Origin of the sequence: Campylobacter concisus (assembly GCF_002913745.1) — a bacterium.
In the GTDB taxonomy this organism is placed as follows: Bacteria; Campylobacterota; Campylobacteria; order Campylobacterales; family Campylobacteraceae; genus Campylobacter_A; species Campylobacter_A concisus_R.
Window position 1 is genome coordinate 1 of record NZ_PPCG01000002.1, and the last position, 57,671, is coordinate 57,671.

Genomic DNA, 57,671 nt, shown 5'->3' on the forward strand with positions numbered 1-57,671 from the left:
ATCAAAGATAACGCCAAAAGCAGCTTTTTAAAATTTGTCCTCTCGCGCTTTGACAAAAGCGAGCTGGAGGAAATTTTATATATAAAAAATAGAGTAAATTTGCCAGTTTGGTGCATGGCGATGGGCGCAAATGAGGACGAGCTAAACAAAAATGCTCTAAAAACAGCGCAGTTTGCCATAAAGCATGGATTTAACTACTCAGAGCGTATCCACATCAGGCTTTGGGGCGACAAAGAGGGTGTTTGATGATTATTAGAAAACTTTTTAGATTTGAAAATGCGCATATTGTGAGATTTTGTAGCTCAAAGCGCTGCAGGACGAGTATCCACGGTCATAGCTACGTGGCAGAAATTTTACTTAGCTCAAATTTTCTTGATAACGCTGGCATGGTCTATGACTTTGGGCTGATGAAGCAAAACATAAAAACGATCATCGACAGCTTCGACCACGCTACGACCATATATTCAGGTGATAGTGACGAATACAAAAACGACCTTAAAAAGCACTCTGCAAGGTGGATCGAGATCCCGCTAAATCCCAGCGCAGAGCAGTTTTGCCGTATATTTTTTGTCTTGATCGAGCGACTGCTTGAGCTTAGCATGATGAACAACGGCGAGCGCGAGGTGAAGCTTCATAGTGTCATCGTGCACGAGACCGACACTGGCTATGCGCAGTGCTTTAAGGAGGACGCGATAAATGCGCAAATGGGCGAGATAAGGCTTAGTGATATCAAATTTTCAGAGGCCGTTATAGACGAGTGGGAAGATAAAAATTTGCTTGAAAAGATGATAAATAAGATAAAAATAGAAAATCCAAAGGACGTTTAATGAAAAAATTTATAACCTCTTTTTTGCTTATAGCTGGCGTATTTTTGGGATGTGGAGATAAAGAAGAGGCCAAAAGTGACGTTAGTGAGCCAGTCCCTAGTGATGTTACGATAGCTCAGCCTGATGCAAATGTAACTATCGACGAGCAGCTGCCACCTGAGCCAGTCGTCGAAGAAAACGAGCCTCCTAAAGAGAAAAAATGAACGAACACTTAAGCTCGCTCTACGTTTATACTTTGCCATTTCACGTGACATTTTTTTATGCGCTACTTGCTTTAGCGGCGCTTTATCTAGCGCTTACTCAGTTTGGAGTGGGGAGTAAAAACTACGTGCTTCGTATAAGGTATTTTTTGCCTATTTATCATATGCTGCTTAGCTTTTTGGTGCTAACTGGGCTTATTTTGTGGGCATATTATAGTTACGAACCAAAATTTAACGCCATAAAAATGCTTCTTATCTTGATAGCCCTGATCGCACTTAGCGCCGTTGGGTATAAAAGGCTAAAGAGATACGCCATTGCTGGCGAGCTAGAGAAATTTAAAAAATTTGCCCTTATTAAAGGCATTTGTGACATTATTTTGATCATCATAGCAGGGATTTAGATGAAATTTTTATATGATAAAAATGCTGGCGAAGAGCGCCTAAAAATAGTAAATGATGCATTTTTACACCTAAAAGCCAGAAGAGTTGAAGCAGGAGAACGCATAAGTGTTAGAAATTTACATGACGGCAAAGAGTACATCTATGAGATCGATGAGATAGAGCGCAGAAGTGCAAATTTAAGCCTTGTCTTTGCTAGCCTAAACTGCGAGCATAAATTTGACTTTACCATCGCTTGGGCGGTCGTTGATCCAAAGACGATCGAAAAGGCACTGCCATTTTTAAATGAGCTTGGCGTTGGCAAGATCGCCTTTGTCTATACTAAATTTTCTCAGGCAAATTTCAAGATCGATCTTGAAAAGCTAAACTACATAAACGCACTTTCATGCGAGCAGTGCGGGAGAACGTCGCTCATGGAGTTTGAAATTTATAAAAATTTAGACGAGCTAATGAGCGTTTACAAAAATGTCTCGGCTATAAATTTTGGCGGTAAAAATTTAAATGAAAAAAGAGATGATGAAATTTTAATAATTGGTCCAGAGGGCGGATTTAGCGAGGATGAGACGGCTAAATTTAAAAATATCTACGGCCTAAATACAAAAAATATCTTAAGATCACAGACCGCAGTCATATCAGTGGCGGCAAAATTTCTTGCTTGATTTATTTGATTTTTAGATTAGTTTTTATATAATCAGCAACTTTTAAGGTAACAAATAGCCCAAAATAATAAAGGAAAGATGATGAAAAAAGAGATCCATCCAGAGTATGTAGATTGCACCGTAACTTGCGCGTGTGGCAACACTTTTAAGACAAAGTCAAACAAAAGCGAAATCAGAATTGACATTTGCGATAAGTGCCACCCATTTTTCACAGGCAGCGAAAAGATAGTTGATAGCGCTGGCCGTGTTGAGAAATTTAAGAAAAAATACGCTCAAAAATAAGCCTTGCTCTACTTTGTTCCTACTCCAATAGGAAATTTAGAAGATATCTCGCTTCGTGCGATCAAAATTTTGCGTGAATGCGAGATAGCTATCTGCGAAGATACAAGAGTTTGCAAAAGCCTTGTAAATCTACTAAACGAACGCTTTGACGCAAATATAAATATCTCAAATTTTATCCCGCTTCACACCCACAACGAAGATGAATTTTTCGCAAATTTAAATGATGAAATTTTAAGCAAAAACATAGCTTACATGAGCGATGCTGGCATGCCAGGTATAAGCGATCCAGGCGTTAGCCTAGTAAGATACGCTCAAAAAAATGATATCAAATACGAAATTTTAAGCGGAGCAAACGCCGCACTTTTAAGCGTAGTCGCCAGCGGGCTTTGTGATAAAGAGTTTGTTTTCTTAGGCTTTTTACCAAATACCGGCAGAGATAGAGCCTTAGCTATACAAAATGCTTTAAATTTAGCCTATCCAGCCGTGATCTATGAAAGCCCAAAACGCATATTAAGCTTAGTGCAAAGCATCGCACATTTAGAGCCAGAGAGAGAAATTTTTGCCATAAAAGAGGCCACCAAAAAATTTGAGACTAAATTTAAGGATAGAGCCAAAAATTTAGTTCAAATTTTAGAAAAAGCAAATTTAAACGGCGAGTGGGCTGTTGTCATCTCAAAAAGCGCAAATGCATCCACTCAAAATATTACAAAAGATGAGATCATCTCGCTTGACATCGCCCCAAAAGCAAAGGCAAAACTACTTAGCAAAATAACTGGCAAGGACGTCAAAAAGATATACGACGAGCTCATAAAAGCATAAATTTAAAAGCTCAAATTTCTCCAAAAAGTTTCAAAAATTCACTCAAATTTAGAAGCAAAATAAGTTAAATTTTACTTGACTTTAGCTACCATAAGCAACCATGATAATATACGGAAAACAGCTATTTTTACATATTTTGAACAAGCGCCCACAGATCCTAGAAGAGGTCTATCTCTCAAAAGAGTGTGATAAAAAACTCTTCTCTAAAATTTGTGGCACTGGCAAGAAGATCATCCGCGTGGATAATCAAAAAGCTCAGTCGATGGCGCATGGTGGCAACCATCAAGGCTTTTTAGCAAGCGTTAGTGAGTTTGAGTTTTCAGACATTAGTGAGCTAAAAAAGCTAAATTTCATCGCCGTGCTTTATGGCATAAGTGACGTCGGAAATATCGGCGCCATCGCTAGAAGCGCCTATGCTCTAGGCTGCGAAGGGCTTGTCGTAGTTGCAAAAAGTGTAAATATGCAAGGTGTTTTAAGGTCAAGTAGCGGTGCTGCTTACGAGATACCAATAGCGATCTTTGAAGACGGACTTAGCCTGCTAAACGAGCTAAAACAGTGTGGTTTTAGGCTCTACGCGACGGCAAGCAACGGCAAAAATATAAAAGAGATGAAATTTGCTGGCAAAAGGGCTTTGGTGATGGGCTCAGAGGGCGAAGGCATACCGCAAAAAGCTCTAGCAAAGTGCGATGAGTGCGTAGGTATCAAGCTAAAAGACGGCTGGGACTCCCTAAATGTAAGTGCAGCCTTTGCGATAATTTGTGATAGGATGATAGATGAATGAATTAGAAAATTTAAAAGAGATAGGCATAAAGGAAATTTCGCGTAAAACGCACATTGAACCGACATTTTTACAATACATTTTTGACAAAAATTTTGAAAAATTATCACGCTTAAACATGAGAGGCTACGCCAAAATTTTACAGCGTGAGTACGGCGTCGATCTTAGCGAACTTCTCGCTGAATACGACGCATTTATGCAAGAAAATATGCCTGATGAGAGCAAAAAAACAAAAGTTAGCCCAAAAATTTCTTCTTACACACCTGAGGATGTCTCGATCCAAAGGCAAAGTAGCGGTGGTGGGGCTGGATTTTTCTTCTGGATCATCATTTTAGCTATCATCGCTGGCGGCGCTTACTACTTTGACGCTTACAAATACGTCCAAAATTTCATAGCAAGCTTAAATGAAGACAACACAAGCGTGAGCTACTCACAATCAAGCATCGTCAATGAAGTGAAGAAAAATATAATCGACACAAACGTAACGATCTCTCAAAACACTCCAAAGATCGATGCAAACGCTTCAAGCGTGAAAATTTCAGCTCCAGCTGAGCAAAACGTGACTGTAAGTCCTGCTAGCGTTGATCAAAGTGCCCTAAAACCTAGCATGGCGGCCCAGCCAGCACCAAAAGTAGAGCAAAACGTGACAAAACCGCTAAATGAAGCGATCATCACACCAAAACAACGTGTTTGGATAGGCATTATCAACCTTGAAAATGGCCAAAAAACATCAAGCGATACAAGCAAAAGCGTCAATATAAATTTAGACCAAAGACAGCTAGTCGTTTGCGGAAATGGCAACATCGAGCTTAAGATCGGCGATAAGGTGACAAAGTATAACCCAAGCCGTCCAGCTAGATTTTTAGTAGAAAATGGCGATATGAAATTTTTAACTTATGACGAGTTTGTCGAGATGAATAAGGGCAAATCTTGGTAAAAAAACTAGCCATATTTCTTCTTTTTAGCGTTTTTTCATACGCTTTTGATCTAAATAGCAGTGCAAATGCACTAAGTAGCGGAAAAGAACTGCAAATTTCTTTAGAAAATTTAGACACTAACGGCTCGCTAAACGTTGGTGAGCTGGTCTCAAGGCTAAAGCAAAGCTCGAACTACGATGCTCTCTCATTTAGCTCAAATAGCTTAAATTTAAAATTTATAAGCACGCAAAAAGTCCCCTCAGCACTATTTGTAAAATCGATAAATTTAGCTCTTGAAGATGCAAATATAAGCGTGGCAAGGGTAAATTCTCTAAAAAATGGCGATGAAATTTCTTATGGGATTTTAGCTCTAAAAAGTGGCGGCATAGATCCAAATTTACTAAATTTCACGCTTAGTAAAAGCGGCTTTAAGATCATGGGATTTGATAGGCTTGATGGAAATTTAGCACTTTATTTGGATGCTAAAAATATGAGCCTTGATGCCTCAAAAGTAAATTTTAACGAAGAGACCCCACTTGTCAAAAGTGGTGGCGTCTATATCGTCGACGTGGCAGGCGCAAGTAGCCTAAATATCATCTCAAACGAGCCAAACAAATGGGTGCCACTTGTTAGAATTTATGATAAAAATTTAAACCAAATCGATCTAAAAAGAGAAAACGAGATAAAAACTAACTACACCATAAATTTAGCTAACGACGCAAAATATGCGTTAATTAGCGACAATAGCGACATAACTAACATTAAAAACGAGATAATTATCAAGCTTATAAAATAGGAGCAAACAGTGTTTGATGAGATAAGATTTAATACAATTGAGCGTTTGCCAAACTACGTTTTTGCCGAAGTAAATGCTATAAAAATGGCAGCACGCAGAGCTGGCGAGGACATCATCGACTTTTCTATGGGTAACCCAGAAGGCAGAACACCACAGCACATCGTTGATAAACTATGCGAAAGCGCGCAAAAAGACAAGACTCACGGCTACTCAGCCAGTGCTGGAATTTATAAGCTCCGCCTTGCCATTTGCAACTGGTATAAGCGTAAATACGGCGTAAATTTAGACCCAGAAACCGAAGCAGTCGCCACAATGGGCAGCAAAGAGGGCTTTGTGCATCTTGTTCAAGCCGTGATAAACCCAGGCGACGTGGCTATCGTGCCTGATCCTGCATATCCGATACACACGCAGGCGTTTTTGTTTGCTGGCGGAAGCGTCGCAAAGATGCCACTTCACTACAACGATAAATTTGAGCTAGACGAGAATAAATTTTTTGAAAACTTAGTCCAGACGATACATGCAAGCTCACCAAAACCAAAATATGTAGTCGTAAATTTCCCTCACAATCCAACGACTGTGACCGTGCAAAAAAGCTTTTACGAGCGCCTTGTAAGCGTTGCAAAGCAAGAGAGATTTTACATCATCTCAGATATCGCCTACGCTGATCTTACCTTTGATGGCTATAAAACGCCAAGCATCTTTGAAGTAGAAGGCGCAAAAGACGTCGCAGTCGAGTGCTACACCCTTTCAAAAAGCTACAACATGGCAGGCTGGAGAGTTGGCTTTATGTGCGGAAACAAGAGACTTTGCGCCGCACTTAAAAAGATAAAATCATGGGTTGATTACGGCATGTTTACGCCGATACAAGTCTCTGCCACGGTCGCACTTGACGGCGATCAAAGCTGCGTTGAAGAGATACGCCAAATTTATGAAAAAAGAAGAGATGTGATGATAGAGGCCTTTGCTCAGGCTGGTTGGGAGCTTAAAAAGCCAAATGCTAGCATGTTTATCTGGGCGAAACTTCCACCAAAGGTGAGCCACTTAGGCAGTCTTGAGTTTTCAAAGCAGCTTCTTACAAAGGCATCAGTTGCTGTTAGTCCGGGCATTGGTTTTGGCGAGGGCGGAAACGACTATGTGCGCTTAGCTCTTATCGAAAACGAAAACAGGATAAGACAAGCGGCCAGAAATATAAAAAAATATTTGAAAGAATTTGAATGAATGTAGCGATATTAGGCGTTGGAACCGTTGGCGAGTCGGTTGCAAAAATTTTACTAAAAAACAAAAAGCTAATCGCAGCAAGATGTGGCGAAGAGATAGTGCCAGTCATCGGTGTGGTTAGAAATTTAAATAAAAAAAGAGACGCTGGCATCCCTTTAACTGACGATATAAATAGCGTCATAAACCGTGATGATATCGACGTTTTTGTCGAGCTTATGGGTGGCGTTGAAGAGCCTTTTAGAGTGGTGAGCGAAATTTTAAAGCGCAAAAAAGCAGTCGTCACTGCAAACAAGGCGCTTCTTGCCTATCACAGATATGCTTTGCAAAATTTAGCCAAAAACACACCATTTGGCTTTGAAGCAAGCGTGGCTGGTGGCATACCGATCATCAGAGCCTTAAGAGAGGGGCTTAGCGCCAACCACATCTTAAGCATAAATGGCATACTAAATGGCACTAGCAACTACATTCTAACCTCGATGATGAATGAGGGCTCAAATTTCAAAGACGCACTTAAAAAGGCACAAGAGCTTGGATATGCTGAGGCTGATCCTACTTTTGACGTGGGTGGCTTTGATACGGCTCACAAGCTTCTCATCCTTGCAAGCATCGCATACGGCGTGCACGGCGATCCAGAGGACATCTTGATCGAGGGGATACAAGGCATCACGCCAGAGGATATATTTTTTGCAAAAGATTTTGAATACTCAATAAAACTTCTAGCCATCGCCAAAAAAAGTGAAGGCAAAGTCGAGCTACGCGTACATCCAGCGCTAGTGCCGCAAAATAAAATGATAGCAAAGGCAAGCGGCGTGACAAATGCAATAAGCGTCGTTGGCGAGGTCGTTGGCGAGACTATGTACTATGGCCCAGGAGCTGGCGGCGACGCGACAGCAAGCGCGGTAATTAGCGATCTCATCGACATCGCAAGAGATAGCAAGTCGCCGATGCTTGGATACAAAGCGCCATTTGAGCTAAATACCTTAGAGCTTCTTGATCGCGACAGGATAAAGACGAAGTATTACTTTAGGCTAAAAGTCGAAGACAAAATGGGCGTGCTAGCAAAGATAACAAATTTAATGAGCGAAAATAACCTCTCTATCGACAGCTTGCTACAAAAGCCAAAAGATGAGAGCGAGTATGCCGTGCTATTTTTCACGACGCACACGAGCTTGGAGGCTGATGCGAAGCGAACGATAGAGCTTTTAAAAGAGCAAGAGTATATAAAAGAAGAGCCATTTATGATGAGGATCGAGGAGTAGCTTGGGGCTAAAAGAGTATCTCTTTGGCAAGAGCTCCGAAGATAGGGCTTGCGAGTTTTTGCGTAAGCTTGGTTTTGTCATTTTAGAGAGAAATTTTCACTCTAAATTTGGCGAGATCGACATCATCGCGCTAAGTAGCGATAAAATTTTGCATTTTATTGAAGTAAAAGCAACCAGCGGAGGATACGAAGTGGAGTATAGGCTAAACAAGGCAAAATATATGAAAATTTTAAAAACAATAAATTTTTATATGATGAAAAATGAGCCAAACAGGGACTATCAGCTTGATCTGCTTGTTGTTAAAAATGAAAATTTTGAGCTGATAGAAAATATTAGTTTATAATAAAATTTATTATTTACCTAAAATTTAAATTTGATTTTGTATAATTGCCACATCTTGAAAATAAGGAGAACAAATGGGAAAATACATCGAACTCACAAAAGAAAATTTTGATGTAACAAAAGAAGGCGTTGCTCTAGTAGATTTCTGGGCTCCATGGTGCGGACCTTGCCGTATGCTAGCTCCAGTGATAGAAGAGCTTGCTGAAGACTTTGAGGGCAAAGCGAAAATTTGCAAGGTAAATACTGACGAAGTACAAGATCTTGCGGTTGAGTTTGGCATCAGATCGATCCCAACATTGCTATTTTTCAAAAATGGCGAGCTAGTCGAGCAAATGGTCGGTGCGCAGTCAAAACAAGCCCTAACTGACAAACTAAATTCGCTTCTTTAATGAGCGAAAAAAGAAGAGGAAGTCTGCTTCCTCTTACCTATATATTTGGTTCATTTTTTGGTGCAGCTATGATAGCGGCTGCATTTGCGTATAGCAACTATCGTTTTTCACAATATAAATTTGTTGATTTTGCGAAGCTAGTTTTTTACGAAAAAAGCGAAATTTTCACTCCAAAAGAGCCAAAATACACGCTTTTAATCTTCAGTTCAAATCAATCAAAATTAGACGAAATTTTACCAACCAAAAATGAAACAGTTGTGGCAATCGATATCTTTCAAAAAAGATATGAGTCAAACTCAACACTAAAATACATAAGCTCAGATATAAATACGGTCCTAGAGCTTATGCGAAATTTAAGCATTACAAAGCTTCCAAGTAGTGTTGAGATAGTTCATCAAAGGGGCGAAATTTATAAACAAAATTCGTCCATAAATGTTTTAGAATAAAGGAAATTTATGCTTGATTTAGCGATCATCGGAGGCGGTCCAGCAGGACTAAGCGCCGGACTTTACGCCACTAGAGGCGGATTAAAAAATGTTGTAATGTTTGAAAAAGGCGAGCCTGGTGGTCAGATCACCTCTAGCTCAGAGATAGAAAACTACCCTGGTCAAAAAGCCCCTGGCGAGAGCGGCTTTGACTTTATGAGCACTTGGTGGAAGCAGTGTAGTGCATTTGGACTAGTTCACAAGTGGGCAAACGTCGTTGGCGTTAGAAAAAATAGTGACGGCAGCTTTGAAATTTTACTTGAGGGCGGCAAGAGCGAGCAGGCAAAGGCTGTCATCGTAGCGACTGGCTCAACCCCAAGACGTGCTGGCTTTAAAGGCGAGGACGAGTTCTTTGGCAAAGGCGTTAGCACATGCGCAACATGCGATGGCTTCTTTTACAAAAACAAAGAGGTAGCCGTACTTGGCGGTGGCGACACAGCTGTTGAAGAGGCGCTTTATCTTGCAAATATCTGCTCAAAAGTTTACCTTGTGCATAGACGTGACGAGTTTAGAGCAGCGCCAACAACCGTTGAAAAAGCTAGAAAAAATGAGAAGATCGAGTTTATAACAAGCGCTACGATAAAAGAGGCGCTTGGCGATAAGATGGGTCTAACAAAGATCGTGCTTGATACCAAAAATGGCGAGCGCGTGCTTGATGTGCCGGGCATTTTTACATTTGTCGGACTAAATGTAAATAACGAAATTTTAAAAGATGAAAATGGCAAATTTATCTGCGAAATGGCTGATGGCGGACAAGTTAAGACAAACCTTAAGATGCAAACTAGCCTAAAAGGGCTCTTTGTAGCAGGCGATATCAGAGAGGATGCTCCAAAGCAAGTCATCGTGGCAGCAGGTGATGGCGCAGTGGCTGCACTTAGCGCTATGAGCTACATAGAAAGCTTACATTAATACTCAAATTTAGCCAAATTTTTGGCTAAATTTCTTTTTCAAAATAAATCATTTTTAGCAAAAATTTGCATTTTAAAATTGCTTGGTTTTAGGCTTATCAGAACACTTTTTTAAATTGCATTAATAAAAAACTCTAAAGCATAGTAGCTTTTTTGGCACAAAACAAGCAAAAGTGGGTGCGTCCAATAATTACCAAAATGCTAATTTTTAATTAAATTCTTGCCTAAAGTAGCTCTTTTTCAAAAGCCATTTCGTAATCTCTCTATAATAAATTTTATGTTAAATTTCAACCAAAAATCAAAGGATAAATTTTGGTAAAAATAGGACTTTACGGCGCTAGCGGCAAGATGGCTCAGAGTATCATCTCTTGTTTAAAAGATGAAAAAGACGCCACTTTAAGCGTCGCTTTTAGCCAAAAAAATGAGGTTGAAAATTTAAGTAGCGAACTTTTGACAAACGACTTTGCTAAATTTTTTGAAGCGTGCGACGTTATCATCGACTTTAGCCAAAAAGAGGCGACCGCAGCACTGCTAAACTACGCTAGAACCAACCCAAAACCACTAGTTATCGGCACGACTGGACTAAATGACGACGAAAAAAACCTGCTTCACCTAGCATCAGGCACTATGCCGATACTCTACGCAACAAACATGAGTCTAGGAGTAGCAGTGTTAAATAGAATTGCAAGGATAGCTTCGAAAGTTTTAAGAGAATTTGATATAGAGATCGTCGAGCAGCACCACAGACACAAAAAGGACGCTCCAAGTGGTACTGCGATGACCTTAGCAGGCTGCGTGGCAGAGGCAAGGGATCTAAATTTAAAAGATGTTTTAGTAACTGGCAGAGCCGGCATGGTGGGCGCAAGAAGCAAAGACGAGATCGCAGTTATGGCGCTTCGTGGCGGGGACGTGGTTGGTCGTCACACGGTTGGCTTTTACAATGACGGCGAATTTATCGAGCTAAACCACACGGCAACTAGCAGAGCGACCTTCTCAAAAGGTGCCATTAAGGCTGCCATCTGGCTAAAAGATCAGAGTAGTGGCCTATACTCGATAGATGATAGTTTGGGGCTTGATGATTAAATTTAAGCTTGATGATATAAAGAGATACGAGTTAGAATTTGACGATAAATTCTACCTGCCAGAGCGCGAAAAGCGACAAAATTTAAAAGCTGGCGAGTTTGATTTGAGATGATGAAATTTAGTTTTAGCGCATGTGGATTGTTATAAATGGTGCAAATAACGGCAAATGTGCCAGCGCTTTGGATAACAATCCACTTACAAAAAGTGCTTAGCGTTGGCTATGAAATTTAACTGCAAAGATGAAATTTAAAAAAATGAAAAGAGGATAAAAGATGTGTGCGATAGTTGGTATCATAAATTCTAAGGATGCGGCGAAAACGGCGTATTATGCGCTATTTTCTATGCAACACCGCGGTCAAGAGGCAAGTGGCATCAGCGTCTGTAACGACGGCGAAATTTCCACTCACAAGGGCAACGGCCTAGTCACTGATGTCTTTAACGAAGAGATCTTAAGCTCACTAAAAGGCGACATGGCGATCGGCCACAACCGCTATGCAACAGCTGGCAAAAACTCAGGCCGTGACGCCCAGCCAATAGCCGCCAACTACGCCCTAGGTCAAATCTCGATCGTTCACAACGGAAATTTGGTCAATAAAGACGAGGTTAGAGACGAGCTTATCAAAGATGGCGCGATATTTCAGACAAATATGGACACAGAAAACATCATCCACCTCATCGCAAGAAACCACGACGAACACCTACAAGATCGCATCATCGCAGCACTTGATAAGATAAAAGGCGCTTACTGCTTGCTCGTGCAGTCACGCCACAAGACCTTTGCCATAAGAGACCGCTGGGGCGTTAGGCCACTAAGCCTTGGTAGGCTAAAAGATGGCGGATACATCGTAGCTAGCGAGACTTGCGCGTTTGACCTTGTGGGAGCAACATTTATAAGAGATGTTAGACCTGGAGAGATGATAGTTTTTGAGCACGGCAAGAGCGAGTTTCAAAGCTTGCAAATCTTCGAGCCAGATCCTAGAATTTGCGCCTTTGAATACATCTACTTTGCGCGCCCAGATAGCGTCATAGAGGGCAAAAGCGTCTATGAAGTGAGAAAAAAGATGGGCGAGGTGCTAGCTAGAAAGAGCAAGGTAAAGGCTGACTTTGTCGTGCCTGTGCCAGATAGTGGCGTGCCAGCAGCGCTTGGATACGCAAATGAGAGCAAGATCCCATTTGAGCTAGCCATCACCAGAAACCACTATGTGGGCAGGACATTTATCGAGCCAAGCCAAGAGATGAGAAATTTAAAGGTCAAGCTAAAGCTAAACCCAATGTCAAGCGTGCTAGCTGGTAAAAGTATCGTCGTGATCGATGATAGCATCGTTCGAGGCACCACTTCTAAAAAGGTGGTCGATCTCTTAAGACACGCAGGGGCGAAAGAAATTCACTTCAGAGTTGCGTGCCCTGAGCTCAAGTATCCTGAGCGATACGGCATAGATACACCAAGCTTTGAGGAGCTAATAAGCGCCAAAAAAAGCGTCGAAGAGGTCAGAGAGTACATCGGAGCCGATAGCCTAGAGTTTTTGAGCATTGATGAGCTTAAAGAGAGTATCGGCAACGAGAGAAAGTACTCACTTGTAAGCTTTGATGGTGATTACTTCATAAAATGAGAAATTTAGTAGTTTTGCTGCTTGGGGCGCTCTTTTTTGCTGGCTGCTCGCAAAAGACACCTAGCAAAAAGGATGAAATTTCTATCATGGTGAGCTACTTTGAGCTAAATGGCAAAAAGCAACAACTACTCATAAAAAGCATGCCAAATTTGGCTGATAAAAATGCTAGTGTGCCATTTTTTGGCATGGTAAATTTTCTTGATCAAAACAAAACGACAAGTGCTTATTCTCTAGTAAGTGGCGTTATAAACGCCATAGAAGCAGACAACGCCTCTATAAATTTAAACAAAACTAGTGACGTTTTAGCCCTTAAAAAATCTAGTGAGATAAGGTTTTATGAGATAAGGCCTGATGTGGTTGAGAGTGTTAAATTTAGATCACCAAATGGTGTTTGCGCTGAGTTTTTGGCTCAAAAGCCAGTTTTTGTAAATGCAGCCACCAACTACTACTTAAGAGATGATAGCTTTTTTGCAAGTTTAATTGATGCAAAATTTGTCTATAAAAAGGGCGCAAAGATCCTAAAAAAGGAGTTTGCTTACAACATATCTGAGCCCAAGATCCTAGAAGAGGCTAAAGAATTTACACAAAAATCAAACCAGCTTTTCTTAAACGATATGCAAAAGCTTGGCAGACTGCTTGACATACTCTGCACATTTTAGCAAGCACTTAGACACTAAATTTATACTTTTTCATGGGCCTGCACCCTTTTAAAATTTATTTTAAGTACGGGGGGGGGTGTGTAGAATGCCTTTTTAAATCAAAAAGGAGATATCAAGATGAAAAAGCAAATTTTAGCTTCTGTTCTAGTTGGTGCGCTTGCTGTAAGTAGTGTTCCTGCATGGAGTTTATTTGGCGGCGACAGAGAAAAGCCAAATTATGATTATAGTGGGGAGAAAGAGCTAATGTCATTAAGTTCTTTTTCAGACAAAGATCTGCGAATTGATGATGCAAAATATTGGTGCCTTGATCAAGGCAATGATCTAGGTTGTATTTGGCTAGACAAACTAGAAGCTTTAGCTAGTAAAGACATTAAGAAAGTAGCAAATTTTTATGAAAAAACAGTGATATTGTTATGACAAAAAATTCGCTCCAGCTTGCAATATACCAGCTCGTGATTTGATAGATTGGAAAATAGTTTATTTTGCAAAGAAAGATGGAGATACTAAATCTATTTATTCTGATTATGCAAAAGCCCTTTCTGAGTCAAAAGCAGACGTAAAAATGCTTGAATATGGCTGCAATGAACTAAAAAGTGCCTATATATGTAGAGATCTACGCGATATGTATAAATATTTAGGCGACAGAGAAAAGACAAAAGAGTATAACGACAAAATGAAAAATGGTGATGAGAAGTGGAATTCGGTTCTTTATGATTATAAGCACATGCGATATATCCACGGTGGTTATTCAAGCTGGTTGCTTTTAGAAAAAATAAAATAGTTAAATAAAGTATTTTCATTCACTTTAGCTGACTTGTAAATTTAGTAAATTTTGCCATTTTCAAGTCAGCCACTTTAAATTTAAAGCTAAATTTAGCCCCTGCTCTTTTAAATTTAGCGCTCACCTCAAAAAGCCAGACGCCAAATTTATTCTAAAGCATCTCTATAAACGCCTCCAGCCTTGTCTTGATCTGCCCAGCATCGCTTGTAGAAAAGTCCGTCTCAAGCGCCATATAAGGCGTATCTACGTCGTTGCACGCCCTTTTTATATTGGCAGTTTCTACGTTGTAGGTGTGACAGGCTTGCAGCACAACGTCGATCACGCCGTCCGCCTTATACTCTTTTATCATCTCTTGTAGCACATTTTCTCTCTCTTTGTTTGGTGACATGATCGAGCAAGGTATCGCCATGTAGCGCTTTGCTATGGCGCTAATTGGATCGTCATTTTCATCGATTAGGTTGCTAAAATTTTTAGTGCCAGTGCAGTTTTCGTAAGCTACCACGACACCGCCTGCCTCTTCTATGGCTGGCACGATCTTATCATAGACCCCACCGCTTGGACAGCCTGTGATGATGATGCGTTTGGCGTCCTTATGCACGGGTGAAATTTTATCTTTCACGCACTCTTTTAGCTTCTCAACGATGATCTCAAGGTCGCTTATCTGCTCCTCTTTATCAAATATAAAACCATTTCCATATAGCAGTGCGTGCAGCTCTTTGCCGTTCATCGGTGGCGGTGTTAGCTTCATGAAATTTTGAATTTCTCCCATTAGCTCGCGCTCTTTATTAAATAGCCTGATAGAGTTTCTAAGCTCATCATCGCTAACTTTTACGCCAAATTTAGACTCCAGACGCTTTTTTAGCTCCCTGACCTCATCTTGCCAAAGCTCCAGGCTCTTTTGGCTCTTGAAATGCGGCAAATGCATGACGTGCACATCTTTAAATTCGCCCATTAGCTCATACATTTTTTTCTTGCCGTCGCAAGTCGTCTCGCCGATAACGATATCAGAGTTTCGCACAAATGGGCATTTGTTCGCTTTTGCAAAGCCGTAGCTTGCCTTTATGAGCGGACAGAGGTTTTTAGGCAGGTACTTTTCGCCCTCGACCACCGCGTTATCGCCAGTCGCGCAGACACTCACACTATAAGCGTTTGCCGCGTGGATGACCTCCCTTGGCGTGTAGGTGCAAAAGATAGCAGCGATCTTTTGGCCGCTATTTTTGACCGCTTCGACGTTTTGGGCTAAATTTTTCTTAGCGCCATCATAAGTAGCGAAAATTTCGCTCAAACTCATACTCTCATTTATCGCCATTTTCTCTCCTTAAATTTCTTATCCCTGCAAGGCTAGCGCCTATCGCACCGCAGTAGATCGCATCTTCGTGCGTACTGACTTTAGCTTGCAAGCACACTTCTAAATTTTCTCTCACATACTCGCTCTTACTAAAGCCGCCGCTTAAGAAATAGCTCGTATTTGCCTGTTTTTTGACCAAATTTGAAATTTTATTTATAGCTGAGACGATCACCGCTTTTGCGATATTTTCTCGTGAGACGTTTTGAGCGATGAGACTTATGATCTCAGACTCCGCAAAGACCGTGCACATCGAGCTTATGGATATATCTTTGTCGCTATTTTTAGCAAGGCGTGTAAGCTCGTCAAACCTGACCCCAAGGCGGTTTGACATCACTTCAAGAAATTTACCAGTGCCAGCTGAACATTTATCATTCATCGTAAAGTCAGTCACTGAGCCATTTTCAAGCTTGATAGCCTTCGTATCTTGACCGCCCACGTCGATAACCGTGCAGTCACTTTTGCAAAAGTGGTGCGCCCCAAGCGCGTGGCAAGTGATCTCTGTGAGGGTTTTGTCAGCGTATGGCACCGAGACTCTGCCGTAACCTGTCGCAGTAAAATATAGCTCGCCAAGGTTTAAGCCTAAAACTCGCTCTTTTATAAGCATAGCTGTATCTGCGCTGCTCCAGCCAGTTGGGAGTAAAAAGAGCTCCTTTATCTCGCCGCTACTTGCCTCTATGACGGCAACCTTTGCAGAAGTTGAGCCTATATCAATACCGATTGAGTGCATTTTGTATCCAAAAAAGGTCTTTCTAAAACTTAGAACTGGCGTGATTTTACTCACTTTAAGACAAATTTGTCAATAAATAAGACTTAGAATTTATAGCGCTTTCACCTTTTAAAATTTATAATTTACCCACACTTTACAAAGGGGTGAAATTTGAAAAATTTGACAAACGAGCAGAGATTTTTCTCAAATGCCGACCTTGCAAGGCTCTTTTTCCCTATCGCCGTAGAGCAGTTTTTAGAGTATAGCCTAGGCCTTGCAAACTCGCTAATGGCAGCAAGCGTTAGCGAAAGCGCGGTGAGTACGGTAAGCCTTGTGGAGTTTGTCATGGCGCTATTTATAAGTATATTTACCGCCATAGCCACTGGTGGCTCGGTGGTTGCTAGCCAGTATCTAGGCAGCAAACAAAGTGGCAACGCCAGAAATACCGCCGATCAGCTAGTTTGGTTTAGCCTAATTTTTGCCATCTTTATAGCCCTTGTCATCATCGTTTTAAAAGATCTCATCCTAGACAAAGTCTTTGGCGATATCGGCGAACAAGTGAGGCGCGATGCTAGCCACTATCTCGTTTTCTCCGCCATTTCAGCGCCCTTTTTAGCCGTCTATGCAGCAGCTGCGGCGATCTTTCGCACGATGTCAAACGCAAAGCTACCTATGTATATCATGGCGGCTGCAAATTTACTAAATGTGCTGCTTACTGCCATTAGCATCTACACATTTCACACAGGAGTGCTTGGCATCGCCATTAGCACGCTCATAGCAAGAGCGATCGCTTGCTTTGTCATCGTCTATCTGCTACTTGATATAAAGCTAAAACTTCACATAAGAAAGAGCTTTATCTATAAATTTGACTACGAGATTATCAAGAAAATTTTAAATATCGGTGTACCTTATGGCTTTGAAAATTCGATGTTTTATGTGGGTCGCATCATCGTTTTGAGCCTTGTTTCACTTTTTGGCACGGCAAGTATCGCTGCAAATGCCGTGGGAGGGACGATCGTGATGTTTCAAGTGCTCCCTGGCATGGCGATAGGCACAGGACTTAGCGTAGTTATCTCAAGGTGCGTTGGCGCAAACGACTTTGCTCAGGCTAAATTTTTTACGTAAAAAAATCGATGATAAGCATCTATATTGTCCAGCTTTTTAGCACAGCAGTAATTTTGCTTTTACTTGAGCCATTGCTTCTTGTTTATAATCCCTCAAGCGAAGCTATAAATTTAACAAGACAGATCGTCTGGTATCACGGTATCGCTATGTGTCTTATCTGGCCACTTGCCTACACATATCCAACCGTTTTTCGAGCAGCAGGGGATGCTAAATATCCGATGATTGTAAATTTAGTTTGTATGTTTGCTTGTAGAGTCATCTTGGCCTATGTCTTTGCACTTACGTTTGATCTTGGTATGATAGGTACTTGGTTTGCAATGTTTGCTGACTGGGCTGTAAAGGCGGTGCTTTTTACGATTAGATACCTAAAAGGCACATGGATGAATTTTAAAGCTATTTAAAAAGAAATTTAGTAATATACAAGCGATTTTGTCGCAAAGGATAAAGATGAAAAATGTTTTAAAATTTAGTGTAGCTCTAGTGATAGCAGCGCTTTTTGCAGGGTGCGCAAGCGAGAGCTCAAGAGTGGTCGAAACCCCAAAAGTAGCAAGCTACGGCTCAGTTTATAACGGCAAAAAGGTCTCAGTTTCTATTGGCCGCTTTAATAACCAATCAACCTATCAAAATGGCGCCTTTAGCGACGGCGAGGATAGACTTGGTAACCAAGCTCAAAGCATCCTAATCACAAATTTACAGCAAAGTGGTAGATTTTCGGTGCTTGAGCGATCAAATATGTCAGTCCTCAAACAAGAGAGCGAGCTAAGCAAAGAGGCTCAAAATTTAAAAGGCTCAAGATACGTCATAACTGGCGATGTGACTGAGTTTGGCCGCAAGACAACAGGCGATCACCAGCTATTTGGCATACTTGGCAAAGGCAAAAAGCAAACTGCCTACTCAAAGGTAAATTTAAACGTTGTCGATACCAAAACGGCTGAGGTCGTCTACTCAGTTAGCGGCGCTGGCGAATACACCCTTTCAAACAGAGAGATTATCGGCTTTGGCGGCACCGCAGGATACGACTCTACGCTAAATGGCAAGGTGCTAAGCCTAGCGATAGTTGAAGCGGTAAATAACCTAGTAAACGGCATAGAGAGCGGAGCATGGCAAGTAAAATAGGGCTTGCCTGCCTTGGCGCTCTTGCACTCTTAGTTGCAGGGTGCAGCAATGCAAGTGGCCCAAGGTCGCTTTACTACTGGGACGGCACATATAGTAGCTCGCTATATAGCTATCTAAACGAAGATGGCGACGCAACTGAGCAAATTTCACGCTTAGAAAATTTAGTGCAAAACTCAACCCAAAGGGGCTACAAGGTTGCGCCTGGACTTTACGCACACCTTGGACTTTTATACTTAAATAATGGGAATTTAGGCGCTGCAAATGCAAATTTTGACAAAGAGGTGCAAAATTTCCCAGAGTCAAAAGAATTTATAAATTTCATCAAAGGCTCTAAAAATTTAACCCCAAAAAAGCAGAGCAAAAAAGAGGGAGCGAAAGATGAAAAGTAGCCTGAAATTTATAGCTGTGACGCTTCTTGCGATATTTTTTGCGGGTTGTTCTTTCAAAGAGCCTGAGCCATACGACTACTCGGCTTTTTTACAAAAAAAGCCACGCTCCATCCTAGTGCTCATGCCAACAAACGATAGCACCGAAGTAAGCGGCTCAGCAGCGGTTCTGGCTAACTCAGTAGCCCCACTTAGCGAGGCTGGATACTATGTATTTCCAGTGGCTCTTGTAAATGATACATTTAAGCAAAATGGCATAACCGAGCCAAGCGAGATCGCAGCCGTGCCACTAAATAAACTTGATAAAATTTTCCATGCTGATAGCGTGCTTTACATAAACATCAAAGACTACGGCACAAGCTACGTCGTGGTCTCAAGCTCGACAAAGGTAGTGCTTGAAGCAAAGCTAGTCGATATAAAAAGTGGCGCGACGCTCTGGCAGGGCGAGGCAGAAGCCGCAGAGGATAGCGGTAATGGACAAAACAGCCTGCTTGGCATGCTAGTCTCAGCTGTCATCACACAGGTGGCAAACACCATCTCAGATAGATCATACGACCTAGCAGTAAGAGCCGATGCCTACCTCTTTTCTAGAAACTGCCATGACTGCATACTTTATGGGCCATATTCGCCGCACTACGGCAAAGACGCCCAGCTACATAAAGATAGATAAATTTAATGTCTAGCCATCAACTTGGAGTGCTTCTTACGCTAGTTGGTGGCGTGCTTTGGGGATTTAGCGGAGTTTGCGGGCAGTATCTCTTCTCGCAAGGCATTAGCGCTGATTTTTTAGTGCCTTATAGGCTCTTGCTAGCTGGTGCTTTTATCGTGCTCTACTACGCTTTTAAGGCTAAAAAAGCCGTTTTTGCGCCACTTACTGACGTAAAACTGATGGCTGAGCTTCTTATATACGCCCTACTTGGGCTCATGATGACGCAGTATGCCTACTTTTACTCGATCGAGCTCTCAAACGCCGCAGTTGCGACAGTTATCCAATACACCGCTCCAGTTCTCATCCTAGCCATCATCTGCCTAAAAGAGAGGCGAGCACCAAGACCGCTTGAGATTTTAGCTCTGCTTTGCGCGATGCTTGGCGTCTTTTTCTTGGCTACTCACGCACAAATTTCAGCCCTTGTCATCTCACCAGAAGCGCTATTTTGGTGCTTGGTAAGTGCTGTTTGCGTCTGCGTTTATAACCTAGCTCCCGCAAGGCTAAACGCCAAATACTCAGTCGCGCTCACGCTTGGCTGGGGCATGGTGATAGGCGGCATGGTGCTTTGCCTTTATATGAGGGTGTGGGAGTTTGCAGGGCTTAGTGGCACGGCGCAGTGGCTGGCATTTCTCGCCGTTATCACGCTTGGCACGATATTTGCATTTAGCTTTTATATGACTGGAGTTAAGCTCATAGGCGCCTCAAAGGCCAGCATGATAGCCTGCATAGAGCCATTAAGTGCCGCGTTTTTTGGCTACTTTTGGCTTGGGACGAAGTTCGTCTTTTGGGACTTTTTAGGCTTTGCTCTCATCATATCATGCATATTTTTACTTTCAAAGAAGAGAGATGATATACCTAGCGCAAACTGACACGACGGCTGGCTTTTTAAGCAAGGACTACAAGGAGATAAACCACGCCAAAATGCGAAGTGAAGGCAAACCTTGCCTCATCACGACGGCTAAATTTAGCGTTTTAAATGAGCTTGCTAGAGCGCCAAAAAAGTATAAAAATTTCATCCGCCGATCGAGAAAAACGACATTTTTATATCCAAATTTAAAGGCGATCAGGGTCGTAAAAGAGTGCGAACATGAGAAATTCTTAACCAAATTTGACTGGCTCTACTCAAGTAGCGCAAACAAAAATGGTATGAAATTTGACGAAGTTTGGGCTAGAAGCGTGGCTGATGAAGTTGTTGATGAACGATTTTTTGAAGATATGCCATCAAAAATTTATAAAATTTCAAAGAGCAGACTAAAAAAGATCCGTTAGTTAAATTTACGCCCTGCACTTTTTATAAATTTAGGTAGTTTTTGTGGTTTGAGGTGATAAATTTGCTAAATTTCATCACTAACAAGAGCAGTTTTAAAAGCTAGTTTTTTAGACAAGGTCTAAATTTAATCTACTAATTAGATAAATTTACAAATGTCCAAACTAAATTTAGCCTATCACTTGCTATAAACTTCGCCCTAGACTACTTTTTAAAATTTAAGGTCACCAACTTTAGCTAACCACTAACCAATATAAATTTGCGCCAATATCTAAAGTTGACCACTAAGACCAAATTTAAGTTATTCAGGCTCTGCCAACTCGCATAAATTTACAAATTTAGAGCAAGAAAGGACTAAATTTCATTAAATTTAGCTCATTTGTGCTGGTAAAGTAGCCATTCGACGCAACGCCACTACAACCACGCAAGAAAAATCAGTCAAGCCACAAATTTAAAATTTTAGCCACTATCAAAATTTGGATGCAGAGATAATCAAATAAGCAAATTTAACAACTCTCAAAACCAAAATTTAGCCCTTTTGCAAATTCAAAAAAGCAAATTTAATCACCACAGCTAGTTGCGTTTTCACGGGCAAAATAGTCTTTGTAAAACGCAAACTACTCTATAAATTTCTCGTGACGGCATCAGATCAGACAAATTTACTTATCAAGCATAAATTTACAAATTTGAAGCACCAGAACCCAAAAAACAAAAAGTAGCTTTTATAAATTTAGAGCAGCCAAAACCCAAATTTGACTAAATTTAGCCAGCACCATTTGGCACGAGCAGATAAATTTACAAAGCAATTTTTTTTGCTAGATTATTAAATTTGCTTTTGGGGATTAAATTTCACTTGCTAGCCCCTTTGGCTGGCACCAAAGGGATTTTGCTAGCAAATTTGGATTATAGTTTTGCTTTTCTTTTGCGCTCTGTTGGGTCTAGATAGCGCTTGCGAACGCGGATATTTATAGGTGTAACCTCGACTAGCTCGTCATCTTCTATCCACTCTAGCGCACGCTCAAGGCTTAGCTTTCTAGGTGGGACAAGTTTGATCGCATCGTCACTGCCACTTGCACGCACGTTTGTTAGGTTTTTGCCTTTGATAGGATTTACATCAAGGTCGTTTGGACGGCTGTGCTCGCCGATGATCATGCCCACATAGACTTTTGCCTGCGGATCAAGAAAGAGCACGCCACGATCTTGCAAGTTAAATAGCGAATAAGCAAGCGTTACGCCGTTTTCCATAGAAACTAGCGCGCCGTTTGTTCTGTGTTCGACGGTGCCGCTTAGTGGTCTAAACTCCAAAAAGCTATGGTTCATAACGCCCTCGCCTTTTGTATCAGTCAAAAACTGGCTTCTAAAGCCGATAAGGCCGCGCGCTGGGATCTCAAATTCGATCCTTGTTTGGCCATCACCTGTTGGGTTCATAGAGACCATTTCAGCTTTTCTTTTGCCTAGTTTTTCGATGACAGTGCCTGTCGTATCATCAGGCGCGTCGATCACTAAAAGCTCGTATGGCTCGCATTTTACGCCGTTTATCTCTTTTACGATGACCTCAGGTCTGCCAAGTAAAAACTCATAGCCCTCGCGGCGCATATTTTCAGCCAAGATAGTGATCTGAAGCTCGCCACGACCGCTTACTTTAAATTTGCCCTCGCCGATGTTTTCATACTTCATCGCGATATTTGTCTTCATCTCGTTTGCAAGGCGCTCATCGATCTTGTTTGATGTGACGTGTTTGCCCTCAGTGCCTGCTAGTGGGCCGTCATTTACAGAAAATACAACGCTAAGGGTTGGCTCTTCGATATGGAGTGGATCAAGCGGATGTGGGTTGTTTGGATCAACGACGCTATCGCCAACGTCAAGCGCGTCAAAGCCAGCGATCGCTACGATGTCGCCAGTGCCAGCCTCGTTTATATCGATCCTATCAAGTCCCATAAAACCGATAAGCTTTGAAATTCTACCAGTTGTCTTTGTGCCATCAGCCTTTGCAAGCATGACATTTTGGTTTTTAGCTATCTTGCCGTTAAAAATCCTCGCGATGCCGATCTTACCGACGTAATTGTCATAATCAAGCGTGAAAACTTGAAGCTGAAGTGGGTTCTCGTCGCTGCCGCTTGGAGCTGGTACGTGAGCTAGGATAGTCTCAAAAAGTGGCTGCATATCTTTGTTTTCATCGCTTAGTTTTAGCTTTGCGTAGCCATTTTTAGCAGCTGCATAAACTACTGGAAACTCTAACTGCTCGTCATTTGCATCAAGTGCGACAAAAAGGTCAAAAATTTCATTTATAACGCGGTCTGGATCGCCTGCAGGCTTATCTATCTTATTTACGACGACGATTGGGCGAAGTCCAAGTGAGAGCGCCTTTTTGACGACAAATTTAGTTTGTGGCATAACGCCCTCTTGCGCATCAACAAGTAGCAAAACGCCATCAACCATCTTAAGAACACGCTCTACCTCGCCACCAAAGTCGGCGTGGCCCGGGGTGTCTATGATGTTGATCTTTGTATCTTTGTAGCGAATGGCGGTATTTTTAGAAAGGATCGTGATGCCACGCTCTCTTTCGATGTCGTTGCTATCCATTACGCGCTCGCCAAGGTTTTGATGCTCGTTAAATGTTCCTGACTGCTTCAAAAGCTCATCAACCATTGTTGTCTTACCGTGGTCGACGTGCGCGATGACGGCTATATTTCGTATCTTTTCCAAATGTTTCTCCGTTTATTAGTTTGCTATTTTCGCTTCATCAGTTTTTAAATAGGGGCAGATTATAGCCAAATTTTTATAAATTTTAAGCTGATATCAAGAAATTAATTTTTGGAATAGATTTTGCATGTTTGGCATTAAGTTTTTAAATTTAAAGGGATTAAATGCAAGCTTACACAGCGAAAAACAACGTAGATTTGCTAGCTCCTGCGGCTACTAAAAAGCCTGCGGCTGCGAAGAAGTCTCAAAACAACGGCGAGTTTTTGTCGATGGTTTTGGATGCGGCTGCGAGCAAGGCAAATAGCGGTCAAAAGATCACCGAAAAGGATGTCAAAGAGATAGTAAAAACTGTTGATATCCAAAAAGAGACGATAGAAAAGGCGCAAAACGAAAGCGTGGCAAAAATTTCAGCCGCACTTGAAGAGAATTTGGACGAAGATACAAAAAATGAGCTCTATGAAAATGCAAATTTCATGCAGCTTTTGCAAGTTTTAGAGATACTAAATGGCAATGAAAAGGTAAGTAAATTTCCAAATTTCAGCGACAAAATAGCAAATTTCTTAAGTGTACCCCAAAACGTCGAAGAGCTTAGCAACGTTAAAAGCGTTAGCGATCTTATCGACCTTGCTAAGAAATTTGACCTTGGCCTTGAAAATATAGAAATTTCAAATGAAGATGTGCCAAAACTAAACGAGATGTTTAAAAATTTGGGCAAGCAGGAATTTTTCACGCCGATAAAGACTGAGGACAAGCCTTTTTACTTAAAAGAGCTAAAAAACGAGGTCGAGCAAACTATCATCAAAAACGAGCCAAAAGAGGTCGTAAAGCTTGATACTTTGCTAAAAGAGGTGGTGGCAAATCCAGTCAGCGAAGTTAAAAATTTAGTCAAAGAAGAGCCTAAAAAGCTAGATGATAGCGAAGTAAAGCTTGATGATGAGATAGTGGATATTGAGCCAGATGAGCAGCCAAAAGAGCCAAAAGTAAAGGTAAATTTACACGAGCAAAAGGCGCAAAAAGCCCCAACTCTTGAGTCGCTACTCTTTCCAGAAAGAGAGCAGATGAGCGAGGCTGAGCCAAGCGAGGAGACCTTTAGCAGTGATAATAAATCAGAGCTAAATCAAATGGTAAAAGATATCGCAAACAGCGCTAAACACCAGCTTCAAACAAAGGCAGAGATAAAAGAGACGCTTAGCAACTTCTCTTCTACACTAAAAGAGCAGGTGCAAAACTACAAAGCGCCGATCACTCGCTTTAACATCACGCTTAATCCGCTAAATTTAGGCGAGGTCGAGATCACGATGGTTAATCGCGGCAATAATTTGCATGTAAATTTTAGCTCGACCACAGCGACTATGAACCTCTTTTTACAAAACCAAGCTGAGTTTAAAAACAGCCTTGTAAATATGGGATTTACCGAGCTTGAGATGAATTTCTCAGATCAAAACCAAAGACAAGAAAAAAGAGAACAAGCAAAGAACAAATATAGCTCAAATCAAAGCGACGAGAGCGAAAATGCTCAAGCGGAACAAAGCTTGCTTGAGCTAGTAATACCAAGATATATTTAGGAGAGATTATGGCTTCAGTTTCAGATATAACTACACAAACAACACAGCAAAAAAATGCCGAGAAAAAGGCTAACTCTAGAATAGACGCGGCAAAAGGCACAGGCACAAACCCAAATTCACAGCTTGACAAAGATGCATTTATGAAGCTACTTTTAACCGAGCTTCAGCACCAAGACCCAACAAGCCCTATGGATACTGAAAAGATGCTAACGCAAACTAGCCAATTAGCATCAGTCGAGATGCAAGAAAATACAAACAAAGCGATGAAAGAGCTAGTAAATCAGCTAAAATCAAACGCAAATGCCTACGCTATCTCAGCCCTTGGCAAGATGGTCTCAACTGGCTCAAATGCAGTCACACTAACAGATGAGAAAAAAGATGCAAAATTTGCGCTTTACTTTAAGACAGATCTTGCAAATGGCAAAATCGAGGTCAAAAACGCAAATGGTCAAGTCGTAAGAACAACTGATCTAAGCGAGACAAATGCAGGCGTTCATAACCTAGCTTGGGACGGCAAAGACGCGTCTGGCAATCAAGTGCCAAACGGCTCATACACCATTTCAGCGACTTACACTGGCAAAGATGGCAAAGAGTATAAAACGCAAGTAGGCAACTACCCAGTCGAGGCGGTGAAATTTGTAGATGGCAAGGCTATGATAAAGGTAGCTGGAGAATACGTTTCAATGGATAAAGTATCTGAATACTACGAGGGCTAAAAGCCATGATGAGAGGTTTTTACAACGGGGTTAGCGGCATCAAGACGCAAAGCTTTGGCATGGATGTTTGGTCAAACAACATCTCAAACATAAACAATGTCGGTTTCAAAGCTTCAATCCCTGAGTTTAAAAATTTGATCAACCAAAACCTAGTCTCAGCAGGAAGTGGCCCAACTAGCGATCAAGTGGGACTTGGAGCTACTAAGCAAACGACTGCGCTTGACATGTCAAATGGTAGCTTTCAAAGCACTGATAACAACTTTGACCTTGCCATAGGCGGAGATGGCTTCTTTGGCGTTGTCGATAAAACAGGCAAAAACTACTACACAAGAACAGGCACTTTTGACATAGATGCGGCTGGAAATTTAGTAGATACTAGGGGAAATTTACTCCTTGGCACGCTTGCAAATTTCACTCCGACCACGCCAAGTGCAACCGCTCTTAAAAAATATGGTCAAACCTCAAGCGCCCCACAAGCTTACACGGTCTCGCAAGAGGAGCTAAGTCTGGGCGATCCTGGCTCGCAAAAGGGCATAACACTGCCTCATTTTTTATTTATGCCAGCTGAGGCTACTACAAAGATCAGCCTAAAAGGCAACCTAAACTCAACCCGCATAACAGACAAAAAAACGACAGCGCTTGATGCTAGCCAATACGCATACACGCTTGATAATACAAACAAGACGATCTCACTAAACGGGCAGATCCCGCTAAGCACCACATCACTTGGCGCAAAAGCTGGCGACAGCGTGGTCGTAAAAGTAAAAGATGGCGATGGCAAATTTAGCGAGTTTTCTACCACGCTTGAGGGTGATGGCACTTGGCAGATAAACGACAAGAGCCTTAAATTTATGGATTTTGCAAATTTAGAGGTAAATGCCGAAGTCACCTCGCTCGTTGAAGTGCCAAACAAAGAGAAACTAACCTCTGATATCTACAACGCAGACGGCACAAAGAGCCTAGTTACTATAAATTTAACCAAGCAGATCCCACAAACTGGCGACCAGACTATCTGGGACGCGGTGGCAACGATAACTGATGCTAGCGGAGCCGTGCAAAACACAGCGATGGGCTCGCTTACATTTAATGGCAGTGGCAGGCTTGTCGCAAATACACTAACAAGCGTTGGCGGCGTAAATTTAAACTTCGAAGGTGACGGTGATGCGGATGTTTATAACGGCATGACAAGCTCAGCAAACGCCAGAAAAGACTTCAACATAAAAAGAGATGGCTACGCTGAGGGGCTTTTATCAAAATATAGCGTCGATGACCGTGGCAACATCATGGCAAATTTTGACAACTCACGCGCATTTGCGGTGGCAAAAGTGGCGCTTTATCACTTCATAAATGACCAAGGCGTGGCAAAGGTTGGCGACAATCTCTATGAAGCCACAGCCAACTCTGGCGAGCCATTTTTTTACAAAAACAAGGCTGGTGAGACTATTTACGGAGCTCAAATTTTAGCAAACAAGCTTGAGATGAGTAACGTCGATCTTGGTCAAGCACTAAGCGAGGTTATCGTCACGCAAAAGGCCTACGAAGCGAGCGCAAAAAGCATCACGACAAGCGATGAGATGATACAAACTGCTATCCAGATGAAGAAATAATCCTTAAAGTAAATTTGGGCGAGCAATCGCCCTATTTTATAACTTTAAATTTACTTTAGACCTTTCAAATCCCCTAAAATACTTACTTTTCTCTAAATATAGCAATATAATTTTAAGCATGCTGGTTATAAAATTCATTTAATTTCTTTTTTTAAGGATTGTCAAATGAAAATGCTATTTTTAGCCCCAGTGCTAGCTTGTAGTCTTGCCTTTGGTGCTGATGTGATCGCAAAAGATGCAAACATCACACTTGATGGCAAGATGATCGGTAAGATCGAGGTTTTAACGCCAGTTGAGGTCGTAGAAAAAGGCGATAAAACGAGTAAGATCAAGGTTAGTGGTGTAGTGTCGGCAAACTACTTGGCTCAGCTTCAAAGAAGCGTAGAAGACCCTGAAGTTTTTGTAGCTTTTGATAACGAGAGCGAGGCAAATTTCAAAAAAGTAAAAGATCTTGAAGATGACTACGGCGAGGTTTGGTACCAAGCTGATGGCGTTTATGAAGTGTCAAATGACGCGCTTGGTGGCAACCAAAAAGAGCTTTATGCAAAGGCAAAGAAAATTTACGAGGAGACCTGCTCGGCATGTCACAGGTTGCACGAGCCAAACAGCTTTACAGCTGCTCAGTGGCCAGCAAATTTAGCTGGTATGGTTGATGCGAAATTTGTCGCACTTGATGAAACTGACCTAAATTTAGTGCTTAAATACCTACAGCACAATGCCAAAAAAGTAAAATAAATTTTCATAAGGGAGAAAATATGAAAAGACGAGATTTTATAAAATTTTCTGCACTTGCTGCCACAGCGGCACAAGCAAACAAGATAGAAGGCGTGACAAAGACCATCTTTGATCAAAACAAGACCTTTGGCGCAAATAGATTTGGCCTATTTTGGGCAAATACCAACTCAAACCAAATCGTCTCAGTCGATCCATTTGAGGGCGATAAATTCCCAAATACCATGAACAACAGCTTGCCAGACCTCATCCAAAACGAAAGCCGCGTGCTCTATCCATACGTAAGAAAGAGCTACCTAAAGGCAAAGGGCGCAGCAAAGAGCGAGCTTCGTGGCAAAGAGGAATTTGTGCGCGTTAACTGGGAGACTGCACTTGATCTAGCAGCAAAAGCCTTAAAAGAAAATTTTGATAAGTATGGCCCTGAGAGCATCTACGGCGAGTGCTACTGGTGGGGCGGTAGCGGCAAGATCAGCTGGGGTAGGACTGTTGGTCACAGGATGCTAAAAGTGCTTGGCGGATATGTAGAAGAGAGCGGCGACTACTCAACGGGTGCTGGCCTTGTTATCATGCTTCACGTCCTAGGCAACAGCGCCGTTTATGATGCTCCGACAAAGTGGGAGGCTATCGCTAAAAACGCTAAAAATGTTGTATTTTGGGGCACTGACCCACTTGTAACTGATCAAATTTCATGGCAACCACCAACACATGATGGCTATCTTGGCATCAAAAAGATAAAAGAGGCAGGCATAAAAACTTATAGCGTTTGCGTCTTTAAAAACGACACCACAAGATATCTTGGCTCTGAAGCTATCATCGTTCGTCCAAATACCGACGTAGCAATGATGCTTGGCATGTGCCACTATCTATATGAAAACAAGCTTTATGACGAAGAATTTATCAAAAAATACACAGTTGGCTTTAATAAATTTAAAGACTACCTGCTTGGCACAACCGACAAGGTAGTCAAAGATATCAACTGGGCTAGCAAAATTTGCGGAGTAAAAGCTGAGGATATCGCAAAATTTGCAACAGCACTTGCAAAAGAGCCAAGCGTCATCATCGCAGGCAGATCACTTCAAAGACAAGATCACGGCGAGATGAGCTTTTGGGGTATCGTAACACTTAGCGCGATGCTAGGTCAGATAGGCAAAGAGGGACTTGGCTTCGAGTTTAACCTCTACCACTCAAATGGCGCTACAGACAAGATCGCTCCGTCACTAAAAGGCATCAGCACTAGCATAAGCGAGAAATACGACAACGTAGATGGCGCTCCTTGGAAGAAATTTAAAAACGTCACCATCCCATCTTCAAGATCGATCGAGGCTTTGCAAAACCCTGGCAAAGAGATAGACTATGACGGCTCAAAGATCAAGCTACCACACATGAGAGTGGCTTACATGGCGTCTGGATCGATGTTTACAAGGCATCAAGACGTAAATAACGCCGTAAAAGCGTGGCGTAAATTTGACACCGTAATAACAGCTGAGCCATTTTGGACAAGCACAGCAAAACTAAGCGACATCGTCTTGCCAGTAGCCCTTGAAGTCGAGAGAAATGACATCAACCAAAGCGTGCCTACAAACGAGTATATCGTAGCTTACAAGCCTGTCGTAGAGCCTATGGGCGAGAGCAGAAGTGATTATTGGATCTGCTCACAAATTTGCAAACGCTGGGGCAGAGAAGAGGTCTTTACAGAGGGCAAAGATGAGCTTGGCTGGGCGAAAGAATTTTACGCAGACGCAGCCGAGCAAGCCAAAGGCATAAATGTCAAGATGCCAAGCTTTGATGAGTTTTGGAAAGAGGGATATGTTAGATTTGAGCAAGATGACGAAGCGAGCAGATACTACACAAGGCTTAGCGCTTTTAGAGAAAATCCACACAAAAACCGCCTAGGCACGCCATCTGGCAAGATAGAGCTCTACTCTCCAACTATCGCTAAATTTGGCTACAAAGACTTTGCGCCACACGTTGCTTGGATCGAGCCGTTTGAGTGGCTTGGCAGTGAAAAAGCCAAAAAGTATCCATTTAGCGTCACAACCCCACACTCAAGATACCGCCTCCACTCACAGCTAAATAACTCAATAATCAGAAACTACGCTGAAGTATGCGCTAGAGAGCCAATGCTAATAAACGTAAATGACGCCAAAGCAAAGGGCATCGCAACTGGCGACGTGGTGAGAGTATTTAACGACAGGGGCGAAATTTTAGTCGGCGCGCTTGTCACTGACATCATCCCAGAGCACGTTATCGCCATCTGCGAGGGTGCGTGGTACGATCCTGAAGTGCTAGGCGAAAAGAGCCTTTGCAAACACGGCTGCGTCAATGTCCTAACTCGCGACAAAGGCACATCTAGCATCGCGCAAAGCAACTGCGGACACACGATCCTTGTAAATTTAGAAAAATACAAAGGCGAGATCAAGCCAATCACCGCGTTTTCTAAACCAAAAATTTTGCAATCTTTGTAGAATTTATATAAATTTAGCCCTCGCTTGGGGGCTAAATTTTAAAAGAGTTAATGTCTTCTAACTATCTCCACCTCATTTATATCCTCAAATTTGATCCTGGTTTTTACGACCATGAGGATTTTATCTTTGAAATTTACATCTGAGACTAGGCCGCTAGTTTTTACGTAAGTAAAGCCGTCGTGGTAGCTCACACGCACCTCATCAGCTATCTTTATCTCGCTTATCTTTTTTAAAATTTCATCGACCTTGCTCTCGTCAAGCTCTAGTTTTTCGCATTTTTCTCGCTCTTTTTGACGCAAGGCTCGCTCTAATGTAGAAAGAGGATTAAACGAGCTAAAAATTTTCGCCCTATCTTTACTCACCGCTCTTGTGCCCTCCGATCTTTTTGTTTCTATCTTGCCCAGTTGCCTCTGGTAGCAGGTCGATCGCGCGCAGGATCGAGTTTTTACCAAATTTCTCTTTTATCAAATTTAGCGACTTTAGCACCGCCTTTTCTTTGGCGTCATCTTCAAACAGGCTAAATTCTGCCAAATTTTCTTTTACCACATCGTTTGCAGATATGCCTATTTGCCTGATTAACCCGACATTTTTTATCTTGTTTAAAAGTAGCTCCTCAGCTACACTCATTAGCACGCTTGAGACATTTGTTGGCGTTTTGAACCGCACACTTGCACGTTGCTGCGGCTCAAGCTTATCGGCAAATCTCACATTTATCGTTAGCCCACTCGCCATCACATCTTTGTTTATCATCCTAAGCACGAGCCTGTCAGCCATCTCTTTTAGCACGATCACCGCCTCGCAGCGCTCGTAGTCTCTGGGTAAAATTTCTGAGCTAAAGTAGGACTTCGTGTTTGGTTTATACGCCTTTATCTCAGCTATCGTCGTTGGCTCTATGCCGTTTGCGTGATCTATCGTGATGTAGGCATCGACGCCAAAAATTTTTTCAAGCAGGCTTTTTGGCGCATTTGCGATATCTTTCATGCAAAAGATGCCGCATTTTTCGAGCTTTAGTCTAGTTTGCTTACCGATACGCCAAAAGTCACTTAGGGGCTGATGTGTCCAGAGCTGCTTTTTGTAAAGCTCTTCGTCAAGATAGGCGATGCCGTCATCTTGGTGCTTTGCTAATATATCAAGCGCGATCTTTGCGAGGTATAAATTTTTCCCCATGCCACAAGTCGCCGTCACGCCAGTCGTTTTTAAGATCTCATCCATCATCATTTTCGCCATCTCTTTTGCGCCAAGAGCGTAAAATTTCAAGTAAGAAGTGAGGTCTATGAAGCACTCATCAATAGAATAGACGTAGATGTCCTCTTTGGAGACATATTTTAGATAAATTTCATAGATCCTTGCGGCGTAATCGATGTAAAACTGCATCCTAGGTGGCGCGATGATAAATTTGACATCTCTTGGTATCTCAAAGAGCCTGCAGCGGTTTTTCACCCCTTTTGCACGAAGCGCAGGGCTAACAGCTAAGCAGATGCCACCACTGCCACGACTAGCATCAGCCACGACTAGATCAGCCTTAAATGGATCAAGCCCACGCTCCACGCACTCAACCGAGGCGTAAAAGGACTTTAGGTCGATAACGGCGTAAATTTTGCTCTTTGGATTTTCATTTTTCATGAGAGGATTATAGATGAAATTTGGTAAAAGTTAGTTTGTAAATTTTGTTTGAAATGGCTTAAAATTTTAATAAAAATCTTTTAGAAAAAAAGGCTAAATTTGAGTGCAAAAACCACGCGCTAAAGATACCAAAATAACTCCGTGACCAGAAACTATGCCAAGCTGAGCGCAAAAGAGCCGATGCTCATAAACGTAAATGAAGCCAAGAAAAAGACATAGCGACTGGCGACGTGGTGAGAGTATTTAACGACAGGGGCAAAATTTTAGTTGGCGCGCTTGTTGCTCATCATCCCAGAGCACGTCATCGCCATCTGCGAGGGTGCATGGCATGGTCCTGAAGTGCTAAGCAAAAGAGCCTTTGCAAGCATGGCTGCGTCAATGTCCTAACTAGCGACAAAGGCACATCTGGCACCACTCAAAGCAACTGCAGACACAGGGTATTGGCAAATTTAGAAAAATATAAAGGCAAGATCAAGTTGGTCGCTGCGTTTTCTAAACCAAAAATTTTGCAATCTTTGTAGAATTTATAGAAATTTGGCCATCGCTTTGTGGCAAATCAAATTTAGCCGTAAATTTTCTTTAAATTTTCAAGCTTTGTGCTTGCATTTAGCAGTAGCATATCAGCAAGAACTAGCCTTATCATCGCAGTTGCTACGACGCTGCCACGTATGCCTATGCAAGGATCATGCCTGCCTCGTAGTTCAAAATCCACCGCCTCGCCAGCTAAATTTAGCGTCTTTTGCTCTTTAAATATCGAAGGTGTTGGCTTAAAATGGCTCTTTAGTACGATTTCAGCCCCGCTACTTATGCCTCCAAGTATGCCACCAGCGTTGTTGCTCAAAAAGCCAATCTCGTCCATCTCGTCGTTGTTTGCTGAGCCAAGCATAGAGCTTACATTTACGCCAGCGCCGATCTCTACGGCTTTTACTCCGTTTATGCCCATTAAAGCAGCTGTCAAAGCGCTATCCAGCCTATCGTAAAGTGGCTCGCCAAGACCAGTTGGCACGCCTTTTGCCACGCTTAAAACGACAGCTCCAACATTATCGTGCTCGCTTCTAGCTTTATTTACCGCCTCTTTCATCGCCTCTTCGTTGCCAAGAGCGTAAATTTGCGAATTTTGGGCAAAAGCAAAATCAATCTTGTCGCTAACAACCTTGCCAATGCCAAGCACGCCGCTTAAAACTTCTATCTTAAATTCATTTAAAAGTAGTTGTGCAAATGCCCCACCAGCGACCCTTACTGCCGTCTCTCTCGCACTTGCGCGCCCACCACCTCTGTGATCCCTGATGCCATATTTTTTAAAATATGTAAAATCAGCATGCCCAGGGCGGAAAATCTCACGTAAATTTTCATAGTCGTTTGACTTTTGGTTGTTGTTAAAAATAGCAAAACCTATCGGTGCGCCGGTGCTCGTGCCGTCAAAAACGCCACTAAAAATTTCTATCTTATCAGTCTCATCTCGTGCCGTTGTGAAGCTACTTTGCCCAGGGCGACGCTTATCAAGCTCGCCTTGGATGAAGTCTGTATCGATATTTATCCCAGCAGGTAGGCCGTCTATCACGCCACCTATCGCTACCCCATGGCTCTCGCCAAAGCTAGTTAAGGTTAGTTTTTTGCCAAATGTGTTCAAAATTTATCCTATTTTTTGATTTTTTCTAGTGCGATTTTTGCTGCGATCTGTTGGGCTTGCTTTTTCGAGCTTCCAACGGCACGTGAAATTTCTTTGCCATTTAGTAGCAAGGCTATCTCAAATTCTTTCTTATGATCAGGGCCAAAAGAGCCTATGAGCTCGTATGTTGGTATGACACCAAGAGTCGCTTGAGTGACCTCTTGAAGGGCGGTTTTATAGTCCTTTTCAAGGTGTGCAAAGTCGATCTGCGGATAGCAAAGCTCAAGCAGGCTAATAGAAATTTCTCGCACTTTATCAAGTCCAGCCTCAAGGTAGATAGCGCCCATCACAGCTTCAAACGCGTCACTTAAAATGCTATCTTTCTCTCTACCGCCGTTGTTTTCTTCAGCTTGGCTAAGCCTTAAAAACTCGCCCATTTTTAGCCGTCTAGACATATTTGCAAAGCTTTTTTCATTGACAAGCGCGGCTCTTAGCTTGCTCATATCGCCCTCTGCGATCTTGCTAAATTTCTTAAAAAGATACTCAGCCACAAGCAGATCCATCACTGCATCGCCCAAAAACTCAAGCCTCTCGTTATTTAACGCCTGCTTAGTGCTCTTATGCGTTAGCGCCTCTTCTAAAAGCTCAGATTTTTTAAATTTATAGCCAAGATTACGTTCAAATTCTTCTAAATTTTTCATATCTTATTCTCATCTTTTATTTTTAATGCCTCGTCCCTTGCCATCTGGTCGCACTCCTCGTTTTCAGGGTGCCCAGCGTGCCCCTTAACCCAGCTAGCCACGACTTTATGTGGCTTTGAAATTTCTAAATACTCCTGCCAAAGCTCGACATTTTTTACATTTTTGAAATTTCTCTTTTGCCAGTTTACAAGCCACTCATTTATGCTATTTACTACGTATGAGCTATCGGTTATTAGCCTTACTTCGCAGGGCTCTTTTAGCGCTTTTAGCCCCATTATCGCAGCTTTTAGCTCCATTTGGTTATTTGTAGTACGTGCCTCGCCGCCACTTTCTTTTTTCTGCGCTTCGTTAAATCTCAAAATGTAAGCCCAGCCGCCAGCTCCAGGGTTTCCAAGACATGAGCCATCGCTAAAAAGTGTTACTATCTTCACTTGATTTTTCTGTGATGTGGGATAAAATTTTGACACTTCCTAGCTCGTGACAGACCGGACAGCGGTAAAAGTGCATAGGAAATGAGTTTTTGCAGTTTTTGCAAACGTAGTTAAAGCTTAGCCCAGCTGCGTCAAATTTAGCGTCCTTTAGCCTTTTTATGACATTTAGCTCAAAGCCGTAAATTTCACATGGCTCATCTATATCGCCCTTTGCGTAAAAGAGTGATTTGTATTTTGCATCGTCTAAATTTATAGGTGTTTTTAGGTTGTAAAGTAGATCGAGCACATCTTCAAATTTGGCAAAATCTTTTAAATTTTCTAAATTTTCATTGTGCCTTATAAAAAGCGCTAAGATCATACGCTTTAAAAGCTCAAAATTTTGGCTAAGGTGTGAGAGAATTTCTACCTTTTCGCTAAAGCTTAAATTTCTATCATCAAGCGTGCTGATCGCCTTTATATAGGCCTTTTGATCTTTTACATTTGTCCCTAGCTCTTCAAGCGAATTTAGCGCATAAAGGGCTTCTTTGTAGTTTTTAAGCTTCTCATCTATCATCGTTAAAAAGCGCAGTGCGAGCACGTTTCTAGGGCTTAGCTCAAGAGCTTTTTCAAAGATTTCGCTAGCTTTTTTTAAAAATCCAGCCTTAAAATAGACCTCTCCAAGCTCGTTTAGGATAAATTCTTTCTCGTTTTTATCTTTTACCTTTTCAAGTGCGATGAGATAGACGCCGATCGATTTTTCAAAGTCGCCATTTTTAGCAAAGGTCTGACCTAGCATGCTAAGGCTTGGTATATCTACTTCTGGGCTTTTTAGCATCTGCTTGTGCTCGTCGCTTATGCCATCTTTGCTGTCAAATTTCTTGATAAATTTCTCGATGCGTTTTTTCTCATCTTTACTTGAAAATATGCCCCAAGCATAGCTTAAAGCAGCGATCATCAAGATGATACTAAATAGAATAATAAGGCTAAATATCGGATCTCTGTGCCCAATGAAAAAAATATCCACGCTTATACTTTGTAATAAAATTTTACTTTAATTATAACAAAGCAGTTGTATAATTTTGCTTATGATAGATCCAAAATCCATTGAAAAATTAAAAAACCAAATAGACATTGTTAATATCATCGAGCAGTATATCCCTGTCAAAAAGATGGGCTCAAGCTACAAGTGTGTCTGTCCGTTTCACGACGACAAAAACCCAAGCATGAGCATAAATCAAAACAAGCAGATGTATCACTGCTTTGCCTGCAAAGCTGGCGGAGATGCGGTTAAATTTGTGATGGATTATGAAAAGCTAACCTACCCAGAGGCGATAGAAAAGATCGCTCAAATTTCAAATTTCAGCCTTGAATACACAAACGACAAGGTGCCAACGCAAAAAGAAAATAAGCACATTTTAGAAAAGGTAAATGCCTTTTATAGAAGTGAGTTTTACAAAAACGAAGCGGCTGTTAGATATATCAAGTCGCGCGGTATAAATGACGCTATGATAGAGAAATTTGAGCTTGGCTGGGCTGGGGATAGTAAAAGCACCATTAGGCTTTTGCAAAATGAAAACATTGAGCCTAAAGAGGCGCTTGAAGTTGGCATTGTAAAGCAAAATGAGAAGGGAATTTACGCTAGTTTCATCGAGCGCGTAACATTTCCCATCTACTCGCACACGACAAGGCTAGTTGGCTTTGGCGGTAGAACGATATCAGATCACCCTGCAAAATATGTAAATTCGCCTCAAAGTGTGCTCTTTGACAAGTCAAAGCTACTCTATGGCTACCACCTTGCTAGACAAAGTATATTTGAGAAAAATCAGATAATAATAACTGAAGGCTATTTAGATGTCATCATGCTTCACTACGCTGGCTTTACAAACTCTGTTGCAGTGCTTGGCACAGCACTTACTACAAGCCACTTGCCGCTTTTAAAAAGGGGCGAGATAAGCGTAGTGCTTTGCTTTGACGGAGATGGCGCTGGCATAAATGCAGCCATAAAGTCAGCTCACCTGCTAAGCATAAATAAGATAGATACAAAAGTAGTCATCATAAGTAACGGCGCAGATCCTGCTGATATGGTCTTTGCAGGCAAGATAAAGGAGCTTAATGAGCTCTTTGGCTCAGGCGAGGACGCGGTGAAATTTTATATAGAAAAGATCATGCAAAAGTATGACATCACGCGTTCAATGCAAAGAGATAACTGCCTAAGCGAGATAAAAGCCTATATGGACGAGCTTGGAGAGGAGATAGCAAGCTCGTATGTGACCGAGGTTGCGGCAAGATTTAACCTCACTCCACAAAGCGTAGCAGATAGGTTTGGGCTAAAGCAGAAGCCAAAAAATGAAGCTAAATTTAAAAGAGAATTTAGAAAAAAAGATAAAGATGAATTTAGCAACTCTGTCATGGTAGATGAGGTGCCAGCTGTGATGAACAAAGACCCGCTTGAGTTTGCACTTTTTAAAACCATGCTAAATAACCCAAACTACAGAGATGAGATACTCTCAAAGCTTGGAGCTAGATACTTCATAAAGCATCCTGAGTATCTAAACGCCATTCTTTATAGATACGACGTGAGTGATGAGCAGATGGTTAGAGAAATTTTAATGGACGAAAAGATCCATGAGATCACCGATGCAACCACTTTGCAAAAGGCTATTTTAAATATGCAAATCGCCTTTTACGAGAACGAACAGCAAATTTTAAAAGGCTCAGACAACCCAAATAAGATAGAAATTTTAGAAAAACTGCTATTTATCATTAAAGATTTAAAAAAGCAGCTTTATAAAATTTAAATTCCCACATTTTTTCAGCTTCAAATCATAAAAGAGAATGTAAAATATCTAAAAGTAATAAATTTTCTTAAGTTTATTTTTATATTTAAGGTTCTTTTATGATAAATTCTAAGAGATTTGAGGCAAATTTTAACGCTATAAGCGAGTTTGGAGCATTAAAAGGTGGAGGGCTGACAAGACTAGCCTTTAGCAAAGAGGACCTTGAAGCAAGAAAATTTCTTATAAATTTGATAGAGAAAAATGGCTTTAAACTTAAAATTGACAATGTCGGCAACATCTACGCCATCTATGATGATGGCTGCGAGGCAGATGCGAAGCCAGTTTGCGTGGGCTCTCACATAGATAGCGTGCCAAATGGCGGCTTTTATGACGGCACACTTGGCGTCATGACTGGTCTTGAGGCACTAACATCTATAAAAGAGGCTGGCATCAAGCTAAAGCGCCCACTTTGGCTCATAAATTTTAGCTGTGAGGAGTCAAGCCGCTTTAAGACAGCCACTATCGGCAGCAAGATAATAAGCGGCAAACTTGGCTTGCAAAGGCTTCATGAGCTAAAAGATGAAGATGGAATTTCGCTTTTTGAGGCGATGAGCGCGGCTGGGTTTAAACCACAAAATTTAGACGAAGCCATCTTAAAAGAAAACTCCCTACACGCCTATCTTGAGCTTCACATCGAGCAAGGCCCAGTGCTTGAGCGAAGCGGCATAAGCGTTGGTGTGGTAAGCGGGATCGCAGCTCCTATTAGATTTGAGATCACAATACAGGGCAAGGCTGATCACAGCGGTGCAACTCCTATGAATATGCGCAGTGACGCTCTGCTTGCCGCCTCACACATCATAATCGCTGCAAATAAATTTGCCAAAAACAAAAAAACAGCTGTCGCGACCGTTGGATACGTACATGCAAAACCAGGCGTTTTAAATGTCGTGCCAGGCGAGGCTAGGCTTGGCGTTGATCTAAGAGATATCGATAAGGCTAGCTTAGAGGAGCTAAATTTAGAGCTAAGAAATTTTGTGGGTGAGCTAAGCCGTGAGCTTAAATTTAGCTACGAGATAAGGGAGCTAAGTAGCGACGAGCCAGTAAAACTAAGCGAACACGCCATAAATTTACTTGAAGATGAAGCCAAAAAGCTTGGCATACAAACGCTTACTTTGCCAAGTGGAGCTGGGCATGATGCGATGAATTTAACAAAGCTTGCAAGCAGCGTTGGCATGCTCTTTATCCCTTGCGTGGATGGTATCAGTCACAACACCAAAGAGGCGATAAATTTCAAAGACGCAGTAACCGCAACAAAAATTTTAACAAATGCGTTAATAAGACTTTCAAACGAACAGGAGTAGTCATGGATAAAATAGCAAATTTAGCACTATCTTTAAAAGAGGATATGATCAAAGATCGCAGATACTTTCACTCGCACCCAGAAACTGGCTGGTTTACCTTTTTTACGACTGCGGTTTTAGCAAAAAGGCTTAGCGAGCTAGGATATGAGGTGAAGCTTGGCGAAGAGGTCGTAAAGAGCGATGCAAGGCTTGGAGTTGGCAGCAAAGAGCAGTGCCAAAAGGCGATCGAGCGGGCAAAAAGCCTTTTAAATCCTGACGAGGCAAAATATCTTGAATGCATGAAAGACGGACTAACTGGCTTAACAGCCTTCATCGACACAAAAAGACCTGGTAAATTTAGCGCATTTAGATTTGACATTGATAGCGTTGATGTGACAGAGAGCGCAGAGGCTGCTCATAGACCTTTTAAGGAGGGCTTTAGCTCAGATATCGCTGGTATCACGCACGCTTGTGGGCACGATGGACACATGGCGATGGGTCTAGCGCTTGCAAAGCTGATCGCTAAAAATTTAGACGATTTTAACGGCAAATTTAAATTTATATTTCAAACTGCAGAAGAGGGCACAAGAGGCGCTGTGGCGATGGAGGCTGCTGGGGTGCTTGATGGGGTTGAGTACCTGCTTGGCGGACACATCGGCTTTCAAGCAGAAACAAATGGGGGCATAGTTTGCGGCACAAACAAACTGCTTGCAACTTCTAAATTTGACGTGCATATCACTGGCCGCTCAGCCCACGCAGCAGGAGCGCCGCAAGAGGGAGCAAACGCCCTTTTAGCCGCTGCTCAAATGGCTCTAAATATGCATGGCATCACAAGGCACGCAAAGGGTGTGACTAGGATAAATGTGGGCGTTTTAAGAGCAGGCGAGGGCAGAAACGTCATAGCACCAAATGGCTATCTAGCCTGCGAAACAAGGGGCGAGGATACAAATTTAAATGAGTTTATGTATAAAAAATGTATGGATATCGTAAAAGGTGTGAGTGAAATTTATGACGTTGAGAGTAAGGTCGTGATGACAGGGGGCACAAGCGGTGCTGATAGCGACAAAGAGGTGACTGAAATTTTCTATGAAGCAGCAAAGCAAAGCCCGTTTATAGATGATGATAAGATCGTTAAAGAGCTTGATTTTGGCGCTTGCGAGGACTTCGCTCACTTTATGAGAGCTTTGCAAGATAGGGGCGCAAAGAGCGGCTATATGATGATCGGTACAAATTTAAAAGCAGGTCATCACAACAGCAAATTTGACTTTGACGAGGAGTGCTTGGTCGCTGGGGTTGATATCTATCTAAGGGCTGCTTACAAACTAAACGGAGCTAAAAAATGAAAAATGCTTTACTAATCAGCGCTTCAAGCTACCAAGATACTGGCTACTTGAGACACTGCAAAAACTGGGTCAAGGACTTCTTGGGCGAGAGTGGCAAGGAGGAGATTTTATTTATCCCTTACGCTGGAGTTAGACGAACAAATGACGAATACGAGCAAAAGGTGATCGACCGCCTAAAAAATAAAAATATAAAGTCGATCCACCACTACGAGGATAAAATTTCAGCTATCAAAAATGCTAGCAGTATCGCAGTTGGCGGCGGTAATACCTTTATGCTGCTTTACACGCTTTATAAGCTAAATTTACTTGAGCCTATAAAAGAGGCTGTGGCAAACGGCGCAAAATACTTTGGCTGGTCAGCTGGTGCAAACATCGCTGGCAAGACGATGATGACGACAAATGATATGCCTATCATCATGCCAAAGTCATTTGATAGCCTAAATATCTTCCCATATCAGATCAATCCGCACTTCATAAGCGGCAAGCTAGCAGGTCATAACGGCGAGAGCAGGGAGGAGAGGCTAGAGGAGTTTTTGATAGCAAATCCAAAAGAGACTATCTATGCTTTGCCTGAGGGCACGGCTTTGCTTATAGCGGGTAGCGAAGCTGAGGTCATCGGACACAGCGAAATTTTAAAATTTGAGTATCAAAAAGAGATAGAAAAAATAGAAGTTGGAACTAAATTTAAAATCTAAACAAGGAGAGAGGTATGTAATCATTTAAACTAATTGCTGCCATTCTTGGCATCGTTGCAGTTGTAGCACTTCTAGTCTTAAAAAAAGAGACAAGAACGGTGCTAATAGGTGTTGGTTTGGTGCTTTGTATAATCGCACTAAAACCGATGGGGGCACTAAGTGCTTTTACTGACTACATGACTAAAGCAGGGCTTATAAAAGCTATTTGTGCTAGTATGGGTTTTGCTTTCGTTATGAAATACACGATGTGTGATAAGCACCTTGTTGCGCTTCTTACAAAGCCACTTAAAAACGTGGGATTTATCTTGATCCCTGTAACAACCGTGCTAACTTACTTTATAAATATCGCTATCCCTTCAGCTGCTGGCTGCTCTGCTGCTGTTGGTGCAACACTTATACCACTTTTAATGGCCTCAGGCGTTCGCCCTGCGATGGCTGGTGCGGCTGTTTTTGCAGGTACATTTGGCTCAGTTTTAAGCCCAGGCTCTGCGCACAACATATATGTGGCTGATCTTGTTAAAAAGACAGTTGAGGGATATACAGTTCAAGACATCATAAAAGTGCAAATTCCTAGCGCATTTACAGCTCTTGTTATCGTAGTTGTCATGCTAACTATCGTCGCAATATTATTTAAAGACTATCAAAAAGGTACAAATTTCACTCTTGAAAATGGCGCTGCTAGCGAAGAGAAGTCAGCGTTTAAAGTAAATTTGATCTATGCTCTTATGCCAATTGTCCCACTTGTTATCTTGATTATCGGCGGAACAAGCCTAGCAAAAGACTACAGCTTTTTGGCATGGACAAAGATGGGTGTTGCTGAGGCGATGATACTTGGCGCTATCATAGCTATCTTTGCTACGCTTACAAACCCACAAAAGATCACAAAAGAGTTCTTTAACGGTATGGGTCACGCTTACGCTGATGTCATCGGTATCATCATCGCAGCTGGCGTTTTTGTCGCTGGCTTAAAGGCGTGCGGAGCTGTTGATGTGGTCATAGCGTGGTTAAAAACTGATCAAAGCTACGTTAAATTTGGTGGAACATTTGTGCCATTTATCATGGGTATAGTTACAGGTTCAGGCGACGCTGCTACATTTGCATTTAACGAAGCTGTCACAACAAACGCTGCTGCTCTTGGCTTTGAGCAAGATAAGCTTGGTATGGCCGCAGCCATCGCTGGCTCACTTGGACGTTCAGCTTCTCCGATCGCTGGTGCTGCTATCGTTTGTGCAGGTATTGCTATGGTTAGCCCAGTCGAGCTTGCAAAAAGGACATTTTTAGGCATGTTTCTCTCTGTTGTGGCGATCGCATTTTTCGTCATCTAAGGATGAAAGATGGATATCGTAGAGAGATTTATAAACTATACGAAATTTAACACCACGACAAATAAAGAGAATGGATTAAAAGGCATCATGCCTTCTAATCCAACCGAGTATGAGCTAGCCAAATTTATCAAAGATGAGCTTAGCTTGCTTGGTATAAAAGATATCATCTTGCAAGATAGTGCTATCTTGATAGCAAAGATCCCCCCAAACTGCGAAAACGCTCCAAGTATCGCCTTTTTTGCGCACTTAGATACAAGTAGCGAGCAAAAAAACGACACGAAAGCGAAGATAGTAAGATACACAGGTGGCGACATCTGCCTAAACGAAGAGCAGGGCATCTATCTTAAATTTAGCGACAATCCAGAGCTTAAAAAATACATTGGTGACGACATAGTGGTGACTGACGGCACTAGCTTGCTTGGTGCTGACGATAAGGCGGCGATTGCTAGTATCGTAAATATGGCTAGCTTTTTTATGCAAAATCCTGATGTGAAGCACGGCAAGATCGTGATCTGCTTCGTGCCTGATGAGGAGCAGGGCTTGCTTGGTGCAAAAGCGCTTGATGTAAATTTGCTAGGAGCCAACTTTGGCTACTGCTTAGACTGCTGCGAGATAGGTGAGCTAATATATGAAAACTGGAACGCGGCTGACTGCACGGCGGTCTTTAGAGGCGTTTCAGCTCACCCGATGAACGCAAAGGGTAAGCTAGTAAATTCGCTACTTCTTGCGCATAAATTTATCTCGCTATTACCAGGCGGCGAAGTGCCAGAGTGCACCGAGGGCAAAGAGGGCTATTTTTGGGTGAAAGAGCTTAGCGGAAACAGCGCGAAAACGACGCTCAAGATTGATATAAGAGAATTTGACGAGGTGAAATTTCAAAAAAGGCTTGAGTTTTTAAGTGAGATGGCAAGCTCTTTTAACAAAATTTATGGAGATCGTTGCGAGATCACGCTAAAAACACGCTATGAAAACGTCTTTAAGTTCTTAAAAGATGAAAACTCACTGCCTATAAAACTAGCAAAAGATGCCTTTAGCGAGCTAAATATCACGCCAAACATAAAGCCGATGCGTGGCGGATACGACGGCGCTGCGATCTCTGCAAAGGGCGTGCCAACGCTAAATTTATTCACAGGCGGAAATAACTTTCACTCTATCTTCGAGTACTTGCCAGTTAGCAGCCTAAAAGCCGCAAGCGAAGTGATCAAAAAAATCGTAATTAACGCTGCTAAATAAACTTCATAAAAGCCTAGATTTAGTAAATTTAGGCTTTAAATTTTACTTTCAGGACAAAAATGAAGGCTTTAGCTTTGTTTAGCGGAGGGCTTGACAGCATGCTCTCTATGAAAATAATAAGCGATCAAAATATCGAAGTGGTCGCACTTTATATGGATACTGGATTTGGCGTGGATGAGGAGAAGCACAAAGTTTTAAGGCGCCGTGCAGCCTTGGCTGGGGCTAGTCTAAAGGTGGTTGATATGAGAAACGAGTATCTTCGCGACGTGCTCTTTAACCCAAAATACGGCTATGGCAAGCAGTTTAACCCTTGCATTGACTGCCACGGGTATATGTTTAAAACCGCTCTTAATATGCTAAAAAGTGAAAATGCAAATTTTATAATCACAGGCGAAGTCGTAGGACAAAGACCGATGAGCCAGCGCAGAGACGCGCTCTTTCAGGTTAAGCGCCTAGCTGATGACGAGGATGATCTAGTGCTTCGTCCGATGTGCGCTAAACTCTTGCCGCCAACTAAGCCAGAGCGCGAGGGCTGGGTCGATAGAGAGAAGCTACTTGACATAAGCGGGCGCGATAGAAAGCCGCAGCTTGCTTTGGCAAAGGAATTTGGCTTTGAGGACTTTGCAACGCCTGGAGGTGGGTGTTTGCTAACGATCGAGAGCTTTGCTGTGAAGATAAAAGACTACTTGAAATTTGATAAAGAGATGCGAGATGTCGATGTAACGTGGCTAAAGCTTGGTAGGCATCTGCGCTTGGTTGATGGAGCTAAAATGATAATAGGCCGTGACGAGAGCGATAATAACGCACTTTTGGCTCATCCAAATGATAAATTTGACCAAGTAAATTTTAAAGAGAGCGATGATATCGTGGGAGCTGTTAGCTTCATAAGTAAAAATGCTAGCAAAGCCGATAAAGAGCTTGCTGCAAGGCTCGCATTAGCTTATACAAAAGCCAGCAAAGATAGTAAATTTGACGTTTTTGTAGATGGTGAGAAATTTAACATCGCAAGAGAAGATAAAAAGCTAGCGCAAGAGTTTTTTGTGAAGTAAATTTATACACTTAAAACACTATTTTCTTTTTAAAATTAGAAAAATATATTTTAAAAATATTTGATACTAAGCTAAGCATATATAATATTACATATAAAATATAAAAAAATATATTTAATAAATTTAAAAAGGAAGAAAATGAAAAGAATTTTCATCGCTTTTTTGTCGCTGCTAATGGCATCTATGCTAAATGCAGCCCAGTCTCTGGTAACGTCGTCAAGGTCCCTGTAAATGTGGAAAAGATCGCTACACTTTGGTATGCAAACAACCAGATCGTTTTGATGCTAGGCGGAGCTGATAAGATAGTAGCAACGACTGATCTTATCAAAAACAACAAATGGTTTGCGCACGTTTATCCTAGAATTTCAAGCATCCCAAACGGCGTAAACGGCAAAGATTTACAAGTAGAAGAGCTGGTTAAGCTAAGCCCAGACGTCGTCATAGCCGCCGATAAAAAGAACAAAGAGGAGCTAACCAAAAACGGCTTTACCGTGCTTTATCCGTCATTTACCAATCATGTGGATATGAAAAAAAGCGTATCTATAATGGCTGAGGTCATAGGCGGCGAAGCGCCGAAGATAGCTCAAAAATTTAATGAGTATTTTGACGGCAACCTAAAAAGAGTGCTAAGTAAAACAGATAAGATCGCTGCGTCAGATAGACCAAAAGTACTTCACATAGCAGACGGCAAGAATTTGCTTAAGGTTGATGGCACAAATACGATCATAGATGAGTGGATAAGAGTTGCAGGAGGGCAAAATGCAGTGCAAAAAGCTGGAAATATGCTAGAGCTTAATGCCGAAGAGATACCAAATATGAACCCTGATGTCATCATCATAGGCAGAGCCAAAGCTCCAGAAATTTTGAAAAAAATATATGAAAACCCTATCTACGCAGATACTAACGCTGTAAAAAATAAAAGAGTATATGTAAATCCAACTGGCGTTTTTAGCTGGGATAGATATGGCGCCGAGGGGGCTTTACAAATTTTATGGGCGGCTAAGATATTACATCCTGAAATTTTTAAAGATATAGATATAGCAGCTGAGACAAAGAAATTTTATAAAGAATTTTTACACTATGAGCTAAGCGATGATGAAGTAAATTACATCTTAAATGGCTTAGACCCAACTGGAAAATAATTTATCTACATTTACCGCCAAATTTTAATCCATTTTCAGCCTTTGTTTATCATCCAGACTTACTGATTAAATAACTAAAATTTTGTAGATTTGATACTAATTAAAAAGACAAACAATGTATGAAAAAATTTAATGACAAGAAAGAATATCCCAAAGGAATTTCCTTTGGGATTAAAGTGTGGTTTGGCTAAATTTTAAAGATCAACCTGTACATCGTTTTTAACTTCGATTGTAGTTGTGCCATTTCTATAAACATTATAGTCTGTATTAGTAGAGCTTGGAAGACCACCACTCCAGCCACCACCAGTAAGATTAAGTTTATCGCCGTTATCTCCATCTATTTTTAGGATATTATCATCGCTATTGCGTAAAATATCCTTAACATTATCTGCTGTTAGACTAAGTGTAGCATTATCGTTGATTATATTTCCATTTTCATCGGCATGACCACCTAGCTGAATCTTTTCAATGCCACTAACCTTACTAAAATTAATAGTACTATCATCATTAACTACCAATGTATCTTTGCCAGCTCCGCCATTGATTGTTGTACTAGACATGTTATTGCCTTTTCTGATGACAATTGTATCATTACCAGCATCACCTTCTATGTAAGCATCATTAAACGTTCCGGAGTTAACAAAAATTTTATCATCTCCGCCTCCACCATGGATGCCACCATGCCCATTTTTGGCATTAAATACGGCTCCATTTACATATATTTCATCATTTCCTCCAACATTAGCATTCCCATAGTCACCGTATACCCTAGAGTAATTAAATGTAGAGCCACTATTTAAATATATTTTATCTGCACCATTTCCAGCAGCTATATAAGACGTGTCTTGGAATATAGTTCCATTATTTATAGTAATTTCATCGTCGCCATCACCGGTATATAGATTAGACAGTTTATTGTTGCTATCCTTCTTGAACATAGTATTTGTGATTTCTACTATATCTTTATCAGCTCCAGTATCCAAAGAAGATCCTTCAAATGTTATACGATCTGCAACACCTGTTTTACCATCATTAATCTTTATGGTTTCTTCTCCAGCACCCGTGCTAATAATAGTACGAGTTAGTGTTACCCCGCTAGCGATATTTACTTCATCTTTGCCACCATCGGTCGTAATATTTGATTGCTTGCCAACATCAGCGGTAATATTAGCATTGATGTTTACGGTATCTTTGTCGGCTCCCGTATTTATATCAATCTTATCTATTGTCGCACCAGCGTTAATATTAACTGTATCTTCGCCCTCAACAGTTATAATGGTAGAATTTTTTAGTGTTCCTTCAATCGTTATGATATCATTATCTGCTCCCGTATTTACGTCAATATTACTTATTGTCGCTCCAGCGTTAACATTAACGGTATCTACACCACCACCCATATTGGCTTTAAGTCCATTCTCTAAAACGGCCCCATTTTGTAAAATAAGCTCGTCATCACCGTCGCGCGTTTGGATTTCGCTATTAAATTTAACTTTGCCGTTTATATCTATAACGTCCTTTTGGTTGCTGCCCGTAAGACTTTTTACTTCGGCGACCGTATCGTTATAGAAATTTATACGTTGTTCGCCGGAAGATTCGGCGGCGTTTATTTGTACGTCTTTTAATTCCGAACTGCCGGTTACCTCAAATAAAGCTCTGTCCGTCGATTGACCGCCGTTTTGTCCATTTGCTCCAAGCTTAATCTCGGTATCTTGTAGCCCTCCGCCGTCTTTAACGAGTATCTTGTCGCCTAGGCCGGCTCCGGTATTGAGTGTGCCGCCGATCATTCTAGCATTTTCGCTTATTGTTATAATATCTTTACCCTCGCCGCCTTCAATTGCGGAATTATCTTTTATCTCGCCGCCAGTTATTTTTACGATATCGTTGCCTTTGCCTAATTTTATATCGCCTTTTGCTATAGTACCGCCTTCCATCGTTACCGTATCATTGTTGTTGCCGCCTATGATCCCCGATACTCCGTACGGATTACTCTCTACGTTTATATTGGCGCCGTTTAATATCTTAACATCTAGGCTTCCAGTAGCGTCTTGTGCTTTAATGGAAGATGTGTCGAGAGTTCCTTGAACGGTTACGTCTGCTCCTTCTCCAACGGTTATTCTGGATCCTTTTAATTTTCCTCCGTTTTCGATATCAATTTGATCTTTTCCGCCTTGCGTTTGGATATATGAATTCTCGACGAGTCCTCCTTGTTTTACCTTTACTATATCGTTGCCGTCGCCGGTAAATATATTAGAATAACCCGTTACGGTTCCTTGTATAGTAATATGATCATCGATATCGTTGCTAGGAAGAATTCTTGTTCCGTTTAGAGTTGCGTCCATGTAGGCATTTAAATAATTGACTGTTGCACCTTTTTCTATAGTTAAAGTGTCGTGTCCAACTTCACCGTAAATTTTTACGTTATCTAAATTAGCGCCTTTATCGATCTTGATATTATCGTTACCACCTTTTATCTCTATGTTAGAGTAATCTCTTTGAGAACTATTCATTGCTGGATCGGCAAAATTAGAATCGCCATAAATAGTTACATTTTTTAGCTTTGCCCCTTCACCGATATTGATATCGTCGTCTCCGCTAACGATTTCCTTTATTCTATTGTAAGGGGCATTGCTAAGATAAGTGTTGTATTCGTCTGATTTTGCATCGCCGTAAATCGTAACATTCTCTAACTCGGCATCCTTGTTTATATTAAACGTATCTTTAGAACCTTCAGGATTTTTCCAGCCATTATCTGAGCCGTAATACCAATCAGAGTCGCCGTAAAATTCAGAATCTTTTACTTTAACCCCTTCGCCGATATTTACTATATCTTTGCCTTCTCCCATTTTTACGGTCATAACTGATACGTTTCCATTGATATTTATAGTGTCTATGCCTTTACCCATTCCTATGGTATTGTTATTTACGGTAGAACCTTTTTCTATATTAATAGTATCGGTTCCATCCTCTGTTGAAATTTTTGAATTTTCCAAAGTAGCGCGAGCTTTTACGTTAAGCGTATCGTTGTCTGTAAATGCTGGGAAATTTGGAGTTGGCATCCCTGGAAGTCTAGGATAAGTATCACTAGGATCTACTGAACCCAAATAGATATTACCTCCCTTAAAAGTAACGCCTTCTTTTAGATCTAGCGTATCGTCTCCAGCGTTCATTTGGAACTGAACTCTATCTATTGTTACGCCTTTGTCTATATTTATATGGTCAGTTCCATGTCCTGTCATTATACTTGAGTAATCAGCATCTATCGAGTCACCCGTCATATTATTGTGTATATTGACTACGGATTTATACTCATGGTTTGTTCCATTATTGTATAGGTCAGTATTCGTAACGCTTACTCGAACGTTTTTTAGGTTTCCAGACAAATCTACCGTTCCGCCGCCTTGATTTTCAATATGAACGTTTTCTAAGGTGGAATACTTATCTACAGTTACGCCATTCATGCCAGTATCACTAGGCGATATATAAAATGGGCTGGTAACACCTTTTATAATACTGGATTTTATAGCTATAGTGTCGTTGCCTCTGAAGCCAGTATTGATTATTCCGCCAGTGTAGTCAATTCTAGTTAAGTTGCTATTATTTATTTCAACTATATCGTTATCTCTTTGTATGCCAAAATCTCCGGTAAAGAAACTAGCATTTTTTCCGATAGTATTGTTTATTTTAACTATGTCGTCACCATTTCCTGTAGATACATCTGTACCGTTAAGGGTTCCAGTAATATTTACGGTGTCATCTCCTTCTTTTGTATCTATTTTTTCATGATCTGTTTGTGAGTTTCCATTTATATTTACGTAATCGTCGTTATCGGTAATTTTGCCATTAGCTTGAGAGTTAATAATCTCATCGTTATCGGTAGTTACGTTTAGAGTTAAATTTCTTTTATATATGCCGTATTCTACTCCGTTTAGATTAGAATACCTGCTTCCGTCTTGTTCGCCTTGGTTTTGATTAGCACCCATCGCGGTAGGATTATGAGCTAGATCGACATTTTTAAGCCCATAGTTATCTATAGTAGTTACTCTTACTTTGACGTTATTGATTTGATTTGCGTCAGCAAGATTTACAATAGTACCAGTTGTCCAATGAGAACCGCCATCAACAGAGTACTCTATAGAGTTTGCATCATAATCTTTTCCAGCTACTCCGCCACTAAAATTTAAATTTAACGTAGTAGGTCTAGCCGTTAATGCAGTAGGTAAAGATAGGTCATAAGTCATAACTCCGCCTTCGGATACGTCTTGCGCGGCCGATATATTTAAGGCCGTTCTAGGCTTTGGCTCTGGCTGAGGTTGTGGTTGAGGCTCTGGCTGCGGTTCTGGCTCTGGTTGTGGTTGAGGCTCTGGTTCTGGCTGCGGTTCTGGCTCTGGCTGCGGTTCTGGCTCTGGTTGTGGTTGAGGCTCTGGTTCTGGCTGCGGTTCTGGCTCTGGTTGTGGTTGAGGCTGAGAATTATCATTCTCAGCTACCCCGCCTATAGCGGTGCTTGTTGGTGCACTATTTATTGTATAGTTATTAGTATTATCTGGTAGATTACCATAATTAGCATATATGTTACTAATGTGGCCTCCTTCTGCAAAGCTAGCAGAAGATAAGCTTACACCATCTCCACCATTACCACCTGCTTGTGGACCACCTGCAGCAGTTTCTTCTAGAGCATTAAGATCTGTTCCATTTAAGATTGCTTTTTGTAGAGCTGAGATATCAGCTACTGTTTGATTATTGTTAGTATCTTGATCTAGAGTTATAGTATCTTTACCTATTAGGGTTATTTCTTTACCATCAGTTTGAGTTATTGTTACTTTAGAGTCAGCACTATCTGTGATTATCTTTTCGTTTTGGTAGACGATGTCTCCAACGCTAAGATTTCTTACTTCTCCAGTTGCATTGTTAAGAGCTCTTACGCTTCCCCCAGTTATACTTTTAACTACTCCAGCTTCGTTAGCCATAACATTCTCCTTGATCTTGAGTATGATTTATTTAAAATTGGAAGAATTATATAAATTTTAGAAGTATATGTCTATTGTACTGGAGTACGATATAAAAGATATTTATAATATAAATAAATGGCATTGTGATATTTTATATCCCAAACTAAATTTATTTACCATTACTCTACTCCTAGCATATACGACCATTAGATAGCTTTTTATCGTGTTTTATCTTTTAAATGACTTTTAGGATTTTTGTTTTTATAGCCACTATCTTATACCAACCATGGAGATAAAAGGTGTCTTGCATCTACTTTAATTAGCTAAATATTTTATCTGAGAATTTTCTCCAGCTAAATTTGCAATAAAAAAGTAGAAAATTCTATTATAAACTAAACTTCTAAAAATAAAGGCTCTCAAAAACTTAGGTATTTTATATTACTGCTATACTTTTGATGCCTCTAGAAAATTTCTCTACCCCATCTCTATCCCAGCATCATCTTTTGTAAATTTACTACTTAGCTCTGGCATCTCATTTACTATAATATCTTTTAGCTCAGGATTTGTGCTTGCTATTTCTAGCAAAAGACCTAAGCTTTTGTCATTAAGGTCTCTTAGCTCAGTATTTTTACTTTGCAAACTTTCGGTTTTACGTGTTAGAGATTGATTTTCTCTATCTTGGCTCTTTATCAATACACTTTGCTCATCTATCTTTATTTGTTGATTGGTATGTGCTTTTAGTCTATTTTTAAGATGCGTTATCTCATTATCTTGCTCAGCTTGGGTCTCTTTTAAATCATCTAGCTCTTTTTCTTTTAAGATTATTGCACTTTTCTCTCTAACCTCCTCTATGATCTTGTTTTGTTCCATTACTTGCCCAGTAAGAAGCTCTACCTTTTCTTTTAGCTGTTCGTCTGATGTGATGGTTATATTCTCTTGCATTTGTCCATAAACTAAATTTGTAAATTCTGCTAAAAAGGCTTTTTCGCTACTAGCTTCCATTTTAAAATAGTTGATCTCTTCTCTTAAAAACTTGTATTCTGGCTTTATATATTCTTTTGCTATACTAATTATCTGCTCTCTAATCTTGCTCCTTAACTCTTTCTCACTCTTATATTCACTTGCTATTTGGTGCATTTTGGTTAAATTCTTATGTCTATTTTTACTTGGCTTACCACGAAGTACCTGACCTTCAAATGCCTCTGCTCCCATATCTTGTAGCTCTTTACCAAATTTTGCTGTTTTTGACCTGCCACTAAATCTCAAATTTGCATGCTTCTCAAAGTTGTAGTTTGTAAAGATGATGTGATAGTGCTTGGTCTTTTCGTCATTATGCTCAGCCACAAGCAGACACTTTGCGCCATACTTCGCGCAGTATGCGTTTATAAATCTCATTACTCTATCCATATGTATGTTTTCATTTATAAATTTTGACTCTTCGTCGTTTAGCCCTTCTTTTGGCTCTTTCTTCCTATCTGTACCAAATGTGATGATGACTTCACAAAAACTAGCCATATCTTTGCGCCAAGTTCTACGTATAACTATATCTTTACCTTGTCGTTTTTGTGTGTAGGATTGCTTGCCATAGTCTTTCTCAAAGCTATCCTGAAAGCCTTTAAGTAAATTCTTTACAAAAGCTATATTGTGTAGTTCATCATCTTTGCTATTGGCATCTCTCATATTGCCATTGCCATTAAATTCACTTAGGAGCTTGTAGCGATTAATAGTGACTGGGGTTTTGTTAAGATACTTTATATGCTCAGTTTGATTTTTCTCACGACACGCATGTGCAAACCTGCCTATGGCTCTACCATATGTTAAAAAATCCGACCTTACGTTTATAACTAGGTTGTGATCATTTATTGTATATACATTAGCCATGGTAAATTACCTCACTATATGAACTTTCTCTCGTACCAGCGGTACTAGTTACTATTAATGAAATTTTTTTCATTTTCTTCCTTTTTAAAATGTCTTTATAGTAATTACACCAATTTTGAAAAAAATCTGCGCTAGAAATGCAAAATTTTGTGAAAAAATATGTCATTTAAGAAAAACAAATTAAAAATAGTAAAAGGATAAATGCCAAAAGTGTGTATTTAAGGTAGTTTGAGATAAAAAGCTAGAAGCAAGAATTTAAAACAAATTTATTTTTATGGTATTAAAAGGGTGATGGCTTTATAATCATTGGAATTTTTAAGAGACTGTCCCACTTTAGTAACTAAGTGTTCCACTCTTAAAGGAAATTTTAAAGAAAGGGAAAGAACAAAAGCATCACTGCTAGTGCCTAAAATAGGGTGTTTTGGTGTCACGGGGGAGACTTGAACTCCCGACCTCCGGCTTATGAGGGTTTAAAAATAAACCTTATGTAAGCACCAAAAAGACGGCACACAGCTAGTTTCACACTAGATATCTGCTACATTTTGCTACAAAGTTATATTGCATAGGTAACAAAGATGCAATATCTAGTCAAACGAAATGGCATATACTACTTTAGAGTAGCCATTCCACTATATTTGAGGCCTTATTTTGGTAATAAAACCGAATACATAACCTCCTTCCTCACAAAACGCTTTGATACAGCAAAAAATCGTGCTAAGATCTACTCTATAATTTTTAACGCGATCAAAAAGGCATGGAAGATGAATTTGAGCAGCGAACTTATAGAGCACTTGGTGCTTATGCTCTTAAAAGCCAAGGAGGCCAAAAGTATCAAAGAGCATGATATGCTTGGCAGATATATAAATTTAGATGGACTACTATCACTAAATTTGTTTTTAAAACAGAGTTTAAAAGAAGATAGCTTACCCAGTGTCATATCAAAAGAGATCGATGAGATATGTAAAAAGCTATCTTGCACTGATCCTCAAACCAAAAAGCTTCTTGGTAAAAGAGTGCTTGAGGCAACGATAGATAACATAAATCACATATCATATAAGATGTGTAAAAACCAAAAGATATTAAATGATAAGCAACAAGCATTTGTGCCACTTGGTAAAAAGCATAAGAGCACAAATTTAGATGATAGCACCAAAGACGAGATAGCAAAGGGCATTAAAGAGGCTAACATAGATAGCTATCAAGATGACATAGAGGCTTTAAAAAAGCAGGATTTGGTGCTACCTTTTACTAAAAAGTCCTTAAAGCACTCTGTTAGTGAGCTAAGAGATGCCATAAATAAGCTAGCAAAACAAAAGGGTGCACTCACACAAAACGATATCTTAAGAATATTTGGTTGTGAGTTATCGCCAGATGGAGACAATGAGCTAAGTGAAGATCTAAAATTTGGATATGGTAATTTGAATGATCCTACCTTTGGTGGTCAGGTAAAGCTATATAATGCAGATGAATATGAAGATAAAGGCATAGTTTTAAGTGACATTGAGACTAAAGATCTTGCTTTGAACGATACAAGTGATGCTAGTGGCATGACTTTTAATGAAGCTATAAATTTCTTCCAAAAGCTCTTCTCAAATAGAGCTAAAAGCTTTAAATCACAGCTAGACTCACCTACTAAAAATGAGAGTAAAGCCGACTTGGTCACGCTAAAGAATGCTTTTGAAAACTATGTATCAAACACAAGCATTTCAAACAACTGGAGTGATAGCACATTTGGTCTTGTTAGGCATGTAGGGCGGCTAATGTCTATGAAATTTGGCGAAGAGCTAGATATTAAAAAGATAAAAAGAGATGAGTTGCTAAATTTTAGAAATGTCTTATTGCAACTACCAACCAAACTCTCTCAAAATAGTCTCTATAAAGATAAGAGCTTAGATGAGATCATAGCTTTGGCAAAAGATAGGCCAAAAATTTCTAAATCAACTATCAAGAAGTATATTGTTAGAGTTAGTGAGTTTTTTAAATACTGCTACGATAGTGACTATATAGATAAGAACCCAGCAGTAGATCTACAAATAAATTTAAACCAAGATGACGTTACAAATAAAAATCCTTACGAAGATAGTGACGTAAATGCACTTTTGGATATTGTGAACAAGATCAGATCAAGTGGTGATACTAAAAGTCAAAGAATTAGCAAAGATGAGCTATTTTTCGTTACCCATATAGCAGCTTATTCTGGCATGAGACTAAATGAGATAATACAGTTAAACACAGATGACATAGTCGAAAAATATAACATAGTATGCTTTAGTTTAAATACAAAAGTAGATGTAAAAACAGGCAAGAAGCAAGACTTTAAAGACTAGAAACTCTGTAAGGATAGTTCCTATCCACTCTAAGTTAGGTAGTATTGGGCTGTTTGAATTTATAGAGAGTAAAAAGAAGCTAGCTAAGCAATGCGGCAAAGCAGTTAGGTTATTTAATTGCGACAATAAAGACTTCTCTGAATATTTTAGAAAAAAGATTAATACTAAAGTTATAAAAGATGGTGATAAGACAAGGACATTTCACTCATTTAGGCACACTTTAATAAACAAGCTCATCCAAAGTGGCCAAAGAGCTGAACATATAGCTGCTCTTGTAGGACATGAACAACAATACAAAATCACTATGAATACTTATGGGGAGCCAGTAACTCCTAAAATTCTAAAGGATCTAGTTGAAGAGGTAAATTTTTATCAAGGAGGGGAAGGGTGAGCGTAGTAAACTATTTAGAATGATGGGATTGTTAACATAAATAGTAAAGGTTGATTTATAATTTAAGGTTATTTAAGATTCTGAAATTATGCTTAATTTTATGACTTTTTAATATTTTGCTATATGTTATTTTATTTATCTTAAACGGATCAATAAACAACGAAAAGCATAACCTGAACCAGCTTGCATATATATTCTATATATGGTATTTGCTATCAAAAAGCCATCTTGTATTTCATCTGGGCGAGGATACTTTTTGTCCGACAAGTCAGACAAAAATACCTCGTTAGGGATAGTCCCTAAAACCCCATATTTATTATACAGCCTAAAAAATTACTGTATTTTTTCCATAAGAACCAAACACTAATAACTCAAACGCATCTTTATTTTCAAAAAAATACCCTCCTTACTGGTTTGTCCAGTAAAGAGGGCACATATCAAAACCCTTCTCTTTTTCTTTTATAGAACTTTTGCGTTATATACTTCTTCGGGCTTAGCGGCCAATAGTCTTGCTGCCATATCTTTTTTCATCTGAATCAAAGTAGTCTCTTCTTCTTCACTTCTATCTTCTTTTCTTGATAATTCAATAAATTCTTTTAGTACAAAACCTGGCTTTATGGTTATAACGACTGTTTTATCTCTATACTTGAATTTAAAATAATATCTTCCATGGGGACTTTCTAAGACTTCTTCAGCTTCTTTTAAATTAATATCAACGGAAATTCTACCACCTGTTACGCATCTTGTTACCATTTCAAAAGCATCTAGCCCTCCCGGTCCCGGAAATGCTGTAATAAGATATATCTCTCTTCTTTCTAATAATTTCCCATCATCTAAAAGTGGAAAGGCTCTACTCATGACTTGAAATGCATGAGCTACTCCCCCGGGATAACCTACACCATGATAGTTTAGTAAATCATCAAAGCTATATTCTAATTCATGTCCTTTTTCTAATACTTTTATTTTATCCATGTTTCTTCCTTTCTTGTTAAAACTACTTCCTCAATATTGTAGCAACTTCATCATCTGATAATTTGTAATCATATTTCTAATACTTTTATTTATCCATGTTTCTTCCTTTCTTGTTAAAACTACTTCCTCAATATTGTAGCAACTTCATCATCTGATAATTTGTAATCATATACATATTCAAAGAAATTCTTTAACTCTACTTCCATGTCCATATCTGAAAACAATTGTGGATACTGTATTTTTGCAGCCCATTTAACTGTAAGCGGAGTTTCAACCCCAGGAGGATCCCACCTATAAACACCTATAGGAATTTTGTATACTTGTTTGTTAGCTACAGCTTTAATTGTTGACCAGTCTCTACCTTCCTGCTTATTTTCAATAAAGTCTTCCGGCATTAAGTCTGAATGATTTCCTAAATAAATGATATCAGGGTTCCATACAATCATCTGCTCCATGTCCACTTCAGCCAATTTACCCTTAAGCTCGTGGGCCGGATTATAGGCTCCACTTGGTTTCATCCAATGGTCGTATGTTTTTACAGCTATTTTCATGTCACTATAAAACTCTATAACTTTTGGTTTATCTTCATCTTTTATTTCAGCTAACTTTGATGTTACTTCATTAATTCCTTTGTCCATATATTCAACTAATAAGTCGCCACGTTCTTTCTTTTGAAGTACTTCAGATATCATTTTTATATTTTCTTTTATACTGTCAAATTCTGCCCTCTTTAAAGCTACTACCTTAAGTCCTGCAGCTTCCATTTTTTCAATTTCTTTCTCAATATTCGAATAAATAAACACTACATCCGGTTTTAGCTTCAATAACTCTTCCACGTTAACAACTGAGTCTTTTGAACACCATTTAGTATTCGCATTAGCTAGTTGTGGATACATGTTTTTTAAAACACTTTCTTCAAAAGCTTTAATAGAAGATGGGTTGCATCCTACAATTTTATCTGTCTTTCCATCAATTGCATATATTATAGACGGAAGAGGCTTGTCCACCGTTGCAATTCTTTCCGGTGTTTTTTCAAATTTAATCGTTTTTC

Annotated in this window: 53 protein-coding genes and 3 pseudogenes (1 of these 56 running past the window's edge); 43 read left to right on the top strand and 13 right to left on the bottom strand. The window is 40.6% G+C overall.

What is annotated here, in order from left to right:
* From CYO90_RS00150 to CYO90_RS00250, 21 genes and pseudogenes are all read left to right on the top strand, one after another.
* Positions 1–246: pseudogene (locus tag CYO90_RS00150) on the top strand (7-carboxy-7-deazaguanine synthase QueE); the annotation flags it as partial.
* Positions 246–827: a 6-pyruvoyl trahydropterin synthase family protein gene (locus CYO90_RS00155; RefSeq protein ID WP_103578054.1), complete on the top strand. Its 582-nt coding sequence runs from the start codon at positions 246–248 to the stop codon at positions 825–827. The pseudogene CYO90_RS00150 and the gene CYO90_RS00155, both read left to right, overlap by 1 nt.
* On the top strand, positions 827–1,030 hold the full coding sequence (locus CYO90_RS00160) for a hypothetical protein (RefSeq protein WP_009295012.1): 204 nt from the start codon (positions 827–829) through the stop codon (positions 1,028–1,030). The genes CYO90_RS00155 and CYO90_RS00160 overlap by 1 nt, the downstream gene beginning before the upstream one ends.
* On the top strand, positions 1,027–1,428 hold the full coding sequence (locus CYO90_RS00165) for a hypothetical protein (protein WP_103578016.1): 402 nt from the start codon (positions 1,027–1,029) through the stop codon (positions 1,426–1,428). The genes CYO90_RS00160 and CYO90_RS00165 overlap by 4 nt, the downstream gene beginning before the upstream one ends.
* On the top strand, positions 1,429–2,085 hold the full coding sequence (locus tag CYO90_RS00170) for a 16S rRNA (uracil(1498)-N(3))-methyltransferase (protein ID WP_103578017.1): 657 nt from the start codon (positions 1,429–1,431) through the stop codon (positions 2,083–2,085).
* An 81-nt stretch (positions 2,086–2,166) separates the two neighbouring features.
* Positions 2,167–2,367: a 50S ribosomal protein L31 gene (gene rpmE / locus CYO90_RS00175; protein WP_009295018.1), complete on the top strand. Its 201-nt coding sequence runs from the start codon at positions 2,167–2,169 to the stop codon at positions 2,365–2,367.
* 3 nt (positions 2,368–2,370) lie between these two features.
* Positions 2,371–3,186, top strand: coding sequence for a 16S rRNA (cytidine(1402)-2'-O)-methyltransferase (rsmI, locus tag CYO90_RS00180; protein ID WP_103578018.1), 816 nt, complete (start codon positions 2,371–2,373; stop codon positions 3,184–3,186).
* Positions 3,187–3,286: 100 nt separating this feature from the next.
* On the top strand, positions 3,287–3,967 hold the full coding sequence (gene rlmB / locus CYO90_RS00185; protein WP_103578019.1) for a 23S rRNA (guanosine(2251)-2'-O)-methyltransferase RlmB: 681 nt from the start codon (positions 3,287–3,289) through the stop codon (positions 3,965–3,967).
* The gene (locus CYO90_RS00190) at positions 3,960–4,901 is read left to right on the top strand and encodes a phosphatidylglycerophosphate synthase (RefSeq protein ID WP_103578020.1); all 942 of its coding nucleotides are present in this window, start codon (positions 3,960–3,962) and stop codon (positions 4,899–4,901) included. Before rlmB ends, CYO90_RS00190 begins: the two co-directional genes overlap by 8 nt.
* The gene (locus CYO90_RS00195; protein WP_103578021.1) at positions 4,895–5,677 is read left to right on the top strand and encodes a hypothetical protein; all 783 of its coding nucleotides are present in this window, start codon (positions 4,895–4,897) and stop codon (positions 5,675–5,677) included. The genes CYO90_RS00190 and CYO90_RS00195 overlap by 7 nt, the downstream gene beginning before the upstream one ends.
* Before the next feature lie 9 nt (positions 5,678–5,686).
* The gene (locus CYO90_RS00200) at positions 5,687–6,895 is read left to right on the top strand and encodes an LL-diaminopimelate aminotransferase (RefSeq protein ID WP_103578022.1); all 1,209 of its coding nucleotides are present in this window, start codon (positions 5,687–5,689) and stop codon (positions 6,893–6,895) included.
* Positions 6,892–8,154, top strand: coding sequence for a homoserine dehydrogenase (locus CYO90_RS00205; RefSeq protein WP_021089485.1), 1,263 nt, complete (start codon positions 6,892–6,894; stop codon positions 8,152–8,154). The genes CYO90_RS00200 and CYO90_RS00205 overlap by 4 nt, the downstream gene beginning before the upstream one ends.
* Position 8,155: 1 nt before the next feature.
* On the top strand, positions 8,156–8,497 hold the full coding sequence (locus CYO90_RS00210) for a YraN family protein (RefSeq protein ID WP_103578023.1): 342 nt from the start codon (positions 8,156–8,158) through the stop codon (positions 8,495–8,497).
* Positions 8,498–8,570: 73 nt separating this feature from the next.
* The gene (trxA, locus tag CYO90_RS00215) at positions 8,571–8,885 is read left to right on the top strand and encodes a thioredoxin (protein ID WP_021092602.1); all 315 of its coding nucleotides are present in this window, start codon (positions 8,571–8,573) and stop codon (positions 8,883–8,885) included.
* Positions 8,885–9,331, top strand: a complete 447-nt coding sequence (locus tag CYO90_RS00220; protein WP_004318021.1) for a hypothetical protein — start codon at positions 8,885–8,887, stop codon at positions 9,329–9,331. The genes trxA and CYO90_RS00220 overlap by 1 nt, the downstream gene beginning before the upstream one ends.
* A gap of 9 nt (positions 9,332–9,340) precedes the next feature.
* A complete protein-coding gene (locus CYO90_RS00225) occupies positions 9,341–10,279 on the top strand; it encodes an NAD(P)/FAD-dependent oxidoreductase (protein ID WP_103578024.1) in 939 nt (312 codons plus the stop codon).
* A 311-nt stretch (positions 10,280–10,590) separates the two neighbouring features.
* Entirely contained in the window at positions 10,591–11,361 is a 771-nt protein-coding gene (gene dapB, locus CYO90_RS00230) for a 4-hydroxy-tetrahydrodipicolinate reductase (RefSeq protein WP_103578025.1), read from the top strand.
* 272 nt (positions 11,362–11,633) lie between these two features.
* On the top strand, positions 11,634–12,971 hold the full coding sequence (purF, locus tag CYO90_RS00235; protein WP_012001049.1) for an amidophosphoribosyltransferase: 1,338 nt from the start codon (positions 11,634–11,636) through the stop codon (positions 12,969–12,971).
* On the top strand, positions 12,968–13,630 hold the full coding sequence (locus tag CYO90_RS00240) for a hypothetical protein (protein ID WP_103578026.1): 663 nt from the start codon (positions 12,968–12,970) through the stop codon (positions 13,628–13,630). Before purF ends, CYO90_RS00240 begins: the two co-directional genes overlap by 4 nt.
* Positions 13,631–13,747: 117 nt before the next feature.
* Entirely contained in the window at positions 13,748–14,047 is a 300-nt protein-coding gene (locus CYO90_RS00245; RefSeq protein WP_103578027.1) for a hypothetical protein, read from the top strand.
* 40 nt (positions 14,048–14,087) lie between these two features.
* Positions 14,088–14,411 carry a hypothetical protein gene (locus CYO90_RS00250; RefSeq protein WP_103578028.1) on the top strand — a complete coding sequence of 108 codons (324 nt, stop codon included), beginning with the start codon at positions 14,088–14,090 and terminating at the stop codon, positions 14,409–14,411.
* Between the two features lie 151 nt (positions 14,412–14,562).
* On the opposite strand, the gene CYO90_RS00255 is transcribed toward CYO90_RS00250, so the two are convergent.
* The gene (locus CYO90_RS00255) at positions 14,563–15,720 is read right to left on the bottom strand and encodes a double-cubane-cluster-containing anaerobic reductase (RefSeq protein ID WP_103578029.1); all 1,158 of its coding nucleotides are present in this window, start codon (positions 15,718–15,720) and stop codon (positions 14,563–14,565) included.
* Positions 15,707–16,486 (bottom strand): acyl-CoA dehydratase activase, encoded by a 780-nt coding sequence (locus CYO90_RS00260; RefSeq protein ID WP_103578030.1) that lies wholly within the window; start codon positions 16,484–16,486, stop codon positions 15,707–15,709. The genes CYO90_RS00255 and CYO90_RS00260 overlap by 14 nt, the downstream gene beginning before the upstream one ends.
* Before the next feature lie 150 nt (positions 16,487–16,636).
* Here CYO90_RS00260 and CYO90_RS00265 point away from each other — a divergent pair, with 150 nt between their 5' ends.
* The 7 genes from CYO90_RS00265 to CYO90_RS00290 are packed head-to-tail and all read left to right on the top strand — an operon-like array spanning position 16,637 to position 21,070.
* Positions 16,637–17,590, top strand: coding sequence for an MATE family efflux transporter (locus CYO90_RS00265; RefSeq protein WP_258030597.1), 954 nt, complete (start codon positions 16,637–16,639; stop codon positions 17,588–17,590).
* A 53-nt stretch (positions 17,591–17,643) separates the two neighbouring features.
* Positions 17,644–17,991 (top strand): hypothetical protein, encoded by a 348-nt coding sequence (locus CYO90_RS10375; RefSeq protein ID WP_258030598.1) that lies wholly within the window; start codon positions 17,644–17,646, stop codon positions 17,989–17,991.
* 46 nt (positions 17,992–18,037) lie between these two features.
* Positions 18,038–18,706, top strand: coding sequence for a CsgG/HfaB family protein (locus tag CYO90_RS00270; protein ID WP_103578031.1), 669 nt, complete (start codon positions 18,038–18,040; stop codon positions 18,704–18,706).
* Entirely contained in the window at positions 18,691–19,095 is a 405-nt protein-coding gene (locus CYO90_RS00275; RefSeq protein WP_103578032.1) for a DUF4810 domain-containing protein, read from the top strand. The genes CYO90_RS00270 and CYO90_RS00275 overlap by 16 nt, the downstream gene beginning before the upstream one ends.
* Positions 19,085–19,762 (top strand): DUF799 domain-containing protein, encoded by a 678-nt coding sequence (locus tag CYO90_RS00280; RefSeq protein ID WP_103578033.1) that lies wholly within the window; start codon positions 19,085–19,087, stop codon positions 19,760–19,762. Before CYO90_RS00275 ends, CYO90_RS00280 begins: the two co-directional genes overlap by 11 nt.
* A gap of 5 nt (positions 19,763–19,767) precedes the next feature.
* Complete coding sequence (locus CYO90_RS00285; protein ID WP_103578034.1) at positions 19,768–20,670, top strand: DMT family transporter; 903 nt, start codon at positions 19,768–19,770, stop codon at positions 20,668–20,670.
* Complete coding sequence (locus tag CYO90_RS00290) at positions 20,648–21,070, top strand: Sua5 YciO YrdC YwlC family protein (RefSeq protein ID WP_103578035.1); 423 nt, start codon at positions 20,648–20,650, stop codon at positions 21,068–21,070. Before CYO90_RS00285 ends, CYO90_RS00290 begins: the two co-directional genes overlap by 23 nt.
* Before the next feature lie 901 nt (positions 21,071–21,971).
* Here CYO90_RS00290 and typA read toward each other — a convergent pair.
* On the bottom strand, positions 21,972–23,774 hold the full coding sequence (gene typA, locus CYO90_RS00295) for a translational GTPase TypA (RefSeq protein ID WP_004317297.1): 1,803 nt from the start codon (positions 23,772–23,774) through the stop codon (positions 21,972–21,974).
* A gap of 1,175 nt (positions 23,775–24,949) precedes the next feature.
* Between typA and CYO90_RS10720 the strand changes: the two are divergent.
* The 5 genes and pseudogenes from CYO90_RS10720 to CYO90_RS00320 all read left to right on the top strand — a co-directional run.
* A pseudogene (locus CYO90_RS10720) lies at positions 24,950–25,336 on the top strand (flagellar hook-length control protein FliK); the annotation flags it as partial.
* Positions 25,337–25,344: 8 nt separating this feature from the next.
* Positions 25,345–26,052: a flagellar basal body rod modification protein gene (locus CYO90_RS00305; protein WP_103578037.1), complete on the top strand. Its 708-nt coding sequence runs from the start codon at positions 25,345–25,347 to the stop codon at positions 26,050–26,052.
* 5 nt (positions 26,053–26,057) lie between these two features.
* Positions 26,058–27,659 carry a flagellar hook-basal body complex protein gene (locus CYO90_RS00310; RefSeq protein ID WP_103578038.1) on the top strand — a complete coding sequence of 534 codons (1,602 nt, stop codon included), beginning with the start codon at positions 26,058–26,060 and terminating at the stop codon, positions 27,657–27,659.
* Positions 27,660–27,824: 165 nt separating this feature from the next.
* Positions 27,825–28,394 carry a hypothetical protein gene (locus CYO90_RS00315; RefSeq protein ID WP_103574131.1) on the top strand — a complete coding sequence of 190 codons (570 nt, stop codon included), beginning with the start codon at positions 27,825–27,827 and terminating at the stop codon, positions 28,392–28,394.
* Between the two features lie 20 nt (positions 28,395–28,414).
* A complete protein-coding gene (locus CYO90_RS00320; RefSeq protein ID WP_103578039.1) occupies positions 28,415–30,856 on the top strand; it encodes a molybdopterin-dependent oxidoreductase in 2,442 nt (813 codons plus the stop codon).
* Between the two features lie 47 nt (positions 30,857–30,903).
* Here CYO90_RS00320 and CYO90_RS00325 read toward each other — a convergent pair whose 3' ends face one another.
* The 6 genes from CYO90_RS00325 to CYO90_RS00355 form a co-directional block, all read right to left on the bottom strand.
* A complete protein-coding gene (locus CYO90_RS00325; RefSeq protein ID WP_103578040.1) occupies positions 30,904–31,218 on the bottom strand; it encodes a YolD-like family protein in 315 nt (104 codons plus the stop codon).
* On the bottom strand, positions 31,211–32,479 hold the full coding sequence (locus CYO90_RS00330) for a DNA repair protein (RefSeq protein ID WP_103578041.1): 1,269 nt from the start codon (positions 32,477–32,479) through the stop codon (positions 31,211–31,213). Before CYO90_RS00330 ends, CYO90_RS00325 begins: the two co-directional genes overlap by 8 nt.
* Before the next feature lie 562 nt (positions 32,480–33,041).
* A complete protein-coding gene (aroC, locus tag CYO90_RS00340; protein WP_103578042.1) occupies positions 33,042–34,109 on the bottom strand; it encodes a chorismate synthase in 1,068 nt (355 codons plus the stop codon).
* A gap of 8 nt (positions 34,110–34,117) precedes the next feature.
* Complete coding sequence (rnc, locus tag CYO90_RS00345) at positions 34,118–34,789, bottom strand: ribonuclease III (RefSeq protein ID WP_103578043.1); 672 nt, start codon at positions 34,787–34,789, stop codon at positions 34,118–34,120.
* Positions 34,786–35,220 (bottom strand): ribonuclease HI, encoded by a 435-nt coding sequence (rnhA, locus tag CYO90_RS00350; RefSeq protein WP_103578044.1) that lies wholly within the window; start codon positions 35,218–35,220, stop codon positions 34,786–34,788. The genes rnc and rnhA overlap by 4 nt, the downstream gene beginning before the upstream one ends.
* On the bottom strand, positions 35,198–36,223 hold the full coding sequence (locus CYO90_RS00355) for a tetratricopeptide repeat protein (protein WP_103578045.1): 1,026 nt from the start codon (positions 36,221–36,223) through the stop codon (positions 35,198–35,200). The genes rnhA and CYO90_RS00355 overlap by 23 nt, the downstream gene beginning before the upstream one ends.
* Positions 36,224–36,284: 61 nt before the next feature.
* Between CYO90_RS00355 and dnaG the strand changes: the two genes are divergently transcribed.
* The 8 genes from dnaG to CYO90_RS00395 all read left to right on the top strand — a co-directional run bounded on the left by dnaG (position 36,285) and on the right by CYO90_RS00395 (position 46,103).
* Entirely contained in the window at positions 36,285–37,997 is a 1,713-nt protein-coding gene (gene dnaG / locus CYO90_RS00360) for a DNA primase (RefSeq protein ID WP_181000189.1), read from the top strand.
* A 98-nt stretch (positions 37,998–38,095) separates the two neighbouring features.
* Positions 38,096–39,337, top strand: a complete 1,242-nt coding sequence (locus CYO90_RS00365) for a M20 family metallo-hydrolase (RefSeq protein WP_103578047.1) — start codon at positions 38,096–38,098, stop codon at positions 39,335–39,337.
* Between the two features lie 2 nt (positions 39,338–39,339).
* On the top strand, positions 39,340–40,659 hold the full coding sequence (locus CYO90_RS00370; protein ID WP_103578048.1) for an amidohydrolase: 1,320 nt from the start codon (positions 39,340–39,342) through the stop codon (positions 40,657–40,659).
* Positions 40,656–41,354 (top strand): dipeptidase PepE, encoded by a 699-nt coding sequence (gene pepE / locus CYO90_RS00375; protein ID WP_103578049.1) that lies wholly within the window; start codon positions 40,656–40,658, stop codon positions 41,352–41,354. The genes CYO90_RS00370 and pepE overlap by 4 nt, the downstream gene beginning before the upstream one ends.
* Before the next feature lie 32 nt (positions 41,355–41,386).
* Positions 41,387–42,679: a C4-dicarboxylate transporter DcuC gene (gene dcuC, locus CYO90_RS00380; RefSeq protein WP_258030606.1), complete on the top strand. Its 1,293-nt coding sequence runs from the start codon at positions 41,387–41,389 to the stop codon at positions 42,677–42,679.
* A gap of 9 nt (positions 42,680–42,688) precedes the next feature.
* Complete coding sequence (pepT, locus tag CYO90_RS00385; protein WP_103578050.1) at positions 42,689–43,912, top strand: peptidase T; 1,224 nt, start codon at positions 42,689–42,691, stop codon at positions 43,910–43,912.
* Positions 43,913–43,971: 59 nt separating this feature from the next.
* On the top strand, positions 43,972–44,961 hold the full coding sequence (locus CYO90_RS00390) for an argininosuccinate synthase domain-containing protein (protein ID WP_103578051.1): 990 nt from the start codon (positions 43,972–43,974) through the stop codon (positions 44,959–44,961).
* Between the two features lie 233 nt (positions 44,962–45,194).
* A complete protein-coding gene (locus tag CYO90_RS00395; RefSeq protein ID WP_258030601.1) occupies positions 45,195–46,103 on the top strand; it encodes an ABC transporter substrate-binding protein in 909 nt (302 codons plus the stop codon).
* Between the two features lie 194 nt (positions 46,104–46,297).
* On the opposite strand, the gene CYO90_RS10320 is transcribed toward CYO90_RS00395, so the two are convergent.
* Together CYO90_RS10320 and CYO90_RS00405 are read right to left on the bottom strand one after the other, a co-directional pair.
* Positions 46,298–51,067 carry a retention module-containing protein gene (locus tag CYO90_RS10320; protein WP_219809090.1) on the bottom strand — a complete coding sequence of 1,590 codons (4,770 nt, stop codon included), beginning with the start codon at positions 51,065–51,067 and terminating at the stop codon, positions 46,298–46,300.
* A gap of 456 nt (positions 51,068–51,523) precedes the next feature.
* Complete coding sequence (locus tag CYO90_RS00405; protein ID WP_103578052.1) at positions 51,524–52,930, bottom strand: hypothetical protein; 1,407 nt, start codon at positions 52,928–52,930, stop codon at positions 51,524–51,526.
* 575 nt (positions 52,931–53,505) lie between these two features.
* Here CYO90_RS00405 and CYO90_RS10645 point away from each other — a divergent pair.
* Both CYO90_RS10645 and CYO90_RS00410 read left to right on the top strand, forming a co-directional pair.
* Positions 53,506–53,595: pseudogene (locus CYO90_RS10645) on the top strand (DUF6538 domain-containing protein); the annotation flags it as partial.
* 96 nt (positions 53,596–53,691) lie between these two features.
* Positions 53,692–55,257 carry an integrase gene (locus CYO90_RS00410; RefSeq protein WP_258030602.1) on the top strand — a complete coding sequence of 522 codons (1,566 nt, stop codon included), beginning with the start codon at positions 53,692–53,694 and terminating at the stop codon, positions 55,255–55,257.
* Positions 55,258–56,107: 850 nt separating this feature from the next.
* Here the strand turns inward: CYO90_RS00410 and CYO90_RS00420 are convergent.
* Entirely contained in the window at positions 56,108–56,620 is a 513-nt protein-coding gene (locus tag CYO90_RS00420) for a hypothetical protein (RefSeq protein ID WP_034965947.1), read from the bottom strand.
* Positions 56,621–56,739: 119 nt separating this feature from the next.
* A protein-coding gene (locus tag CYO90_RS00425) for an ABC transporter substrate-binding protein (protein WP_103578053.1) crosses the window boundary here: on the bottom strand, positions 56,740–57,671 show its 3' portion. Its footprint extends 178 nt past the window's final position; only the last 932 of its 1,110 coding nucleotides appear in the window; the start codon falls outside the window, past its right edge; the stop codon is at positions 56,740–56,742.

Bases quoted from the DNA above. Each gene is read 5' to 3' on its own strand.
- CYO90_RS00155 (WP_103578054.1), top strand. From the start codon at position 246: ATGATTATTAGAAAACTTTTTAGATTTGAAAATGCGCATATTGTGAGA.
- CYO90_RS00160 (WP_009295012.1), top strand. From the start codon at position 827: ATGAAAAAATTTATAACCTCTTTTTTGCTTATAGCTGGCGTATTTTTG.
- CYO90_RS00165 (WP_103578016.1), top strand. From the start codon at position 1,027: ATGAACGAACACTTAAGCTCGCTCTACGTTTATACTTTGCCATTTCAC.
- CYO90_RS00170 (WP_103578017.1), top strand. From the start codon at position 1,429: ATGAAATTTTTATATGATAAAAATGCTGGCGAAGAGCGCCTAAAAATA.
- rpmE (WP_009295018.1), top strand. From the start codon at position 2,167: ATGAAAAAAGAGATCCATCCAGAGTATGTAGATTGCACCGTAACTTGC.
- rlmB (WP_103578019.1), top strand. From the start codon at position 3,287: ATGATAATATACGGAAAACAGCTATTTTTACATATTTTGAACAAGCGC.
- CYO90_RS00190 (WP_103578020.1), top strand. From the start codon at position 3,960: ATGAATGAATTAGAAAATTTAAAAGAGATAGGCATAAAGGAAATTTCG.
- CYO90_RS00205 (WP_021089485.1), top strand. From the start codon at position 6,892: ATGAATGTAGCGATATTAGGCGTTGGAACCGTTGGCGAGTCGGTTGCA.
- trxA (WP_021092602.1), top strand. From the start codon at position 8,571: ATGGGAAAATACATCGAACTCACAAAAGAAAATTTTGATGTAACAAAA.
- CYO90_RS00220 (WP_004318021.1), top strand. From the start codon at position 8,885: ATGAGCGAAAAAAGAAGAGGAAGTCTGCTTCCTCTTACCTATATATTT.
- CYO90_RS00225 (WP_103578024.1), top strand. From the start codon at position 9,341: ATGCTTGATTTAGCGATCATCGGAGGCGGTCCAGCAGGACTAAGCGCC.
- purF (WP_012001049.1), top strand. From the start codon at position 11,634: ATGTGTGCGATAGTTGGTATCATAAATTCTAAGGATGCGGCGAAAACG.
- CYO90_RS00240 (WP_103578026.1), top strand. From the start codon at position 12,968: ATGAGAAATTTAGTAGTTTTGCTGCTTGGGGCGCTCTTTTTTGCTGGC.
- CYO90_RS00245 (WP_103578027.1), top strand. From the start codon at position 13,748: ATGAAAAAGCAAATTTTAGCTTCTGTTCTAGTTGGTGCGCTTGCTGTA.
- CYO90_RS00255 (WP_103578029.1), bottom strand. From the start codon at position 15,720: ATGGCGATAAATGAGAGTATGAGTTTGAGCGAAATTTTCGCTACTTAT.
- CYO90_RS00260 (WP_103578030.1), bottom strand. From the start codon at position 16,486: ATGCACTCAATCGGTATTGATATAGGCTCAACTTCTGCAAAGGTTGCC.
- CYO90_RS00270 (WP_103578031.1), top strand. From the start codon at position 18,038: ATGAAAAATGTTTTAAAATTTAGTGTAGCTCTAGTGATAGCAGCGCTT.
- CYO90_RS00275 (WP_103578032.1), top strand. From the start codon at position 18,691: ATGGCAAGTAAAATAGGGCTTGCCTGCCTTGGCGCTCTTGCACTCTTA.
- CYO90_RS00280 (WP_103578033.1), top strand. From the start codon at position 19,085: ATGAAAAGTAGCCTGAAATTTATAGCTGTGACGCTTCTTGCGATATTT.
- CYO90_RS00285 (WP_103578034.1), top strand. From the start codon at position 19,768: ATGTCTAGCCATCAACTTGGAGTGCTTCTTACGCTAGTTGGTGGCGTG.
- CYO90_RS00290 (WP_103578035.1), top strand. From the start codon at position 20,648: ATGATATACCTAGCGCAAACTGACACGACGGCTGGCTTTTTAAGCAAG.
- CYO90_RS00305 (WP_103578037.1), top strand. From the start codon at position 25,345: ATGGCTTCAGTTTCAGATATAACTACACAAACAACACAGCAAAAAAAT.
- CYO90_RS00310 (WP_103578038.1), top strand. From the start codon at position 26,058: ATGATGAGAGGTTTTTACAACGGGGTTAGCGGCATCAAGACGCAAAGC.
- CYO90_RS00315 (WP_103574131.1), top strand. From the start codon at position 27,825: ATGAAAATGCTATTTTTAGCCCCAGTGCTAGCTTGTAGTCTTGCCTTT.
- CYO90_RS00320 (WP_103578039.1), top strand. From the start codon at position 28,415: ATGAAAAGACGAGATTTTATAAAATTTTCTGCACTTGCTGCCACAGCG.
- CYO90_RS00330 (WP_103578041.1), bottom strand. From the start codon at position 32,479: ATGAAAAATGAAAATCCAAAGAGCAAAATTTACGCCGTTATCGACCTA.
- rnc (WP_103578043.1), bottom strand. From the start codon at position 34,789: ATGAAAAATTTAGAAGAATTTGAACGTAATCTTGGCTATAAATTTAAA.
- dnaG (WP_181000189.1), top strand. From the start codon at position 36,285: ATGATAGATCCAAAATCCATTGAAAAATTAAAAAACCAAATAGACATT.
- CYO90_RS00365 (WP_103578047.1), top strand. From the start codon at position 38,096: ATGATAAATTCTAAGAGATTTGAGGCAAATTTTAACGCTATAAGCGAG.
- CYO90_RS00370 (WP_103578048.1), top strand. From the start codon at position 39,340: ATGGATAAAATAGCAAATTTAGCACTATCTTTAAAAGAGGATATGATC.
- pepE (WP_103578049.1), top strand. From the start codon at position 40,656: ATGAAAAATGCTTTACTAATCAGCGCTTCAAGCTACCAAGATACTGGC.
- pepT (WP_103578050.1), top strand. From the start codon at position 42,689: ATGGATATCGTAGAGAGATTTATAAACTATACGAAATTTAACACCACG.
- CYO90_RS00390 (WP_103578051.1), top strand. From the start codon at position 43,972: ATGAAGGCTTTAGCTTTGTTTAGCGGAGGGCTTGACAGCATGCTCTCT.
- CYO90_RS10320 (WP_219809090.1), bottom strand. From the start codon at position 51,067: ATGGCTAACGAAGCTGGAGTAGTTAAAAGTATAACTGGGGGAAGCGTA.
- CYO90_RS00405 (WP_103578052.1), bottom strand. From the start codon at position 52,930: ATGGCTAATGTATATACAATAAATGATCACAACCTAGTTATAAACGTA.
- CYO90_RS00410 (WP_258030602.1), top strand. From the start codon at position 53,692: ATGAATTTGAGCAGCGAACTTATAGAGCACTTGGTGCTTATGCTCTTA.
- CYO90_RS00420 (WP_034965947.1), bottom strand. From the start codon at position 56,620: ATGGATAAAATAAAAGTATTAGAAAAAGGACATGAATTAGAATATAGC.